The organism is Arthrobacter sp. EPSL27 (assembly GCF_001512305.1).
Classification (GTDB): Bacteria; Actinomycetota; Actinomycetes; order Actinomycetales; family Micrococcaceae; genus Arthrobacter.
This window is the reverse complement of the sequence record NZ_LNUT01000005.1, coordinates 236,405-291,973: the sequence shown is the minus strand read 5'-3', so window position 1 is coordinate 291,973 and position 55,569 is coordinate 236,405. Positions and strand designations below refer to the sequence as shown.

General features: G+C 67.7%; 53 protein-coding genes and 1 tRNA gene (2 of these 54 only partly in view). 15 read left to right on the top strand and 39 right to left on the bottom strand.

The features are described from left to right. From AR539_RS12285 to typA, 3 genes are all read right to left on the bottom strand, one after another. Nucleotides 1–3: the 5' portion of a type IV toxin-antitoxin system AbiEi family antitoxin domain-containing protein gene (locus AR539_RS12285; protein WP_066437223.1), read on the bottom strand. Its footprint begins 807 nt before the window's first position; only the first 3 of its 810 coding nucleotides appear in the window; the start codon lies at nucleotides 1–3; the stop codon falls past the left edge of the window. 358 nt (nucleotides 4–361) lie between these two features. Then, entirely contained in the window at nucleotides 362–739 is a 378-nt protein-coding gene (locus tag AR539_RS12280; RefSeq protein WP_157361005.1) for a hypothetical protein, read from the bottom strand. A gap of 33 nt (nucleotides 740–772) precedes the next feature. Further along, nucleotides 773–2,701, bottom strand: a complete 1,929-nt coding sequence (typA, locus tag AR539_RS12275) for a translational GTPase TypA (protein WP_066437212.1) — start codon at nucleotides 2,699–2,701, stop codon at nucleotides 773–775. Nucleotides 2,702–2,968: 267 nt separating this feature from the next. On the opposite strand from typA, the gene AR539_RS12270 reads away from it, so the two are divergent. Then, nucleotides 2,969–3,838, top strand: coding sequence for an SGNH/GDSL hydrolase family protein (locus tag AR539_RS12270; RefSeq protein WP_066437210.1), 870 nt, complete (start codon nucleotides 2,969–2,971; stop codon nucleotides 3,836–3,838). A gap of 133 nt (nucleotides 3,839–3,971) precedes the next feature. On the opposite strand, the gene AR539_RS12265 is transcribed toward AR539_RS12270, so the two are convergent. The 5 genes from AR539_RS12265 to AR539_RS12245 form a co-directional block, all read right to left on the bottom strand. Then, the gene (locus AR539_RS12265; RefSeq protein ID WP_066439939.1) at nucleotides 3,972–5,690 is read right to left on the bottom strand and encodes a dipeptide ABC transporter ATP-binding protein; all 1,719 of its coding nucleotides are present in this window, start codon (nucleotides 5,688–5,690) and stop codon (nucleotides 3,972–3,974) included. An 11-nt stretch (nucleotides 5,691–5,701) separates the two neighbouring features. Then, complete coding sequence (locus AR539_RS12260) at nucleotides 5,702–6,652, bottom strand: ABC transporter permease (protein ID WP_066437208.1); 951 nt, start codon at nucleotides 6,650–6,652, stop codon at nucleotides 5,702–5,704. Beyond that, on the bottom strand, nucleotides 6,642–7,571 hold the full coding sequence (locus tag AR539_RS12255) for an ABC transporter permease (RefSeq protein ID WP_066439941.1): 930 nt from the start codon (nucleotides 7,569–7,571) through the stop codon (nucleotides 6,642–6,644). Before AR539_RS12255 ends, AR539_RS12260 begins: the two co-directional genes overlap by 11 nt. Before the next feature lie 138 nt (nucleotides 7,572–7,709). Beyond that, a complete protein-coding gene (locus tag AR539_RS12250; RefSeq protein WP_066437205.1) occupies nucleotides 7,710–9,395 on the bottom strand; it encodes a peptide ABC transporter substrate-binding protein in 1,686 nt (561 codons plus the stop codon). A gap of 251 nt (nucleotides 9,396–9,646) precedes the next feature. Next, the gene (locus AR539_RS12245) at nucleotides 9,647–11,476 is read right to left on the bottom strand and encodes an ABC transporter ATP-binding protein (RefSeq protein WP_066437203.1); all 1,830 of its coding nucleotides are present in this window, start codon (nucleotides 11,474–11,476) and stop codon (nucleotides 9,647–9,649) included. A 79-nt stretch (nucleotides 11,477–11,555) separates the two neighbouring features. Between AR539_RS12245 and AR539_RS12240 the strand changes: the two genes are divergently transcribed. Next, the gene (locus AR539_RS12240) at nucleotides 11,556–12,185 is read left to right on the top strand and encodes a PH domain-containing protein (RefSeq protein WP_066437201.1); all 630 of its coding nucleotides are present in this window, start codon (nucleotides 11,556–11,558) and stop codon (nucleotides 12,183–12,185) included. A gap of 33 nt (nucleotides 12,186–12,218) precedes the next feature. Here AR539_RS12240 and AR539_RS12235 read toward each other — a convergent pair whose 3' ends face one another. The 3 genes from AR539_RS12235 to AR539_RS12225 form a co-directional block, all read right to left on the bottom strand. Then, nucleotides 12,219–13,322, bottom strand: coding sequence for an ABC transporter permease (locus tag AR539_RS12235; RefSeq protein WP_442854407.1), 1,104 nt, complete (start codon nucleotides 13,320–13,322; stop codon nucleotides 12,219–12,221). Next, nucleotides 13,319–14,860: an ABC transporter permease gene (locus AR539_RS12230; RefSeq protein WP_066437195.1), complete on the bottom strand. Its 1,542-nt coding sequence runs from the start codon at nucleotides 14,858–14,860 to the stop codon at nucleotides 13,319–13,321. Before AR539_RS12230 ends, AR539_RS12235 begins: the two co-directional genes overlap by 4 nt. Nucleotides 14,861–15,040: 180 nt before the next feature. Further along, nucleotides 15,041–16,822: an ABC transporter family substrate-binding protein gene (locus AR539_RS12225; RefSeq protein WP_066437192.1), complete on the bottom strand. Its 1,782-nt coding sequence runs from the start codon at nucleotides 16,820–16,822 to the stop codon at nucleotides 15,041–15,043. A gap of 371 nt (nucleotides 16,823–17,193) precedes the next feature. On the opposite strand from AR539_RS12225, the gene AR539_RS12220 reads away from it, so the two are divergent. Then, nucleotides 17,194–17,748, top strand: a complete 555-nt coding sequence (locus AR539_RS12220; RefSeq protein ID WP_066437189.1) for a DUF3090 family protein — start codon at nucleotides 17,194–17,196, stop codon at nucleotides 17,746–17,748. A 51-nt stretch (nucleotides 17,749–17,799) separates the two neighbouring features. On the opposite strand, the gene AR539_RS12215 is transcribed toward AR539_RS12220, so the two are convergent. Both AR539_RS12215 and AR539_RS12210 read right to left on the bottom strand, forming a co-directional pair. Next, complete coding sequence (locus AR539_RS12215; RefSeq protein WP_066437180.1) at nucleotides 17,800–18,453, bottom strand: SDR family NAD(P)-dependent oxidoreductase; 654 nt, start codon at nucleotides 18,451–18,453, stop codon at nucleotides 17,800–17,802. A gap of 19 nt (nucleotides 18,454–18,472) precedes the next feature. Beyond that, nucleotides 18,473–19,186: a helix-turn-helix transcriptional regulator gene (locus AR539_RS12210; RefSeq protein ID WP_066437179.1), complete on the bottom strand. Its 714-nt coding sequence runs from the start codon at nucleotides 19,184–19,186 to the stop codon at nucleotides 18,473–18,475. A gap of 84 nt (nucleotides 19,187–19,270) precedes the next feature. On the opposite strand from AR539_RS12210, the gene AR539_RS12205 reads away from it, so the two are divergent. Next, nucleotides 19,271–19,996, top strand: coding sequence for an alpha/beta fold hydrolase (locus AR539_RS12205; protein WP_066437177.1), 726 nt, complete (start codon nucleotides 19,271–19,273; stop codon nucleotides 19,994–19,996). A 46-nt stretch (nucleotides 19,997–20,042) separates the two neighbouring features. Here the strand turns inward: AR539_RS12205 and AR539_RS12200 are convergent, their stop codons facing one another. Both AR539_RS12200 and ychF read right to left on the bottom strand, forming a co-directional pair. Further along, nucleotides 20,043–20,567: a DUF1877 family protein gene (locus AR539_RS12200; protein ID WP_066437174.1), complete on the bottom strand. Its 525-nt coding sequence runs from the start codon at nucleotides 20,565–20,567 to the stop codon at nucleotides 20,043–20,045. Nucleotides 20,568–20,682: 115 nt separating this feature from the next. Then, entirely contained in the window at nucleotides 20,683–21,768 is a 1,086-nt protein-coding gene (ychF, locus tag AR539_RS12195; RefSeq protein ID WP_066439937.1) for a redox-regulated ATPase YchF, read from the bottom strand. Nucleotides 21,769–21,897: 129 nt separating this feature from the next. Here ychF and AR539_RS12190 point away from each other — a divergent pair, with 129 nt between their 5' ends. Next, nucleotides 21,898–23,181: a DNA recombination protein RmuC gene (locus AR539_RS12190; RefSeq protein ID WP_066437171.1), complete on the top strand. Its 1,284-nt coding sequence runs from the start codon at nucleotides 21,898–21,900 to the stop codon at nucleotides 23,179–23,181. Nucleotides 23,182–23,235: 54 nt separating this feature from the next. On the opposite strand, the gene AR539_RS12185 is transcribed toward AR539_RS12190, so the two are convergent. After that, nucleotides 23,236–24,324 carry a 4-hydroxy-3-methylbut-2-enyl diphosphate reductase gene (locus tag AR539_RS12185; RefSeq protein WP_066437169.1) on the bottom strand — a complete coding sequence of 363 codons (1,089 nt, stop codon included), beginning with the start codon at nucleotides 24,322–24,324 and terminating at the stop codon, nucleotides 23,236–23,238. 76 nt (nucleotides 24,325–24,400) lie between these two features. Beyond that, nucleotides 24,401–25,276: a hypothetical protein gene (locus AR539_RS12180; protein WP_331457489.1), complete on the bottom strand. Its 876-nt coding sequence runs from the start codon at nucleotides 25,274–25,276 to the stop codon at nucleotides 24,401–24,403. Nucleotides 25,277–25,476: 200 nt separating this feature from the next. On the opposite strand from AR539_RS12180, the gene xseA reads away from it, so the two are divergent. Together xseA and AR539_RS12170 are read left to right on the top strand one after the other, a co-directional pair. Then, nucleotides 25,477–26,763 carry an exodeoxyribonuclease VII large subunit gene (gene xseA, locus AR539_RS12175; protein ID WP_066437167.1) on the top strand — a complete coding sequence of 429 codons (1,287 nt, stop codon included), beginning with the start codon at nucleotides 25,477–25,479 and terminating at the stop codon, nucleotides 26,761–26,763. Between the two features lie 74 nt (nucleotides 26,764–26,837). After that, the gene (locus tag AR539_RS12170) at nucleotides 26,838–27,068 is read left to right on the top strand and encodes an exodeoxyribonuclease VII small subunit (protein WP_066439930.1); all 231 of its coding nucleotides are present in this window, start codon (nucleotides 26,838–26,840) and stop codon (nucleotides 27,066–27,068) included. An 11-nt stretch (nucleotides 27,069–27,079) separates the two neighbouring features. On the opposite strand, the gene AR539_RS12165 is transcribed toward AR539_RS12170, so the two are convergent. The 9 genes from AR539_RS12165 to AR539_RS12125 all read right to left on the bottom strand — a co-directional run bounded on the left by AR539_RS12165 (nucleotide 27,080) and on the right by AR539_RS12125 (nucleotide 36,199). After that, on the bottom strand, nucleotides 27,080–27,934 hold the full coding sequence (locus AR539_RS12165) for a PPK2 family polyphosphate kinase (RefSeq protein WP_066437164.1): 855 nt from the start codon (nucleotides 27,932–27,934) through the stop codon (nucleotides 27,080–27,082). Between the two features lie 78 nt (nucleotides 27,935–28,012). Further along, complete coding sequence (locus AR539_RS12160; RefSeq protein ID WP_066437161.1) at nucleotides 28,013–29,233, bottom strand: pyridoxal phosphate-dependent aminotransferase; 1,221 nt, start codon at nucleotides 29,231–29,233, stop codon at nucleotides 28,013–28,015. Nucleotides 29,234–29,431: 198 nt separating this feature from the next. Next, nucleotides 29,432–30,394: a glycine betaine ABC transporter substrate-binding protein gene (locus tag AR539_RS12155; RefSeq protein WP_066437155.1), complete on the bottom strand. Its 963-nt coding sequence runs from the start codon at nucleotides 30,392–30,394 to the stop codon at nucleotides 29,432–29,434. Beyond that, nucleotides 30,391–31,137, bottom strand: coding sequence for an ABC transporter permease (locus AR539_RS12150; protein WP_066437153.1), 747 nt, complete (start codon nucleotides 31,135–31,137; stop codon nucleotides 30,391–30,393). Before AR539_RS12150 ends, AR539_RS12155 begins: the two co-directional genes overlap by 4 nt. After that, nucleotides 31,134–31,892, bottom strand: a complete 759-nt coding sequence (locus AR539_RS12145) for an ABC transporter permease (RefSeq protein WP_066437150.1) — start codon at nucleotides 31,890–31,892, stop codon at nucleotides 31,134–31,136. Before AR539_RS12145 ends, AR539_RS12150 begins: the two co-directional genes overlap by 4 nt. Further along, nucleotides 31,892–32,986, bottom strand: coding sequence for an ABC transporter ATP-binding protein (locus AR539_RS12140; protein ID WP_066437148.1), 1,095 nt, complete (start codon nucleotides 32,984–32,986; stop codon nucleotides 31,892–31,894). The genes AR539_RS12145 and AR539_RS12140 overlap by 1 nt, the downstream gene beginning before the upstream one ends. Nucleotides 32,987–33,258: 272 nt before the next feature. Next, nucleotides 33,259–34,374: a ribosome small subunit-dependent GTPase A gene (rsgA, locus tag AR539_RS12135; protein WP_066439929.1), complete on the bottom strand. Its 1,116-nt coding sequence runs from the start codon at nucleotides 34,372–34,374 to the stop codon at nucleotides 33,259–33,261. Between the two features lie 373 nt (nucleotides 34,375–34,747). Then, nucleotides 34,748–35,212 (bottom strand): NUDIX hydrolase, encoded by a 465-nt coding sequence (locus AR539_RS12130; RefSeq protein WP_066437145.1) that lies wholly within the window; start codon nucleotides 35,210–35,212, stop codon nucleotides 34,748–34,750. A 54-nt stretch (nucleotides 35,213–35,266) separates the two neighbouring features. Then, nucleotides 35,267–36,199: an N-acetylglucosamine kinase gene (locus AR539_RS12125; protein ID WP_066437142.1), complete on the bottom strand. Its 933-nt coding sequence runs from the start codon at nucleotides 36,197–36,199 to the stop codon at nucleotides 35,267–35,269. A gap of 36 nt (nucleotides 36,200–36,235) precedes the next feature. Between AR539_RS12125 and AR539_RS12120 the strand changes: the two genes are divergently transcribed. Next, nucleotides 36,236–37,270, top strand: coding sequence for a nitronate monooxygenase (locus tag AR539_RS12120; protein ID WP_066437136.1), 1,035 nt, complete (start codon nucleotides 36,236–36,238; stop codon nucleotides 37,268–37,270). Between the two features lie 25 nt (nucleotides 37,271–37,295). Here the strand turns inward: AR539_RS12120 and AR539_RS12115 are convergent, their stop codons facing one another. Beyond that, on the bottom strand, nucleotides 37,296–38,279 hold the full coding sequence (locus tag AR539_RS12115; RefSeq protein ID WP_066437132.1) for a LysR family transcriptional regulator: 984 nt from the start codon (nucleotides 38,277–38,279) through the stop codon (nucleotides 37,296–37,298). A 90-nt stretch (nucleotides 38,280–38,369) separates the two neighbouring features. Here AR539_RS12115 and AR539_RS12110 point away from each other — a divergent pair, with 90 nt between their 5' ends. After that, on the top strand, nucleotides 38,370–39,647 hold the full coding sequence (locus AR539_RS12110; RefSeq protein WP_066437130.1) for an MFS transporter: 1,278 nt from the start codon (nucleotides 38,370–38,372) through the stop codon (nucleotides 39,645–39,647). Here AR539_RS12110 and AR539_RS12105 read toward each other — a convergent pair. After that, nucleotides 39,644–40,807, bottom strand: coding sequence for a trans-sulfuration enzyme family protein (locus tag AR539_RS12105; protein WP_197410630.1), 1,164 nt, complete (start codon nucleotides 40,805–40,807; stop codon nucleotides 39,644–39,646). The two genes, AR539_RS12110 and AR539_RS12105, sit on opposite strands and share 4 nt — an antisense overlap. A gap of 132 nt (nucleotides 40,808–40,939) precedes the next feature. Here AR539_RS12105 and AR539_RS12100 point away from each other — a divergent pair, with 132 nt between their 5' ends. Further along, the gene (locus AR539_RS12100) at nucleotides 40,940–41,446 is read left to right on the top strand and encodes an Lrp/AsnC family transcriptional regulator (protein ID WP_066437127.1); all 507 of its coding nucleotides are present in this window, start codon (nucleotides 40,940–40,942) and stop codon (nucleotides 41,444–41,446) included. Here the strand turns inward: AR539_RS12100 and AR539_RS12095 are convergent. Continuing rightward, entirely contained in the window at nucleotides 41,443–42,696 is a 1,254-nt protein-coding gene (locus tag AR539_RS12095; protein WP_066437125.1) for an MFS transporter, read from the bottom strand. The two genes, AR539_RS12100 and AR539_RS12095, sit on opposite strands and share 4 nt — an antisense overlap. A 176-nt stretch (nucleotides 42,697–42,872) precedes the next feature. Here AR539_RS12095 and AR539_RS12090 point away from each other — a divergent pair, with 176 nt between their 5' ends. The 3 genes from AR539_RS12090 to AR539_RS12080 all read left to right on the top strand — a co-directional run bounded on the left by AR539_RS12090 (nucleotide 42,873) and on the right by AR539_RS12080 (nucleotide 46,103). Then, entirely contained in the window at nucleotides 42,873–43,370 is a 498-nt protein-coding gene (locus tag AR539_RS12090) for an Lrp/AsnC family transcriptional regulator (RefSeq protein WP_231728604.1), read from the top strand. 75 nt (nucleotides 43,371–43,445) lie between these two features. Beyond that, nucleotides 43,446–44,441, top strand: coding sequence for a magnesium/cobalt transporter CorA (gene corA, locus AR539_RS12085; protein ID WP_066437113.1), 996 nt, complete (start codon nucleotides 43,446–43,448; stop codon nucleotides 44,439–44,441). Nucleotides 44,442–44,450: 9 nt separating this feature from the next. Then, a complete protein-coding gene (locus AR539_RS12080; protein ID WP_066437108.1) occupies nucleotides 44,451–46,103 on the top strand; it encodes an ABC1 kinase family protein in 1,653 nt (550 codons plus the stop codon). Between the two features lie 36 nt (nucleotides 46,104–46,139). On the opposite strand, the gene AR539_RS12075 is transcribed toward AR539_RS12080, so the two are convergent. The 5 genes from AR539_RS12075 to AR539_RS12055 are packed head-to-tail and all read right to left on the bottom strand — an operon-like array spanning nucleotide 46,140 to nucleotide 50,879. Next, nucleotides 46,140–46,454, bottom strand: coding sequence for a hypothetical protein (locus tag AR539_RS12075; RefSeq protein WP_066437106.1), 315 nt, complete (start codon nucleotides 46,452–46,454; stop codon nucleotides 46,140–46,142). A 56-nt stretch (nucleotides 46,455–46,510) separates the two neighbouring features. After that, the gene (locus AR539_RS12070) at nucleotides 46,511–48,103 is read right to left on the bottom strand and encodes an ABC-F family ATP-binding cassette domain-containing protein (protein WP_066437104.1); all 1,593 of its coding nucleotides are present in this window, start codon (nucleotides 48,101–48,103) and stop codon (nucleotides 46,511–46,513) included. Continuing rightward, nucleotides 48,100–48,576, bottom strand: a complete 477-nt coding sequence (locus AR539_RS12065) for a GatB/YqeY domain-containing protein (protein ID WP_066437101.1) — start codon at nucleotides 48,574–48,576, stop codon at nucleotides 48,100–48,102. The genes AR539_RS12070 and AR539_RS12065 overlap by 4 nt, the downstream gene beginning before the upstream one ends. A gap of 36 nt (nucleotides 48,577–48,612) precedes the next feature. After that, a complete protein-coding gene (locus tag AR539_RS12060; protein WP_066437098.1) occupies nucleotides 48,613–50,292 on the bottom strand; it encodes an ABC1 kinase family protein in 1,680 nt (559 codons plus the stop codon). Between the two features lie 38 nt (nucleotides 50,293–50,330). Further along, a complete protein-coding gene (locus AR539_RS12055; protein ID WP_066437095.1) occupies nucleotides 50,331–50,879 on the bottom strand; it encodes a PadR family transcriptional regulator in 549 nt (182 codons plus the stop codon). 218 nt (nucleotides 50,880–51,097) lie between these two features. Here AR539_RS12055 and AR539_RS12050 point away from each other — a divergent pair, with 218 nt between their 5' ends. Further along, complete coding sequence (locus AR539_RS12050; protein WP_066437092.1) at nucleotides 51,098–51,964, top strand: glycoside hydrolase family 16 protein; 867 nt, start codon at nucleotides 51,098–51,100, stop codon at nucleotides 51,962–51,964. Nucleotides 51,965–52,145: 181 nt separating this feature from the next. Beyond that, entirely contained in the window at nucleotides 52,146–52,547 is a 402-nt protein-coding gene (locus AR539_RS12045; RefSeq protein ID WP_231728602.1) for a hypothetical protein, read from the top strand. Between the two features lie 124 nt (nucleotides 52,548–52,671). On the opposite strand, the gene AR539_RS12040 is transcribed toward AR539_RS12045, so the two are convergent. From AR539_RS12040 to galU, 5 genes are all read right to left on the bottom strand, one after another. Next, nucleotides 52,672–52,744 (bottom strand) — tRNA-Ala (locus tag AR539_RS12040). Between the two features lie 47 nt (nucleotides 52,745–52,791). Then, nucleotides 52,792–53,595, bottom strand: a complete 804-nt coding sequence (locus tag AR539_RS12035; RefSeq protein WP_066437088.1) for an SDR family oxidoreductase — start codon at nucleotides 53,593–53,595, stop codon at nucleotides 52,792–52,794. Between the two features lie 111 nt (nucleotides 53,596–53,706). Next, the gene (locus AR539_RS12030; protein ID WP_231728601.1) at nucleotides 53,707–54,675 is read right to left on the bottom strand and encodes a hypothetical protein; all 969 of its coding nucleotides are present in this window, start codon (nucleotides 54,673–54,675) and stop codon (nucleotides 53,707–53,709) included. 117 nt (nucleotides 54,676–54,792) lie between these two features. Beyond that, complete coding sequence (locus AR539_RS12025) at nucleotides 54,793–55,413, bottom strand: GNAT family N-acetyltransferase (protein WP_066437084.1); 621 nt, start codon at nucleotides 55,411–55,413, stop codon at nucleotides 54,793–54,795. 5 nt (nucleotides 55,414–55,418) lie between these two features. Then, nucleotides 55,419–55,569, bottom strand: partial view of a UTP--glucose-1-phosphate uridylyltransferase GalU gene (galU, locus tag AR539_RS12020; RefSeq protein ID WP_066437076.1) — the 3' portion only. The gene runs 767 nt beyond the window's last position; 151 of the gene's 918 nt are visible here — the last part of the coding sequence; its start codon lies beyond the right edge, outside the window — the gene reads right to left on this strand; the stop codon is at nucleotides 55,419–55,421.

The window sequence follows — 55,569 nt, the reverse complement described above, 5'->3', positions numbered from 1 at the left end:
CATGCGGCCATCCTGCCCGCGGCACCTGCGGCCGGCACAGGGCCCGGCTCGGCTATGTGCAAAAGGCATGCCCGGTTTTGTGGCCAGCTCCGGGACATGTCCCTCCCTCGCTGAAATGAGCGCCTCCGCGGCAGCTCTGGGCATGTCCCGTGGCCGTGGCCGCGGATGGGCATCGCGCCATCATGGGCACCCGCTGCGTCCAAGAATGGGCATGTCCCCCGGGGTGGCCCTAGCCAGCCACTGGACATGTCCAGTCACCGTGGCCGCGGATGGGCATAGTGCCACCATGCGCACCCGCCGCGTCCAAAAATGGGCATGTCCCGCGGAGCGGACGGCGAAAAATGGGCATGTCCCCTGGGGGTTACGTCCGGGCCGGGCGGTAGCGGCGGCACCACACCAGCAGTACCAGCGTGACCACCGCGATGCCGTAGATCCAGACGGTCCCGGCCAGGTCGCCGACGATCAGGCGCTTGCCGTTCCCGAGGGCGGACCACCAGCCCGCCAGGGCGTAGCAGAGCATGCCGCAGACCGCCGTCGGCAGCACGGAACGGAACGCTGCGCCGAGCCACAGCTCGACGGCGGCCAGCAGCGCCAGGGCTGCGGCTGCGCCCCAGGGCACCTCGACGCCGGCAACCAGGAAGTCCTGCCCGTGCAGCATGGTGCCTGCCAGGGCAGCAAAAAGAGCTGCCGGTACGGCGGCGGCAATACCGCCTGCCGGACCGGCAGCTCTTCTCTTCACAAATAATCCGTTCGCAGCGCGGGGCGCCGGAAACTAGACCTTGGCGCGGGCGCGGTTGGCCTTGGCACGCTCGTTGGTGTCGAGGATGACCTTGCGGATGCGGATGGCGTCCGGGGTAACCTCAACGCACTCGTCTTCGCGGGCGAATTCGAGGGACTCTTCGAGGGTCAGGTCGCGCGGCGGCGTCAGGTTTTCGAAGGTGTCCGAGGAAGCGGCACGCATGTTGGTGAGCTTCTTTTCCTTGGTGATGTTGACGTCCATGTCGTCGGCGCGGGAGTTCTCGCCGACGATCATGCCCTCGTACACCTCGGAGGTCGGCTTCACGAAGAAGGAGCCGCGTTCCTGCAGGTTGATCATGGCGAACGGCGTCACAACACCGGCGCGGTCGGCGATCATCGAACCATTGGTGCGGTATTCGATGGGGCCGGCCCACGGCTCGTAGCCCTCGGAGATCGAGGCTGCGATGCCGGCGCCCCGGGTGTCGGTCAGGAACTTCGTGCGGAAACCGATCAGGCCACGGGCCGGAACGATGAACTCCATGCGGCACCAGCCGGTGCCGTGGTTCGCCATGTTGGTCATGCGGCCCTTGCGGGCAGCCATGAGCTGCGTGACGGCGCCGAGGTACTCTTCCGGCACGTCGATGGTCATGTGCTCCATCGGCTCGTGGACCTTGCCGTCGATGGTCTTGGTGACAACCTGCGGCTTGCCGACGGTCAGTTCGAAGCCTTCGCGGCGCATCTGCTCAACCAGGATGGCCAGCGCGAGCTCGCCACGGCCCTGGACTTCCCAGGCGTCAGGGCGCTCGGTGGGGAGAACCTTGATGGAGACGTTACCGATCAGTTCCTTGTCCAGACGGTCCTTGACCTGGCGGGCGGTGACCTTCGCGCCCTTGACCTTGCCGGCCAGCGGCGAGGTGTTGATACCGATGGTCATGGAGATCGCGGGATCGTCCACGGTGATCAGCGGCAGCGGCTGCGGGTTCTCGGCGTCGGTCAGGGTCTCACCGATGGTGATTTCCTCGATGCCGGCGACGGCGACGATCTCGCCCGGGCCTGCGGACTCGGCCGGAACGCGGTCCAGCGCCTTGGTGGCCAGCAGTTCGGTGATCTTGACGTTCTTCAGCTCGCCGTTGGCGCGGGCCCAGGCAACGGTCTGGCCCTTGCGCAGGGTGCCGTTGTAGATGCGCAGCAGCGCCAGGCGGCCGAGGAACGGGGAGGCGTCCAGGTTGGTGACGTGCGCCTGCAGGACACCTTCCGGGTTGTAGGTGGGCGCCGGGATGTGCTCGATGATGGCCTGGAACAGCGGCTCCAGGTCCTCGTTCTCCGGGGCGGTGCCGTCTGCGGGCTGCTCGAGGGAGGCGCGGCCGACCTTGGCGGCGGCGTAGACGACGGGGACGTTGAGGATCTTGTCCAGGTCGAGGTCCGGAACTTCGTCGGCGAGGTCGGAGGCCAGGCCCAGGAGCAGGTCCATGGACTCGTGCACAACTTCTTCGATCCGGGCGTCGGGACGGTCGGTCTTGTTGACCAGGAGGATCACCGGCAGGTGGGCCGCGAGGGCCTTGCGGAGGACGAAGCGGGTCTGGGGCAGCGGGCCCTCAGAGGCGTCAACGAGGAGGACGACGCCGTCAACCATGGACAGGCCGCGCTCCACCTCGCCGCCGAAGTCGGCGTGGCCGGGGGTGTCGATGACGTTGATGGTGATGGTCTCGCCGTTGGAGGACGGTCCGTTGTAGGCCACGGTGGTGTTCTTGGCCAGGATGGTGATGCCCTTTTCACGCTCGAGGTCACCGGAGTCCATGACGCGGTCTTCGAGGTGGTTGTGCTCGGCAAAGGAGTTGGTCTGCTTGAGCATGGCGTCGACCAGAGTGGTCTTGCCGTGGTCAACGTGGGCCACGATCGCGACGTTGCGCAGGTCACTGCGCGATGCAGTGGCTACCGCAGTGTTGGTGGTGGTTTCAGACATGCGTTATTGCTCGATTCAGTGGTGAAGTCAGCTGTTGTATCGCGACATTCTCAACCGGAACGCACGACGGATACGCCCCTTTGGCACAGGGCACCTTCATCCATTCTAAACGCTAGGGCTTTTGTTGGCCTAAAAACGGCTTTCCCGGCGGTCCGGCCCCGACCGTCAGCGCGGGAGTTCAGCGCCGAAATTGTGAGTAAAATCACTGGATTTTCCGGCGCCCATGCACCATCATTGCTCTGACAGCAAGCCAGCACGGAGACATCAATGCGCAATGCCACGGCACTGTTCCGCTGGGCCGCACCGATGATTGCCGTAGGCATCCTGGTTGGCGGCTGCGGACAGCTCCCCATCACCCGCACGGCCGACGGCGGCGTGCCCCCGGCGGGCGGGCTTCACGGCCAGGCTGTGCCCGCGCCCGCAGGGGCCCCCGGCGAGCCAATGGCCGCCGGCCCGGCAGGCAGCGGAAGGCTGCCCCTGCCGGCCGCGCCGGAAACCATGCCGGCAGGCACCGTCATCCGGAATCCCGCCAACGGCCGCAAGGAGGTGGTGGTGCAGGACATTGCCAGGACCGCGGTGCTGATCGGCGACTCCCAGTCCGAGCCGCATGACTCCTGGCCCCGCCGGGCCTTGGCGGGCCTGGGCTACGACGTCCACTTCTGCGGCCGGGGCGGCACCGGGTTCGTCGCATCCAACGGCAGGACCGGCAACTACATCGATGCCCTGCAGCGCGGCGACTGGCTGCTCCCCTACGGCGCGCCGCCCCTGGTCGTTATTGAAGGCGGCGGCAACGACGCCTCCCGCGGTGCCACGGACCAGCAGATCACGGCCAACGCCGAACGCCTGATTGCCAGCGTCCGGCAGCGCTACCCCGGGGCCAGGCTGGCCATGGTGGGGACCCTGGCCCGCGGCGCAACCAACGGCGGCGGGCGCCGCACCGAGGTGGATGCGCTGCTGGGCACGGTGGCGGCCCGGCATTCCATAGCCTTTGTGAGCGTCGGGGACTGGCTGACGCGCTACAACCTCTCCGGCTTCATGGCCGACGGCGTCCACATGGGTCCAGAGGGCCACGCGGCGCTGGGTTCCCTGCTGGGCCGCCGTCTGGACGAGCTCGGCTTCCGGTCCGCTGCCCGCTAGGGCCCGCACCACACCCAACCGGGCTTAACGACAGGAGCCGGTGCCCGCCCCCAAGGGCGGACACCGGCTCCTGCGCTGTCAGGCACCTGTCAGCAGGCGCCTGTTAACAAGCACTGGTGCGCAACAGCGCCGGTCAGGCGACTTCCGGAGGGAGCATCAGGCGTGCACCCGGGATCGCGTTGAGCAGCGCCTTGGTGTAGTCCCGCTGCGGGGCCTCGAAGACGTCGTCGGTTGAACCGGTCTCCACCAGCTTGCCCTTTTCCATGACGCACACGTGGTCGGCGATCTGCCGCACCACCGCGAGGTCATGGGTGATGAACAGGTAGGTCAGGCCCAGCCGGGACTGCAGCTCGGCCAGCAGGTTCAGCACCTGTGCCTGCACCAGAACGTCCAGCGCGGACACGGCCTCGTCGCAGATGATCACCTCGGGGTCGAGTGCCAGGGCACGTGCGATCGCCACGCGCTGGCGCTGCCCGCCCGAGAGTTCATTGGGGTACCGCTGCATGGTGGACTGCGGCAGGGACACCTGGTCCAGCAGCTCGCGGACCTTCTTCTCTCGGCTGGCCTTGTCGCCGATCTTGTGGACGCGCAACGGCTCCTCGATGGTCCGGTAGATGTTGTACATCGGGTCGAGGGAACCGTAGGGATCCTGGAAGATCGGCTGCACCCGGCGGCGGAACGCGAAGATCTCCTTGGTGTTCAGCGCCGAGGTGTCCACGCCGTCGAAGATGATCTTGCCGGAGGTCGGCTCCAGCAGGTTCAGCACCATCTGCGCCACGGTGGACTTGCCGGAACCGGACTCGCCCACAATCGCCGTCGTGGTTCCGCGCTTGACGTTAAAGGAGACGTCGTCGACGGCGGTGAAGTCGGTGGACTTCCCGAACCCGGCGCGCATTTTGAAGACCTTGCGCAGGTTCTGGATCTGCAGCACGTCTTCGGTCAGGGCCGGTTTCACCGCAGCGGAACCGCGGGGCGCCAGCACCTCCTCCGTCGAAACACCGAGCTCCTTGGCCACCTGGATGCGCCGTGACGCCAGCGACGGCGCCGAGGCCACCAGCCGCTGCGTGTAGGGGTGCTGCGGGTTCTGCAGCAGCTCCAGCGACGGACCGGCTTCGACGACGTTGCCGCGGTACATGACCACAACCTTGTCGGCACGCTCGGCGGCGAGGCCGAGGTCGTGGGTGATGAGCAGCACCGAGGTGCCCAGCTCGTCAGTCATCTTTTCAAGGTGGTCCAGGATCTGGCGCTGCACTGTGACGTCCAGGGCCGACGTCGGCTCATCGGCGATGAGCAGGCGCGGCTGGCAGGACAAGCCAATGGCGATCAGGGCGCGCTGGCGCATGCCGCCGGAGAACTCGTGCGGGTACTGCTTGGCACGCCGGCCGGCGTCCGGCAGCCCGGCCTGCGCCAGGACCTTGGCGACGTCGTCCGGGCCGCTGGGGCGGCCGTTGGCCTTCAGCGTCTCCTTGACCTGGTCGCCGATCTTCCAGACGGGGTTCAGGTTGGACATCGGGTCCTGCGGGACCATGCCGATGATGTTGCCGCGCAGTTCGATCATGCGCTTCTCGGACGCGTGCGCGATGTCTTCGCCGTCGAGCAGGATCTGCCCGCCGGCCACGCGGCCGTTGCCGGGCAGCAGGCCGATGGCGGCAAGCGCCGTCGTCGACTTGCCGGAACCGGACTCGCCCACAATGGCCACCGTCTCGCCGGGCATGATGGTCAGGTGTGCGTTCCGCACGGCCTGGACCTCGCCGCTGCCGGTCTTGAAGGAGATCGCAAGATCGCGGATTTCCAGCAGGGGCCGGCCGGCCTGGATCCCGGCCTCCTCAATCGTGACGTCGGAAGTTGTCATGTTTGCCTCCTTCATCGCTGACGGCTCTTCGGGTCGAGCGCATCGCGCAGGGCGTCGCCCAGCATGATGAAGCTCAGCACGGTGATGGACAGGGCCGTTGCCGGGTAGAGCAGCACAGCCGGGTTGGTGCGGATGGACGCCTGCGCGGCGGAGATGTCATTGCCCCAGGACATCACGGAGCCGGGCATGCCGATTCCGAGGAACGAGAGCGTGGCTTCGGCCACGATGAACACACCGAGTTCCATGGTGGCGAGCACGATGATCGGGGCCAGCGCGTTCGGCAGCACGTGGCTGACGAGGGACCCGATGCGGGAGACACCGAGGGAACGCGCGGCCGTCACGAAGTCGGCGTTGCGCACCTCGATGACGGCGCCGCGGGTGATGCGGGCCATCTGCGGCCAGCCGAGCACCACCAGCACCAGCACCACTGTTCCCACGCCCCTGTTTTCCCGCATAAGCGGCAGCTGGGTGAGGACCAGGGCGCCGAGGACGATCGGCAGGGCGAAGAAGATGTCGCCGAGGCGGGCGATCACGGTATCCACCCAGCCGCCGAAGAAACCGGCGAGGGCGCCGAGGGTGACGCCGATGATCAGCACGGAGATCACGGAGAACACACCCACCATGAGGGAGGCCTGCGTGCCGTGGATGATGCGCGAGTAGATGTCGCAGCCCTGGAAGGTGAACCCGAGCGGGTGTCCCTCTGTGGGTGCGCCGTTGGAGTTTGCCAGTTCGCAGCCGTTGTCCGGGGCGACCTGGGTAAACAGCCCGGGGAAGACCGCCACCACGATGATCAGCGTGATCATGATCGCGGAGATGATGAACAGCGGACGACGGCGGAGCTTGCGCCAGGCGTCGGCCCAGAGGCTCAGCGGGGCGTCGTCGACCTTGACAGCATCCGTTGCCAGCAGAGGGGTCTCCTCCACCGGGGCAACGTAGTGCTCGGATGTGCGGTTAGTTTTCATAGCGGATCCTCGGGTCAAGCCAGGCGTACAGCAGATCGACCAACAGGTTGGCGAGCACGAAGACCAGCACCAGGACGCTCACAATGGCGACGACGGTGGGGCCTTCACTTCGGAGAATGGCCTGGTACAGCTTCTGGCCAACGCCGGGGACATTGAAGATGGCCTCGGTGACGATCGCGCCGCCCATCAGGGCACCCAGGCTCGCGCCGAGGTACGTGATGACGGGGATCAGCGAGTTGCGCAGGACGTGGGTCATGACCACCTGGCGGCGGGCCAGGCCCTTGGCGGTGGCGGTGCGGACGTAGTCGGCGTTCATGTTCTCGATGACGGACGCACGGGTCAGGCGCAGCACATAGGCGAAGGACACCAGGCCGAGGACCACGGCGGGCAGGAGCAGGCTCCCCCACGTGACGTTGGACCCGACCGTGGGTTTGGCCCACCCCAGCTGGACCCCGATCAGCAGCTGCAGCGCGAAGCCGAGCACGAAGGTGGGGATGGCGATGACGACGAGCGAGAGCACGAGGACCGTGCTGTCGAAGAAGCCGCCCTTGCGCAGACCGGCGACCAGGCCGAAGGCGATGCCGAACACGCCCTGGATGATGAGGGCCTCGATGGCGAGCATGGCCGTGACGGGGAAGACCCGGGCCAGGGTGTCGGCGATGGGCTGGCCGGTGAAGTCGACGCCGAGGTTAAAGGTGAAGAGGTTCTTCAGGAACAGCCCGTACTGGACCCAGAAGGGTTCGTCCAGGTTGTACTGCTGGCGCAGCTGGGCGATGACCGCCTCGCTCGGCGGGCGGTCGCCGAAGAGCGCGCGGATGGGGTCGCCGGGTAGGGCAAAGACCATGAAGTAGACGAGCAGGGTGGTTCCGAGGAAGACCGGAATGACCTGCAACAGGCGCCGGAGGACGAACTGGATCACAGCAGCTCCTCCGGTGAAGTGGTGGAACGAAGGGGAATCATGGGACAGCTTCCTGCCGGTTTCAAGCATATGGGGGTCCGGCAAGGCCGGACCCCCAAGCTTTAGTGATGTGGAAAAGAGTTCCGCAGAACTCCGGAACTACTTGGCCGTGATGGCCCAGTACTGCAGAACGCCGTTCCAGCCGGAGTCAACGTTGCTGACATTCTGGCTCCAGACAGCCTGGCGTGCGGAGTACCACAGCGGCAGGTTGGGGAGGTCCTTGAAGAGGATCTCCTGGGCCTGGGTGAACTTGGCGTTGGCGTCGTCCGTGGACTTGGCGCCGAGGCCCTCGGTGAGGAGCTTGTCGAACTCGGGGTTCGAGTAGCCCTCGTAGTTGGCGCTGGCGCCGGTCTTCAGGAGCGGGCCGAGGAAGTTGTACAGCGACGGGTAGTCTGCCTGCCAGCCTGCACGGGTCAGGCCCGGCAGTTCCTTGGCGGTGCGCAGCTTCAGGATTTCAGCGAACTTGGCGAACGGCTGGCCTTCGGCCTTGATTCCCAGGTTGTTCTTGAAGTTGTTGGCAACGGCGTCGATCCATTCCTTGTTGCCGCCGTCGGTGTTGTACGCAAGCTCGAGGGTCTTGTCGGCAGGCCAGGGGCTGATTGCGTCAGCCTTGGTCCAGAGTTCCTTCGCCTTGGCGGCGTCGAACTTCAGGACCTCGGAACCGGCAACGTTCTCGTTGTAGCCGTCAACAGCCGGGGAGGTGAAGTCCTTGGCCGGGATGCGGGTGCCGGAGAAGATGACCTTGGTGATCTCGTCGCGGTTGATGGCCATGGAGAGGGCCTGGCGGCGCAGCTGGCCTGCTTCGCCCTGGAACTCGGGCAGGTAGCCCGGGATGTTCAGGGTGGAGTTGCCGGCGTACGGCTTGTTCAGGTTGTTCTCCGGGAAGTCCATGGTGTAGGTCTTCAGGGCGTTGGTCGGCAGCACGTCGGTGACGTCCAGGTTGTTGGCCTGGATGTCCGTGTAGGCCGGGGCCGGGTCGGTGTAGAACTTGAAGGTCACGCCGCCGTTCTTGGCTTCGCGGGCACCCTTGTAGTCCGGGTTCTTGACCAGGGCGATCTGGCTGTCGTGCTGCCAGGCGCCTTCCTTCTCCATCTTGTACGGACCGTTGCCCACCGGGTTCTCGCCGTACTTCTTCGGGTCCTTGATGGCCTCTGCCGGCAGCGGCATGAAGGCCGAGTAGCCCAGGCGCAGCGGCCAGTCGGCTTCCGGCTGGCTCAGCTTGACGGTGATCGTGGAATCGTCCACGAGCGTCAGGCCGGAAAGCGTCTCGGCGGTGGGTGCGGGGACCTCGGTTTCCTTACCGTCCGCACCTGCCTGCTTCTGCGTGGCGCTGACGGCGTCGTAGCCCTCAACAGACTCAAAGAAGCTGCTGTTGCCCTGCGCGTTGGTGCTCAGCGCGGCAAAGTTCCAGGCGTCAACGAAGCTCTTGGCGGTGACTTCCTCGCCGTTGGTGAACTTGGTGCCCTTCTTGACCTTGATGGTGTAGTTCTGGCCGTCCGGGGACTCGATGGACTCTGCCAGCGCGTTCACCGACTTGCCGCTGGGGTCGTAGCTGGTGAGGCCCTCGAAGAGCAGTTCGACGACGCGGCCGCCGTAAACTTCGCCGGTGTTGGCGGGCATCAGGGGGTTCTGCGGTTCATTGCTGTACGCAGTGATGATCTTGTTGGGATCGCCGGCAGCCTGGCTGGCACCGTTTGAGGTGCCGCCTCCGGCACCGCATCCGGTCAGGGCGAGGGCGGCGATGGCCACCATGCCCAGAGCTTTGGAAGTGCGCGAAAAACGCATTCCGCCTCCTATGAGTTGTGGGAGTTCGTGAGGGAAAAACGTGTGTTTCCCCGCAGGCAGGCACAGGGGTATCCCCTGTGACGTGGCCTACATATACGAGTAGCCTAACCCCCGGATGTCCGGATATTGGAACTCTGTTGCCAAACCGTGACCCGACAAAGTCGTGACCGCTAGCGTCATGCGAAATGTATTTCAAGTCACACGCTACTGGCTGGTAGGATTAGCCGCCCAGCCCTCCCGGTAATGGCAGATTAACTCGATTCAGCCGCCAGAAGCTGGGCGCGGAGTTCGCGGCGTTCCCGCTGTTTCTCCGGATCCGGCAGGGGCACTGCCGCCAGGAGACGTTGGGTGTACGGCTCCTGCGGATTGCGCAGGATCTGGTCCCGGGTGCCCTGCTCGACGATGCGGCCGCGCTGCATCACGCAGATCCGGTCCGCCAGCACGTCGACCACCGCGAGGTCGTGGGTGACGAAGAGGCACGCGAACCCGAGTTCCTTCTGCAGGTTCTGGAACAGGTCCAGCACCTTGGCCTGAACGGACACGTCCAGGGCCGAGGTGGGCTCGTCGGCGACCATCAGTTTCGGCTTGAGCGAGAGCGCCCGGGCAATGCCCACGCGCTGCTTCTGCCCGCCGGAGAGTTCGTGCGGGTAGCGGTTGCGGTAGCTGCGCGGGAGCTCGACCTGGTCCAGCAGGGCCTCGATCCGGTGCTGCAGCTCGGCGCCCTTCGCTGCGCCGGACAGAAACATCGGCTCGCCGATGCTTTCACCGATGGGAAGCCGCGGGTTCAGGGACGACGACGGGTCCTGGAAGACCATGCCCACGTGCCGGCGCATCTCCTGGAGCTGCCGTCCGTTGCGTTTGGCGGCCGAAATGTCCTGGCCGACCACCTTCATGGTGCCGGCGGCGACCGGCAGCAGCCCGACGGCGGCGCGGCCGATGGTGGTCTTGCCCGAGCCGGACTCCCCCACCAGCCCCACAACCTGTCCCGGGTAGATCACCAGGTTGGCGCCTTCCACGGCGCGGAACGCGGGCACGCGGCCCTGCTTGGGGTATTCGATCGCGACGTCGGTCAGCTCCAGCACCGGCTGGCCTTGGGGCCTGGCGGCTTCCGCTGCGGCCAGGGCTGCGGCGTTCTCCCGCTCGCGCCGGAGCAGCTGCTCCTCCGGAACGGAGGTGAGTTCGGCGTGCGTGGCGGCAGCGAGGGCAGCCGTGACGTCCACTTCCGCGGCGGGGTCCGCGCCGCCCTGGCCGAGGTGCGGGACGGCGGCCAGAAGGGCCTTGGTGTACTCGTGCTGCGGGTTGTGGAAGATCTGGGCGGCAGTGCCGGTTTCCACAATGACGCCGCGGCGCATCACGGCGATCCGGTCAGCGAGGTCCGCCACGACGCCCATGTCGTGGGTGATGAGCACAATGGCGCTGTCCAGCTTGTTGCGCAGGTTGCGCATGAGGTCCAGGATTTCCGCCTGGACAGTCACGTCCAGGGCGGTGGTGGGCTCGTCGGCGATGAGCAGCTTGGGATCGCAGGAGAGGGACTGGGCGATCATGGCGCGCTGCCGCTGGCCGCCGGAGAGCTGGTGGGGGTAGGAGCGGAACGCCTTCTCCGGGTCCGGCAGTTCCACGAGCTCGAGCATGCGCAGGGCCCGCTGTTTGGCCTCGTCGGGAGAAACCTCGCTGTGCAGCCGGACGGTCTCCACGATCTGGGCGCCCACGGTGTAGACCGGATTCAGGGCCGTCATCGGCTCCTGGAAAATCACGGCCACGTCCTTGCCGCGGACCGCGCGGATGTTGGCCTCGTTGGCACCCAGCAGTTCCTGCCCGGCCAGTTTGACGCTGCCGCTCACACGGCTGTTGCTGGGCAATAGACCCAGCAGGGCCATGGAGCTGGCACTCTTGCCGGAGCCGGACTCGCCCACGATGGCCAGCACCTCGCCGGCCCGCACCTCATAGTTCAGGCCGATGGCGGCGGGCACCCATTTCTTGTCCACGCCGAAATCGACGCTCAGGCCGCGGACCTCCAGGACAGGTCCGTTCTTCTCCGGCGCGGGGGTGACCGCCGGGTCGAGGGTGATGAAGTCAGTCATGATGGGGCTTTCCTTCCACCCGGGCCGCAGGTCCACCGGTGATTAGTGCTGCGGCTCGGAATACTGAATTATTGGGGGCATGAGCTCTGCGCCACATGCCGGTACCGTCGAAATCTTTAAGGCCCGAACCAATGCCTGGTTCGCCTGGCTCGCCTGGTCGGTTGCCGCCGTGGGCATTGTGGTCACCGTGGTCACCGCCGGCCCTGCGGTCCTGGCCGGAACGGCCCCGCTGCTGCTGGTCGGCTTCCTGGGCTGGCAGCTGTTTTGGATGCCTGCCGTTGTGGTGCACGACGACGGGGTGACCCTGGAGAACCCGTTCCGGTCCGTGCTGGTGCCGTGGGCAGCGCTGGTGCACGTTGACACCCGCTTCGCCCTCACACTTGTCACGGCCAGTAAGAGCTACGCGGCCTGGGCCGCGCCGGCGCCCGGCATCTGGGGCGGCCGCAACGCCCAGCCGGAAGACCTCCGGGGCCTTCCGGCCACTACGTATGGCCCGGCCCAGTCCGTGCGGCCCGGCGACCTCAAGAGCACCGACTCCGGCCAGGCCGCGCGGCTGGTGCGCGCACGCTGGCAGGCCCTGGTGGAAAGCGGCTCCCTGGCCGCCGGCGACGCCGCCACCACACCGGTGACGGTGAGGTACCGCTGGGTGGCGGCGGCCGCCGTCGTGCTTCTGCTGGCAGCGAGCGTCTGGTCCGTGGCCGCCCAGTAGCACGGCCTGGTCGGCACTGCGGTGGGCTGACACCTAGTTGTCCTTGGTGCTGTCGAACGCCGTAACGGGCGCGGCCTCAAGGGGGTGCCGGCCGGAGTCCTTGGCCTTTTTGGCGTTGAATTTCTTCTGCCGCGGATCAAAGGCATCCCGCAGTCCGTCGCCGATAAAGTTGATGCTCAGGCAGATCAGCACGATGAACAGGCCGGGGAACCAGAACAGCCACGGCCGGGTGGCGAAGGCCTCCTGGTTCTGCGATATGAGCAGCCCCAGCGACGTGTCCGGAGCCTTGACGCCGACGCCAAGGTAGCTCAGCGCCGTTTCGGTGAGGATCGCGGCGGACATGGTCAGCGTGATGTTGACGATCAGTACCCCGACGGCGTTCGGCAGGATGTGCTTGAAGATGATCCGGGCGTTGCTGGCACCGGAGATGCGGGCGGCGTCCACGAACTCGCGTTCGCGCAGCGAGAGGAATTCCCCGCGCATCAGGCGGGCCAGACCCACCCAGGTGATCAGGCCCAGGAAGATCCCGAGGGCCAGGACGCCGTTGCTTGCGGCGAAGGCGGAAAACCAGCCGCCGGAGTCCCGCCGTCCCGCCATCTGCGCCATGACTGCGGCGAGGAGCAGGGCCGGGATGATGATGATGACATCGGTGAGGCGCATCAAAATGGCCTCGGTCCAGCCGCGGAAGTAGCCGGAGAGGGCTCCGACCACAACGCCGATCAGGCCGGCGATGGCTCCGATCACCACCATGACCGTGATGGACTGCTGGGCCCCGCGCATGGTCATGGCGAAGAGGTCGCGGCCGATCCGGTCCTGTCCGAAGGGGTGTTCGCCCCAGGCCAGCGGCCACAGCGACGCCGTGGGGACGCCGTCGTTGATCAGGGGCGAGACTTCCTCGTGGTTGTATTTCCACCAGCCCGGGATCCCCCAGTAGCCCACGGAGGTGAAGGCCATAACGAAGATGATGGCAAAGACAACCAGACCGGCGATGGCGCCGGAGTGGCCCAGGAACCGCTTCCGGACAATCTGCCCCTGGCTCAGGCCCTTGGCTTCGAGGATGGGCTCAACGCCGGGCTCTGGCTGCCGAAGGCTGGCGTCTTCGGCCATGATTTCATCCTGCTGACTTGGCTGGCTCATGCTTTTACCCTTACGCGTGGATCAAGTGCGGAATACGCAAGGTCCGCAATGAGGTTGAAACCCATGGCCGTGATGGCCACACAGAGGAAGACGCCCATCACCGGGTTGGGATCGACGTGCAGGATGCCGTCGAGGAACAGGAAACCCATACCGCGGACGGAGAAGACGGTCTCGGTGATCACCGCGCCGCCGATCAGCGCACCGATGTCGAAGGCAACAATGGTGGCAATCGGGATCAGCGCATTGCGGAAAGCATGGCGCATGACGACGGTCCGCTCCGACAGGCCCTTGGCGCGGGCGGTCCTGATGTAGTCCATGTTCATGATTTCCAGCATCGAAGCGCGGGTGAAGCGGGTGTAGCCGGCCAAAGAGATGAGGATCAGCGCAATGGTCGGCAGGATCAGGTGCGTGAAGGAGTCCAGGCTCAGAATCCAGAAGTCGCCTTCGATGTTCGGGGTGTTGGCGCCGATGGTGGCGATCGGCCGGCCGCGGACCCGGCTGTTGTTGAAGTACGCGGGCCATGCCTGCATAAAACGGTCCAGCAGGATCAGCCCGCCGACCAGGAAGGAGGTGATCGCCGCCGCGCGCATGGACTGCCCGCGGTCGTAACCGCCCATCAGGTAGCCAATGCCCACGCCGACCAGGACGGCGGCCACTGCAAGCAGCACGATCATCAGGAACGTGGCCTCGTTCAGCAGCGGCTGAATGACGAAGTACAACACCAGCCCGACGCCGACGGCGATCAGCGCCGACTGCAGCGCCTTGCGGTTCTTGAGCCCGGCGGAGAGCAGGGTGACGGCGAACGCGATGCCGACCCCGGCGATCGCGATGACCACGGGGCCCAGCCCGGGGTTCTTGAACCATTCGGTGGCGGAGAAGTACATCAGTACGGCGGTGGCAAACAGGAAGACGATGCCGCCGGTGAGCAGCCTGCGCTTCATCTCGCCGCCCACCGTCACGGCCGTCAGGGCTCCGAGGATAGCACCAATGGCCAGGGCCGCAGGCAGCGGGATCTCCGGATTCCGGAGGAAGTTGTTGAACCCGATGGCGCCGTACTCCTTCAGGAGCACCGCGACCCAGAAGATCGGCAGGGAGAAGAACAGGAAGGCCATGAACGTCACGCCGTAGTCCAGCGTGCTGTACTGGCGCAGGGCGGTGATGATGCCGAGCGTGATGCCGATCAGGATCGCCAGCACTGTGGCCGCGGTGACCAGGGTCAGGGTCTGGACCAGGGCGTGCCCCAAGGCGTCAGTGATCGGCTGGCCGGCAATGTTCTTGCCGAGGTCGCAGGTGCCGGCGAAGGGAATGAGGCACTTCGCCGCGCCGCCGAGCCAGTTGAAATACCGGATGGGGGCAGGTGTATCGAGCTGCAACAGCTCGCTGCGCGCGTCCATCAGCTGCTGTTTGTTCGGGGCGCTGCTGGCGCGGAATTCCTCGAGGGGGTCGCCTGACGCCGCTGTCAGGAGATACACCATAAAGGATGCGCCAAGAAGGATAAGGGCGGCGGTGATGAGCCGCCGGACGATGTAGGTCACCATGGGAATAGAACCTCGGTATTCGTGCCCGGGGATTGCCCGGGCCGGTCGCAGAGTTTGGCCGTTGTCCCGCAATGGTGTGGCGGGGCCCGCCACCTTCGGGGGTTGTAGCTAGAAAGGCGTCGGGACCAACGTGCCCGGTCCCGACGCCTTTAGCTAGCAAATGTCACTTGCTGTGGTCGGCTACTTCTGCGCCCACTCCCAGAAGTTCCACCAGACACCGGTCTGGTTCGGCATGTACTTCACGCCGGTGATGCGGTCGCTGTACGCGTCCACACCAACTGCCTGGAACAGCGGCAGGCCGTAGGCGGAAGCCCAGATCTTCTGGTCGATCTGCTTGATCAGCTCATCCTGCTTGCCCTTGTCGGTGGTGACAATGAGCTCGTCCATCAGCTTGTCGGCTTCCGGGTCGCTGAATCCGTTGAAGTTGGAGTCGTTGCCCGACTTGAAGATCTGCGGAACGCCGGAGACGCCGACGCCCGAGTTGATCCAGCCGAAGATGGTGGCGTCGTAGGAGCCGTCACCGAGGGCCTTGCCCCAGTCGGACTTGCCGAGACCGCCGTCGACGATCTTGAAGCCTGCCTTGGAGGCGGACTCGCTGATCAGAGCGAACATGTCCGCGCGGTTGGGGTTGTCCTTGTTGTACATGATGCGGACTTCAGGGGTGGCACCGTTGAGGAGCGACTTTGCACCTTCGATGTCCACGTCCTGGTAGGCCGAGGAACCGTTGTCCTTGACGGACTCGGTGTACAGGGCCTGGTCCGGAACGAACAGCTGCGAGTCCAGCGGCTTGGCCTCCGGGTCGAGCTTCTTGACGATCTTGTCGACGATGTCCTTGCGCGGGACGCTCTTCATGAACGCTTCGCGGACGCTCTTCTCAGCGAAAACGCCGCTGTAGTTGAGGTCGATGTGGTCGTAGGACAGCTGGTTGCCGACCTCGACCGTGACGCCCTGGCTCTCAAGCGCCTTCAGCTGCTCCACCGTGTCGGCCGAGGCCTGCGGTGCGATGATGTCGGCTTCGCCGTTCTTGAGCGCCTGAACCTGGGCGGGAGCGGAACCGATGTAGCGGACGGTGATTTCGTCCAGGTTGGCTTCCGGGCCCCAGTTGTAGTCCTTGTTCTTGACCATGGTCAGGGACTGGTCCTGGTTGACGTCCTTGACGATGTACGGGCCGTTGGAGAGGTAGAGGCTCGGGTCGGCCGGCAGGGTCTTGGAATCGAAGCCGGTGTTCCACATCTCCGCCATGGTCTGCAGCTGCGCGTTGGCCGGCTGCGGTGCCTTCGCGTCACCGCGGGGCATGCCCTTCAGCATGTCAACGAATGCTTTGGCGTCCGCCAGTCCGGCCTTCTTGGCCAGGACGTGCGCCGGGATGTCGATGCCGGGGCCGCCGATGGCGATCTCCCAGTCGGCAAACGGCTTCGAGTACTTCAGGGTCATGGAGCGGCCGTCTTCGCCGAGCTCCGGGAAGTCCGTCAGGGCAATGCCCGTGGGGTCGCCGGCGTAGGAGAAGTAGGACGTTCCGGTCTTGGCCTCGGAATCGGCATCGTCGTAGTAGCCGGAGAAGGCGGCCCACTGCAACACGAGGTCGGCTGCGGTAACGGGGGTGCCGTCGGACCACTTCACGCCTTCGTTGATGGTGTACTTCACCGTCAGCGGGTCATCCGAGACCTTTTCCATCTTGCCGAACTTCTCGTTGCGGACAACGTTCAGTTTATTATCGATGTAGAAGAACCCCGAGTGGGTGGCGTAGCTGACCTTCGAGTTGATGTCGGTGTTGCCGTCCGCCGTGTTGGGGTTGAACGTGTTGAATGCGTTCACCTCTACGACTGTTGCAGATCCGCCTGCTTTGCTTGCTGCCGCTGCGGTGGTGGGGGTTGTCCCGCCACTGTTGCCGGCGCAGGCGCTGAGGGCGAGGGCAGCTGCTGCTGCCACACCCACTGCTTTCGAAATACGACCGAAGCGCATTCCGCCTCCTTGTTTCTGTGGTGTGGTTGAGACCGAGGCCGTAGGCACCGGGCAGACGTCCACACTCCCCCAGCGGCAGTGTGGCCCGTCTCACATGGCATGTAGCGTAAACCCCAAAATGAGTGCCGGGCGATGAAAGTTGACCACCTGTAAAGTTCGTTACAGAGCTGCAACATTGGGACAGGATTCGAGGCTCGAATTCAGCACGGCCTATTGACCTTGGGGACGGTCCGCGCTAATGTCCCCGGCCGCCGGAAAAGCCCCGATTTTGCAGTCGGGGATTCCCGAGTTAATCCCGCATTACTTGATGAATGCATCAAACCGTCAGGCGTTGACGCGCGGCCGGCACCCGAACTGCCTAGAATGCTTACATGCCTACACGTGTTCACGAGTTTGCCTGGCCGGATCGGGTCGTCGTTGGCACCGTCGGAGTGCCAGGGGCGCGCACCTTCTACCTCCAGGTCCGCGCCGGGGCGCAGATTGTCAGTGTCACCCTGGAGAAGCAGCAGGCGGCTCTGCTCGCGGAGAAGATCGATGAAATCCTCGACCAGCTCAGCACTGTCGAGGGCAATCCCTACAGCGTTCCCGCGGGCACTCCCATTGAACTCGTCGACAATGACGATCTGGAGGCGGTCCAGGAGCAGTTCCGCGCCGGCTCCATGAGCTTGGGCTGGGACCCAACCACGGCCCAGGTTCTCATCGAGGCCTACCCCATCACCGATGCCGATGATGACGACGTCGACGAATCCGTCGAAGAAGGCGGCGCGGACGCGTCCGAAATGCTGCTGGTGCGGATGCCGGTCGGCACTGCCCGCGCCTTCGCCAAGCGCACCCGCGAGATTGTGGGCGCCGGGCGTCCGACGTGCCCTCTCTGCGGATACCCCGTCGACGCCGACGGACACACCTGCACACTCCCCGAGGCCTGATACCGGGACCCTGCCAAGTGGACGGTCACGTGGACCACCGCCCGGCCAGGCCTAGAAGGCGCTGCTGGGCAGGTCCTTCTCGCCGTCGACGATTGCGGTGACAATCCGCGCTGCAACCGCGTCCGGGTCCAGCGCCGCGCCGAATCGCGGCGCTGCCCCGGCGATCGGGTGCTCGGACAGGGCGGTGCCCGTGTGGCCCGGCCGGGCGTCCATGATCCGGATGCCGGCGCGCCGGTACTCGCGCGCCGCTGCGGCAACGAACGCCGCGAGCCCGGCTTTCGACCCGGAGTATGCGGCCAGGCCGGCGACGGGTGTCTCAGCGACGACGCCGCTCAGTGTGACCACGAACGGCTCCCGGCCTTCACGGGCCGAGGCCGCGAGGTAGGGCTGGCTTTGGGCAATGAGCTGGATCGCACTGGTCGTGTTCACGGCGAAGAGTTCGTCCACCGTGGCGGGTTCCAGGTCCGAGACGGCACCGAAGGCGACGACGCCGGAAGCAACCACCAGCCCGTCGAGGCGCCCGTACCTCGCAGTGGCGTCAGCCAGCACCTCCCGGATTACAGCGGGAGTGCGGAGATCGTGTCCGGCAGACTTTGACGACCGGGCAACGACGGCGCCCTTAGTCTCCAGCTGGGTGGCGATGCGCGAACCGAGTCCGCCGCTGGCGCCGACCACCAGAACAACCGCATCCTGAAGCATCGTCATGGGTAGATCCTAAGTCACGTCACGGCTGACCCGCCCGGGCAGGGTCGCGGTGTACCGACCTGGAGGTGGCCGGCGGGATGCCGATCTCTTCCACGCTGTGGGTGCCGCAGGGCGTCCTGGTCACGGTGGCGTGCTCGATGCGGCCCACCCGGAACCAGCGCATTTCGTCGCGGAGCCGGCACCAGCCAATCAGATGCCAGTGGCCGTTTGTTGAAGCGAAGATCACCGGTTCGACGTCCCGGGTGGTGGTACTGCCGTCCTGGGCGGCGTAGCGGATGCGCACCACCCGCTGCTCAGACATCGCTTCCTCAAGGGCCGATCTGACGGCCCGCGCTCCAGGCTGATCCGTGTTGACCCAGATGCGGCGTGCCAGTTCGTCGACCTTTGCCCGGGTAGGCGGATCCAGCACGTCCACGATCTTGCCGACGGCGACCGAGGCGAGATCGGCGTACGGCGCATCAGGTGCAGCCGAGACCGCCGCGAGAAGAGCCACTGCTTGAGCGGGGGTCAACCGCACAGGCGGGAGGTCCGCCTGGGTAGCCAGGCCGTAGCCGCCGCGGGGTCCCGGACGGGACCAGATCGGAGCGCCGCTGTTCTCCAGCGCATCGATGTCCCGCTTGATTGTCCGCACAGACACGCCGAACTCGTTGGCCAGCCGGTCTGCGGTGCATCCACGGGCCGCGCTGCGCCGCAGCATCTCCGACAATGCGTGGAGCCGCTCCACTCGCTTCATTTCTCCGCCCGTCACTGATCCATGCTTGATCCGTGCCATAAATAGTGCCACACAGTTGTCCGGGCGGCGGGCGAGGATGGTGGCATGACAACAGAGACAAGCAATCCGACAATCCTTCTGATCCCCGGGCACTGGCTGGGAGCGTGGGCATGGGACGAGGTCGTGGAACACCTGACATCCTTGGGCCACGGGGCCGTCCCGCTGACTCTGCCCGGCCTCGACGTAACAGACACCGGCCGGGTGGCCAGGACGCTGGACGAGCAGGCAGCGGCAATCGAACAGGCCGCCGCTGGAAGCTCCGGACCAGTCGTCATTGTGGCGCACAGTGGAGCCAACGCTCCGGTGAGCCTCGTCCTCGACCGGCACCCCGAGCTGTTCAGCCGCGTGATTTGGGTCGACAGCGGCCCGGCAGCGCCCGGCGTCGCCTTTGCCCCCGATTTCCCGGAGGATACGGACAGCCTCCCCCCGCCACCCTTCGAGATGCTCGGCGAGCAGGCCAGCATCGAGGGCCTGAGCACCGAAGTACTTGCGCGGTTCCGTGAACGCGCCGTACCCGAGCCCGGACCTGTCCTTCGTCAGAGAGTGCAACTGGCAAATGACGCACGCTTCAACGTACCCACCACCTTCGTGTGCTGCTCACTGCCGAGCTCGCAAATACTGGAACTGGTCAAGGCCGGTCACCCCATGTTCGCCGAGGTTGCCCATCTCAAGAGCGTTCAATGGGTCGACCTTCCGACGGGCCACTGGCCCATGTGGAGCCGCCCGGCCGACCTCGCTCACATACTTGCAGCGGAATCCTCAGACAGCTGACACAGCACGGATCTCCAGTGCCGTGCGTTGATGCGGCACTCCACCGTCAACCGATCATGTAGGCGAATCCCCGCCCGTCTGAGGCCACCGCGTGGACAAAGCCTTTGGCTTTGTTGAGGTAAGCGGTGGCATAGGCCACCTCGGACTCCGGCACCTGACCAAACGGGTAGCTACCGCTCAGGCCGGCTTTGATTTCGTTGTCGTTGACCGTCTCAAGGTCCCGGGCGATCAAAGCGACGTCGTGAGGCGGGAGTGCTCGCACCCACGGGCGCCATGTGCACCCATCGTCGGCGAAGGTCACCTGCCCTTCGAACATTCGGTAGGCCGGTCTGGCTGCTGTCTCGGAAGCCCGCGGAGCAGTGAGCCGCTGCAGGTACGGCCATGCCTTGTCGAGGTAGAGGAGGTCCCGCTCCGGCAGGGATTGCCGGAAGTCTGTGACGCCCTCCGTGAAGCCAGGTTCGAGGCCCCACGCGTCCGCCAAAGGGTCGGAGCCGATCACGGTGAGTGGGTCAGCGAGTGCCTTCCCGGTTTGGTCACTGTCAAAGGCGTATGCGTAGTATCTGATTCCCATGCGACGATTCTGAGCGGGCCACATGCCGCGAAGGCCAGAATTTTGCTGTATGTGGATAAGACGCCGCCCGGCACTCGAATGTACCGGGCGGCGTCTTACAGGATGAGTGCAGAACCTAGACGTTGAAGCGGAACTCCACCACGTCGCCGTCGGCCATCACGTATTCCTTGCCCTCGATCCGGACCTTGCCGCGGGACTTGGCTTCCGCCATGGATCCGGCCTCGATGAGGTCGTCGAAGGAGACAACTTCGGCCTTGATGAAGCCGCGCTGGAAATCGGAGTGGATCACGCCGGCGGCCTGCGGTGCGGTGTCGCCCTGATGGATGGTCCAGGCGCGGGTTTCCTTGGGTCCTGCCGTCAGGTAGGTCTGGAGCCCCAGGGTGTGGAAGCCGACGCGTGCCAACTGGTCCAGCCCGGACTCGGACTGACCGTTCATTTCCAGCATCTCGCGGGCTTCTTCCTCGTCGAGTTCCACGAGGTCGGATTCGAGCTTGGCATCGAGGAAGACGGCGTCCGCGGGGGCCACCATGGCCCGCAGCTCCTCCTGCTTCTCGGGGTTGCTGAGGATGCCCTCGTCCGCGTTGAAGACGTAGATGACCGGTTTGGCCGTCAGGAGGCCCAGCTCCTTGAGGTGCTCCATCTCCAGCTTGTCGCTCTTGATCGAGGAGAAGATGGTGTCGCCGCGTTCCAGGACAACCTGGGCCGCTTTGATGGCAGCCAGCTCGGCCGCTTCCCGCTTCTTGATCTTGACTTCTTTTTCGATCCGGGGAATGGCGTTTTCGATCGTCTGGAGATCGGCCAGGATCAGCTCGGTGTTGATGATCTCCATGTCCGAGCGGGGATCCACCTTGCCGTCGACGTGGATCACGTCGGGGTCATCGAACACGCGGATGACCTGGGCGATGGCCTGTGCCTCGCGGATGTTGGCGAGGAACTTGTTGCCCAGCCCTTCGCCCTCCGAGGCGCCCTTGACGATTCCAGCGATGTCCACGAAGGACACCGGGGCGGGCAGCAGGCGCTGGGAGCCGAAGACGGCGGCCAGCTTGGCGAGCCGCGGGTCCGGCAGGTTGACCACGCCAACGTTGGGTTCGATCGTGGCGAACGGGTAGTTCGCTGCGAGCACCTGGTTGCGGGTCAGTGCGTTGAAAAGGGTTGATTTGCCGACGTTGGGCAGTCCGACGATGCCAATAGTTAGAGCCACGAGCATTAATTCTACCCGCTGCCGCCCGGGCCCCTGGAACGCCCGCCGGAACTAGTCAAGTAGGACGCCGGAAGGACGCGGGCAGTGCGTCGGCCCGAAACTGTCGGAGGTGCGTGCCAGAGTGAATCCATGGACGCTTTCGGATTCATTCTTGCCCTTCTTATGCTGTTAATCGGTGCCGTTGCCGGTGCGGCCGCCGTGTACGTGATGCTCCGCCGCCGCACCCACGCTGTGGAACAGGACTTCGACGCCGTGTCAGCCCGGCTGTCCGAGGTCAGCGCGCAGTACGCCGCGGCCGACGCCGAGAGGCGGCTGCTGGCCGCCCAGAACCGCGAGCTCGGCGAATCCCGGAACCAGGACGGCAGTGTGCTGCGGGCCTTGGCACCCGTGGCGGAGAAGCTCACCGCTGTGCAGCAGCAGGTGTCCCTGCTGGAACGCGACCGGCTGGAACAGTACGGGCAGCTCGCCCAGCAGCTGCAGGAAGCCCGGCTGTCCGACGAACAGCTGCTGCGCTCGACCCACGCTCTGGAGTCCGCGCTGCGCTCCAACAGCGCCCGCGGGCAGTGGGGCGAAGTCCAGCTGCGCCGCGTGGTGGAGGCTGCAGGGATGCTGCGCCACGTCGATTTCCACGAACAGGTCCACAGCGGACCCGGCGCCTCGGCGGACACCACCGTCCGGCCCGACCTGGTGGTCCAGCTCCCGGGCGGCAAGCAGTTGGTGGTCGACGCGAAGGTGCCGCTGACTTCGTATCTGGCGGCGCAGGAGCTTGGGGTGTCCGCGGGCGGGCGCCAGCAGGCTGCACCGCTGGGCGGGCAGCAGGCCCATCTGGCGGCGCATGCCAAGGCCCTGAAAGCGCACGTGGACGCGCTGAGCAGCAAGAAGTACTGGGACATCCCGGGCAACTCGCCGGAGCTTGTGGTCTGCTTCCTGCCGGCCGAATCGATCCTGGCGGCCGCCCTGTCCGCGGACCCTGCGCTGCTGGACCACGCCCTGTCCAGGAACGTGGTGCTGGCCTCCCCGTCAACCCTGCTGGCCGTCCTCAAGTCCGTCGCCTTCACCTGGCGCCAGGACGTACTGACGGACAGCGCGCGGGAGCTCTTCGAACTGGCCCGCCAGCTGTACGAGCGGATGGGCACGCTCGGCGAAAACGTCACCAAGCTTGGCTCGTCACTCAAGACGTCCGTTGACCGCTACAACTCCATGGTGGGCACGCTGGAGGCCCGGATCCTGCCCACCGCGCGCAAGCTCAACGCCCTGGACGCAACCGGGCTGGCCACCCCCGCGGCCGTCGAGGCGACGCCGCGTTCCCTGGCCGCCCCGGAACTGCAGTCCGGCAGTGATTCGGACACGCTGGGCAGCGATTCGGACAGGCTGCACCAGGGCGTCGAGGAGGGCCGGGAGTCCGCAGCCTGACGGTTCCCTCCGCGCGCGGGGTTCCGCACGCGGAGGGGACCGCCCCCGCCTCTGTTAGTTGCGGGCCGGGCGCGGCTGGCGGCCGCCGAGGGCCCGGGAGACATCGCCGGCCTGCTTCAGGGTGGCGCGGAGCTCCTTCGGCAGCGAGAACAGCAGGTCCTCTTCGGCCGTAACGACTTCCTCCACCGTGCCGTACCCGTAGTCGGCGAGCAGGCGCAGGACGTCCTTGACCAGGACTTCCGGGACCGAGGCACCCGAGGTCACCCCGACGGTGGCCACACCTTCGAACCAGGACTCGTCCACTTCGTTGGCGAAGTCCACGCGGTAGGAGGCCTTCGCGCCGTATTCCAGCGCCACCTCCACGAGGCGGACCGAATTCGACGAGTTGGCCGAGCCGACCACAATCACGAGATCGGCCTGCGGCGAGATCTTCTTGATGGCCACCTGGCGGTTGGTGGTGGCGTAGCAGATGTCGTCGCTGGGCGGGTCCTGAAGGGTGGGGAACCGTTCCTTGAGGAGGCGGACGGTCTCCATGGTTTCATCAACGCTGAGGGTGGTCTGGGACAGCCAGATGACCTTTTCCGGGTCCCTGACAGTCACCTTGTCGACCTCGTGCGGACCGTTGATGATCTGGATGTGTTCGGGGGCCTCGCCGGCGGTTCCTTCGACTTCCTCGTGGCCGTCATGGCCGATCAGCAGGATGTCGAAGTCGTCCTTCGCGAAGCGCACTGCTTCCTTGTGCACCTTGGTCACCAGTGGGCAGGTGGCGTCGATGGTCCGCAGGCCGCGGTCCTCGGCGGACTGGACGACGGCGGGTGACACCCCGTGCGCGGAGAAGATCACCAGGGCGCCCTCGGGGACCTCGTCGGTCTCGTCAACGAAGATGGCGCCCTTTTCTTCCAGGGAGCTGACCACATGCACGTTGTGGACGATCTGCTTGCGGACGTAGACCGGCGGGCCGTAGTGCTCCAGGGCCTTCTCCACCGCAATGACCGCGCGGTCGACGCCGGCGCAGTAGCCGCGCGGGGCGGCCAGGAGGACCTTCTTGGGTCCGGAGACGGGGGCTGCCGCCAGCACTTCTTCCGGTGAACGCCGCCGGCGCGGAACGGTTGGCATCGGGATGGAAACAGCAGTGGAGGTCATTCCCCCATGCTACCGGTGTTGGGCGGGGAGCCGTGGTGGCCCGGCCCCCGCGGCTTTGCTGCCCGGGCCGCTGCCGTCAGGCCCGGCGGCGTCCGCCGACGGCACGCAGGACCAGTCCCGCCGCCAGCAGGACTCCACCGCCGATCGCGGCGGCCAGGACCCACTGGCCGAAACCAGCGCCGGCGGCTGCCACAAATTCGCTCTTGAAGATCTCTGCGACCTCGTTGCCGCTGCTCGTTGCCGTCACAGCGCCGGCGACGGTGTTGGCGGCCAGGGTCCAGACTCCGGCCAGCACCAGGGTTCCGACGCCGATCCCGGCCAGGACCGCCCAGCGCCGCCGGGCGGCAACGAAGGCCAGCGCAAACGCGATCAGGGCGCCGACGGCCACGGCATAGCCCATCGGCGCGAAAGCGGCCACCCGGTCAAGGGCCTGCCGGTGCTGGTGCTGCCCGATGGTGATCAGCAGTTCCTCCGGGCCCTCGACCGGCAGGGTGGTGGCATCGGCCACCTGCTTCGCCACCAGGCCCACCAGCGGCGCAAGGTCGAGGGTCAGCGAGGTGGATCCGTCGGCTGCGGCAGGATCCGCAGCAGGGTCGGTGAAATTCAGCCGGTGGCTCTTGCGCAGGGTCTCGGTCCAGGCGTCCGGGTAACCGGGCATGGCGGTCAGGGACTGTGCAGCGCTTTCCAGAATGGGCTCCACCAGTCCGCTGAGCGCCTCGGGAATCCGGTCCGCGCCGAGGCTGCCGACGGCGGCGGCGGCCAGCCGCTGCTGGAAGGCCGGGTCCTTGCCCAGCGGCGCGGTGAACGCCACGAAGCCGTCCTCCTGGACGATGTTCCGGTCCACCCACATGGCCGGGACGGCGACAGCCGCGAGGACCAGCCCTAGAAGTACCGCTACGGCTGAGACAAAAGTGCGCACAAAGATTCCTAGCAGGTTGATGGTGACTGCCATCCTACGGGGGCTCCCTCCGGAACAATAAAGTCGGGCCCCGGTGGTAAAGCTATGGATAGAGTTGAAACAGACAGCATCCAGCTGCCTGCCGGTCCCGCTGGCTGACGCGCATGCGCCAGGACAGCCCCGGCGGGCAGCCCCGCCCCGGCAAAGGACATTCACCCGTATGCACAAGGCCATCTCCGTCCCGGGGTTCCGGCATGTCTGAGGACGTCGCGGCAGCCACCACCCTGCCGGCAACGGCGGCTGAAACCAGCCCGGACAACCCGTGGCCGCTGCAGCTGCTGTCGCAAAAGCTCAAGATGCACATTGACCGGGCCCCGTCCGCCTGGATCGAGGGCCAGGTCATCGAAATGAACCGGCGCGGCACCAACGCCTACCTCACGCTCCGGGACATCGACGCCGAGATCTCCCTCCCCGCGTCCGCCTGGACCAAGGTCCTGGACCGGCAGGAAATCCCGCTGGAACGGGGCTCACGGGTAGTGGCGCTGATTAAGGCCGAGTTCTGGCTGAAGACGGGCCGGCTGAACATGTCCGTCAAGGACATCCGCCCGGTGGGACTGGGAGACCTCCTCGCCCGCATTGAGCGGCTGCGCCACGCGCTGGCTGCGGAAGGGCTGTTCGCCGACTCCCGCAAGAAGCGCCTGCCGCTGCTCCCCCACCGGATCGGCCTGATCACAGGCCGGGATTCCGATGCCAAGAAGGACGTGCTGCGCAACGCGGCCCTGCGCTGGCCTGCCGTCGAATTCGACATCCGCGAAGTGGCCGTCCAGGGCAACACCGCCGTGGCACAGGTGATCGCGGCGTTGCGGGCCCTCGACGCGGACCCTGCCGTGGACGTGATTGTCATTGCCCGCGGCGGCGGCTCCCTGGAGGACCTGCTTCCCTTCAGCAACGAGGAGCTGATCCGCGTCGTGTCCGCCGCTGCCACCCCGGTGGTGAGCGCGATCGGCCATGAGGCGGACCGCCCCATCCTCGACGATGTCGCCGACCTGCGCGCGTCCACTCCGACGGACGCCGCCAAGCGGATCGTCCCGGACGTTGCGGAGGAGCTTGCGCGGGTGCGCCAGGCCAGGGACCAGCTGCGGCGCGGTGTCACCCGCCTGGTGGAACGCGAAGTTGACCGGCTTGCCTCGCTGCGCTCCCGGCCAGTGCTCGCTTCGCCCGAGGCGATGGTCACCCACCGGCACGACGACGTCGAACGGCTCAAGGGCCGCTCGCAGGCGGCGGTGACCACCGCCGTCGTCCGGGCCACCGACCAGCTGGTGCACCTCAAGGCCCAGGTCCGCGCCCTGTCGCCGCAGAAAACCCTGGACCGGGGCTACGCCGTGGTGCAGCTTGCCGGAAGCGGGCCCGCCGCCGGGGTCCGCGGGGACGTGGTGCGGCATCCCGACCAGGCTCCCCCGGGCACGCCGCTGGCCGTCCGGGTGGCGGCAGGCCGGTTCACCGCGGAGTCGACCGGCGGCCAGGAAACCGCCGAAGAATGACCGGCCTCCCCCACCTCACCAGTACCGAACCGCCCCGCGGCATAACCCCGCGACACCACAAGGAGCAGCACGCCATGGCAGCAGAAACAGCGCCGAACACCGACATTGAGGCCCTCAGCTACGAGGAGGCCCGCGAGCAGCTCGTCGGCGTCGTCAGCAAGCTTGAGGCCGGCGGGGCAAGCCTCGAGGAGTCGCTGGCCCTCTGGGAGCGCGGCGAGGCGCTGGCCAAGCGCTGCGAATCGTGGCTCGAAGGGGCCCGCAAGCGGCTGGCCGCGGCGCGGGACCACCCCGCCCAGGACAGCTAGGACCCCGCCGGTCAGGAACGCTCCACGAGCTCCCGTTCCGTCGGGACGTCGAGATCCGGCACCGGCCACTGCAGCTTCAGGCCCTCCAGCGCCTCCAGGAGCAGCTGCTGGACGGCGATCCGGGCGTACCATTTCTTGTTCGCCGGGACGACGTACCACGGCGCGGACTCGGTGGCCGTCTTCTCCAGGGCCTTCTGGTAGGCGTCCATGTAGTCGCCCCAGAACGCGCGTTCTTTGAGGTCGTTGCTGCTGTACTTCCACAGTTTGGACGGATCATCCAGCCGGGCCAGCAGGCGTTCCTTCTGCTCGTCGCGGCTGATGTGGAGCATGACCTTGACGATCTTGGTGCCTGCGGCCGCCTGCCTGGCTTCGAATTCGTTGATCGCGACGTACCGGCGCTCGAGTTCCTTCGGATCCGCCCAGCGGTGGACCCGGTGGATCAGGACATCCTCGTAGTGCGACCGGTCAAAGACGCCCATCATGCCGGCGGCCGGGACTTCCCTCTCGATCCGCCAGAGGAAGTCGTAGGACTTCTCCTCCGGGGTAGGCGCCTTGAACGACTTCATCTGGACGCCCTGCGGGTTCATGGCCCCCATCACGTGCGTGACGATCCCGCCCTTGCCGGCCGTGTCCATGGCCTGCAGGATCAGCAGGACCCGTTTGGTGCCCCCGAACCGGGACTCGGCGAAGAGCCGTTCCTGCAGGTCGGCGAGATCGTCGTCGAGGTGGTCGAGCAGCGCTTCGCCGTCGCTTTTGTCCCCGCTGTAACCAGGCGTGGCGTCCGGGTCCGTGTCTTTCAGGCTGAAGCCCTCGCCCACTTTGAGGGTTTCTGAGGGGCTCTCGTTGAAGTACACGACGTCTGACATCCGTTGCCTCATTCCGTTTCGGGCAGCCTCTGGCCGGAACGGCCAACCACGGCCCGGGCCGCGCTGCTGAGCCCTAGGCTAGTTCCCCTTGTACCGACTCAGGAAGTCCCCCATGCGGCCGATCGCTTCCTCGAGGTCTTTCACCAGCGGCAGTGTGACCATCCGGAAGTGGTCCGGGCGGACCCAGTTGAACGCGCGTCCGTGGGAGACCAGGATCTTCTGCTCCCGCAGCAGGTCCAGGACAAACTTCTCGTCGTCGCGGATGTGGTAAACCTCGGGGTCGAGCTTCGGGAAGAGGTACATGGCTCCCCGTGCCTGCTGCGTGCTGACGCCGGGAATGGCGTTGAGCATGTCGTAGGCCTTGTTCCGCTGCTCCAGCAGGCGTCCGCCCGGCAGGATGAGATCGTTGATGCTCTGGTACCCGCCCAGAGCGGTCTGGATGGCGTGCTGGGCCGGGACGTTGGCGCACAGGCGCATGTTCGCGAGCAGGCTGATGCCCTCAAGGTAGTCCGCGGCGGCCTTCTTAGGACCCGAGATGGCCATCCAGCCGGCGCGGTAGCCGCACACGCGGTAGGCCTTGGAGAGCCCGCTGAAGGTCAGGCACAGGACGTCGTCGCCGGTGAGGCTGGCCATGTTCACGTGCACGGCGTCCTCGTAGAGGATTTTCTCGTAGATCTCGTCGGCGAAGAGGACCAGGCCGTGCTTTTCGGCGAGGGCCACAATCTTCTTGAGGGTGTCCTCCGGGTACACGGCTCCGGTGGGGTTGTTCGGGTTGATCACCACAATGCCCTTGGTGCGGGGGGTGATCTTCGCTTCGAGGTCCTCCAGGTCGGGCTGCCAGCCGGACTCCTCGTCGCAGAGGTAGTGCACGGGCCGGCCGCCGGCCAGGGCCACGGACGCGGTCCACAGCGGGTAGTCCGGGGTGGGGATCAGCACTTCGTCACCGACGTCGAGCAGTGCCATCAGCGACATGGTGATGAGTTCGCTGACGCCGTTGCCCAAGTAGATGTCGTCGACGTGGATGTTCTGGATGCCGCGGGTCTGGTAATACTGCGAGACGGCCGTGCGGGCGGAGAAAATGCCGCGGGAGTCGCTGTAGCCCTGGGCGTGCGGCAGGTGGCGGATCATGTCCACCAGAATGGCGTCCGGCGCTTCGAACCCGAACGGGGCAGGGTTTCCGATGTTCAGTTTGAGGATGCGGTGCCCCTCAGCCTCCATCTGCTGGGCGGCCTGAAGAATCGGTCCACGGATGTCGTAGAGGACATTGTGAAGCTTGGTGGACTGCTTGAAATCTGCCATTTATCAAATATGCCATATGGCGGATGTACTTCCGCTGAGACTTGCCTCACAGGGCTCCTCCGCGGACGCCGGCAGGAATATGTGCGCAGACGCACGACGGCGGCTGCCGGGCCCCGGCAGGCGGGGGTGTCCGGCAGCCGCCGTCGGGCGCAGTTCTGTTAGTCAGAACAGTGCGTCAGAAGAGCGCGGCGGGAGCAGTTACTTGACCAGGCCCTTCTCCTTCAGCCATGCCGCCGCAGCATCCTTGGGGTTCTGCTTCTGGCTGCCGCTGACCGCGCGGTTGAGGTTGATCAGGTCCTCGGTGGTGAGGACCTTGGAGACGGCGTTGAGGGTTTCCTTTGCCTTGTCCGTCATCTTGGCCGTGTTGTAAAGCGGCAGGACCTGCTGGGCGATGAAGTTGTTCTTCGGGTCCTCCAGCACCACCAGGTCGTTGTCGGCGATGGACGGGGTGGTGGTGTAGATGTCGGCCACCTGCACCTGGTCCGACAGGAGGGCCTTGAGCGTCACGGCTCCGCCGCCGTCGCTGAACGGTTCCAGCTTCTTGGGCACGCAGTTGTAGTTCTTCTCCAGGCCCGGCAGCCCGTACGCCCGTTCGGCGAAGGTGGCCGGGGCGCCCACCACGATTTCGCTGCAGACCTTGGCGAGGTCCTCAATCGACTTCAGCTGGTACTTCTCGGCGGTGGCCTTCGTGACCACCATGGCGTCCTTGTCCTCGGCCTTGGCGGGCTCCAGCACGGCGAGGCCCTCCGGGAGCTTGCCCGGCAGCGCCTTGTAGATGTCCTCGGCGGACACTTCCGTGGCGTCCTTGCTGACATGCAGGAGCAGGTTGCCGCTGTAGTCCGGAATCACGTCCACCGAGCCGTCCTGGACGGCCTTGAAGTAGACCTCGCGGGAGCCGATGTTCGGTTTGGTGCTGGCGGTGACGCCGGCCCCGTTCAGCGCCCCGGCGTAGACCTCGGCAATGATCTGGCTCTCGGTGAAGTCGGCAGACCCGATCACCAGCGGCGCTCCCGCACCCGACGTGGACCCGCCGGTGGCGGGGGCGGTGGAGAGCGGATCGGATGAGCCGCCGCAGGCGGACAGTGCGAGGGCCAGGCCAACGCCGGCGGCCAGGCCGCCGAATGCGCGCCGGCCAAGGCGCAGTGGGCGGGTTTCCTTCATGACGTACCTCCTTGAACAACAGTCCCCGCGGGAGCGGGGTCTGTGAGATCAACCGCAGCCTGCTGGCTCCGGTCTGGCTGGTGGGAGGCGCCCCGGGTCAGGAACAGCCTCTGGATGAGGGCGAGGACAAGGTCGACGGCGATCGCCAGGGCGGCGATCAGCAGGGACCCGCCCAGCATTTGGGGGAAATCGGACAGGACCAGGCCGTCAAAGAGGTACCGGCCGAGTCCGCCGAGGTTGATGTACGCCACCACGGAGACGGTGGCGATGGCCTGGAGCACGCCGGTCCGGAAGCCGCCGTACATCACGGGCAGGGCGTTGGGGAACTCGGCGCGGAACAGCACCTGGAGCTCCGTCATTCCCATGGCCCGGGCGGCATCAACAACGTTCCGGTCCACGCTGGCGATGCCGGCGTACGTGCCGGCAAGCAGCGGCGGGACGGTCAGGATCACCAGAGCCCAGATCGGCGGCATGAGCCCGATGCCGGCCAGCAGGACGAACAGCGTGAGCAGGCCCAGTGTGGGCAGGGCCCGGAGTGCGCCGGCCACGGCGACGGCGGCCACCCGGCCCCGGCCAGTGTGCCCGACGTAGAGCCCGATGGGCACCGCGATGGCCGTGGCGATCACCATCACCAGGCTCGTGTAGAACAGATGCTCGGCCACGCGCGCCGGGATTCCGGCGCTTCCGGACCAGTTCGCCGGGTCGCTGAGCCAGGCGAACGTGTCAGTGACGACGTTGCTCATGCGTTTCCCCCTCCGGTCTTGGGACGCGCGAACCGCAGCGCGCCGGCAGCTGTGCCTTCGTTGTCCCCGCCGGCAGCTGCCTTGTCCCCTCGGGGCGCGGCGTCGGCGCTGCCGCCGGCGGCCGCGGCACGGGTCCAGGGGGTCAGGAGCCGTTCAAGGAGGACCAGGACGGCGTCCATCAGGAGCGCGAGGATGAGGATGGCGATGATGCCCACCACCACTTCGGTGACAAAGTCGCGCTGCAGGCCGGAGGTGAAGAGCATCCCGAGGTTGCCGATGCCAAGCAGGGCCGCGACGCTGACCAGCGAGATATTGCTGACGGAGACGACGCGCAGCCCGGCGAAGAGCACCGGCAAGGACAGCGGCAGGTCGATCTGCAGGAAGCGGGCGAACGGTTTGAACCCCATGGCGACGGCGGCTTGTCGGAGATCCTCGTCCACTGAGTCGAAGGCGTCCAGCGTGGCGCGGACCAGCAGGGCGACGGCGTAGATGGTGAGGGCCACCACCACGTTGACGGGGTCCAGAATGCGGGTGCCGAGGACGGTGGGCAGGATGATGAACAGCGCCAAGGACGGGATGGTGTACAGCAGCGACGACGCGGTCAGGACCACGGACCGGAGCCCGCGGCTCTGCCGGGCGAGCTGGGCCAGCGGGACGGCGATGAGCACCCCGAACACCATCGGCAGGATGGCCAGGACAAGGTGCTGGCCGGCGAGGCTGTACACCTGCGCGCTGTTGGCCAGGAACCACTCCATCAGAGCGCGCCCTGGCGGACGGTCCGGTCCGATTCGATCACGGCGAGGACTTCCGCGGCGGTGATGACGCCGGCCACCCGCCCGTCGGCGTCCACGGCAACACCGAGGCCGGAGGGTGAGGACAGCGCAGCATCGAGGGCGCGGCGGAGCGTGTCGCCCTTCCGGAAGAGGGAACCGCCGGGCACGGTCGCGGAACCCTTGCCCGGGCCCGACCAGCCGAGGGGACGTTGGGCGTCGTCGACCACCAGCTGCCACTCGTCCGAGGTGTTCCCGGCACGCTCGAGTTCGGCGGGAGTGACCGTCGCGGCCCGGTGCACCGTAACGCCGTCGGACGGGCTGAACGCCAGGTGCCGGAAGCCGCGGTCCCGGCCCACGAAGGACGCCACGAAGTCATTGGCCGGGGCCCGCAGGATCTCCTCCGGCGTGGCGTACTGGGCGAGTTTTCCGCCGAGGCCGAAAACCGCCACCTTGTCGCCGAGGACGGTGGCCTCATCAATGTCGTGGGTGACGAAGACAATGGTCTTGGCCAGGTCCCGCTGGAGCCGGAGGAGTTCCTGCTGCAGTTCGTCACGGACCACGGGGTCCACGGCGCTGAAGGGTTCATCCATCAGCAGCACGGGCGGGTCCGCGGCGAGGGCCCGCGCCACCCCGACGCGCTGCTGCTGGCCGCCGGAAAGCTGCGCCGGGTACCGTTTGCCCAGCGCGGATGCCAGCCCGACGACGTCGAGCAGTTCCTGCGCGCGTTTGCGCGCCTCGGCCTTGCCCACGCCGTTGAGCCGGGGCACGGTGGCGATGTTGTCCAGCACGGAGCGGTGAGGCATCAGCCCGGAGGACTGCATCACGTAACCCATGGAGCGGCGCAGCTTCGCCGCTGGCACCGAGGTGACGTCCTCGCCGCCGACGGTGATGGTGCCGGAGGTGGGCTCCACCATGCGGTTGATCATCCGCAGCGACGTGGTCTTGCCGCAGCCCGAGGGCCCGACGAACACCGTGATGGCGCCCTTGTCGATGGACATGGTCAGCTCATCGACGGCAGGCTGCCCGCTCTGGTATTGCTTGGTGACGCTCTGGAACTCGATCATGGCTTCAGCCATTTCCGGGCTTACCTAACTGTTCGAAGCAACATCGGACCAGCCAACTGATCATAGACACGCCGATTTTTGGCTGTAAAGCACGTGGAACTCAGCCTAGCCAGCGCAGCCGACAAAGTCAGGGACCTTATCAATTGCGCCGTGGCCGACGTTGCAGTTCGACGCCGGGCCAGCGGCGGATGGGTGCCAATGCAACGCGGGGTCACGTGGCGCCCATCCCGCCGGGCGGAATGGGCCGTCTCTGACCCCGCGTTGCGGCATTGCGCGCCGCCCGCTCAGCGGCCCCGCCGGCTCTTGCCGCCGGACCGTGTGCGGTGCCGTTCGGCCGCCTCGTGGCTGTCCCTTTCCGCGGAGCGCTGGCTCTTGCCGCCGGCGGAGATCTTCTGCTGCCACTCCCGCGCGTAGGCGCGCTGGGCGGCCGCGTCGTGCCGCCGGGCCAGGGCCGCGAGTTCGCGCTGGAGTTTCAGGTAGCTGGCCCAGCGGCGCTCATCCAGGGTGCCGTCTGCAATCGCGGCCTGCACGGCGCAGCCGGGTTCGCGGCCGTGCGCGCAGTCGGAGAAGCGGCAGTGCCCGAACAGTCCGTCGAGGTCGCCGAACATCTCCTCCATCCCGGTCTCGGCGTCGAACAGCCCGTACCCGCGCACCCCGGGAGTATCCATGAGCACGGCCCCGCCCGGCAGGGGCACCAGTTCCCGCGAGGTGGTGGTGTGCCGGCCTTTGCCGTCGCCGGCCCGGACAGCCCCGGTTTCCTGAACGTCGACGCCGGCCAGGGCGTTGATGAGCGTGGACTTGCCGGCGCCCGAGGGGCCCAGCAGCACCAGGGTGCCGCTGGCCGGGAGGTGGCCCAGCAGTTCGTCGAGGCCGTCGCCCTGTTCCGCGGAGGTGGTCACCACCGCCACACCGGCGGCCTGCAGGACCACCTTCCCGACGACGTCGTCCGCGATGTCGGCAAGGTCGGCCTTGGTGATGATCACTAGCGGGGTGGCCCCCGAGTCCCACGCCGCGACGAGCGTGCGTTCCAGACGGTTGTGGGTGAGCGGCCGGTCCACGGGCACCACGACGCCAACGATGTCGATGTTGGCGCCGAGCACCTGCGAGTCCGACGAGGATTCAAACGCGCGCTTGCGGCTGAGTTCCGAATGGCGCGGCAGGATCCCGGTGATGGCGGGCTCCCCCGCGGTGTTGGCTCCCAGCCAGACCCAGTCCCCGGTGGCCGGCAGCTCCCCGCCGCCGGGGTAGGCCAGATGGAGGGTGGCATCGTGTGCCGCGACCAGGACCCGGTTGCGGTCCACGCGGATGACCCGGCCCGCGCCGGTGCCGCCGGGCACGGGGTTCGCGGCATAGCGGTCGGCGACGGCGGGCGTGAAGCCGTAGCCGGCCGGACCGGGCAGGGCGGTGGTGTGGCCGGGGGTGGCTCCGGCTGCGCCTTGTTGTGCATGAGACGGTTGTGCAGGAGAAGGTTGTGCAAGAGAAGAAGTAGTCAACGAAAACCCTTTGATGGGCCCCTGGTCATGCGCCGCCTGGGCAAATCTGGCGGGGTAAGAACCTGGCAGCTGCTAGCGGGTGCTGGTGGCCGGGGCAGGAATAATGACGTGGTTGCGGGTGGCGCGCAGCGCGCACCGAACTGTTGCAGTCATCGTCTCCACCTCCCCGTTCTCTATCGCTCCACCCGGGATGCGGGTGCCTTTTCGGTCAGCTTCTTCGTCAGCGTCGCCGGGACCTGACCGGCGGCTCCTTCAGGGTAGCCGGGCCCGGCTAGCCTGGCTAGGGGGTTTCCGCAGAAAGTTTGCCGTCCAGCGGCCGCTCCCGGTAGAGCCGGAGGGCGACGTCCACCAACGAGACCTTGTTCAGCCCCTCAACGTCCCCCAGCGGGATCCACGCCGCGTGGGTGGTGCTGCCGTTCACTTCGTGGCGCAGCTCCCCGCCGGTCACCTCCGCTTCGTAGATAAGCCGGAGGGACTGGAAGTCGCGTTCGCCGCCGTCGATCCGGATTTCCGCGGGCCAGTGCCCGACGTCGATCCCCAGCATGGCGCCGACCCTGGCGGAATACCCGGTCTCCTCATAGACCTCGCGGCGGCATCCGTCCACCGGGTGCTCGCCCAGGTCCAGGCCGCCTCCCGGGAGCGTCCAGCCTTCCTTGCCGCTCTGCTTCCAGTAGGCCAGCAGGATGGCGCCGTCGCGGATGATGACCGCGTAGGCAGCGGGCCGGGTGTCAAAGTTCAGGCTCATCCCTCCAGCGTAGTGGCCGGCCTGCAACACCCCCGCAGGGACGTCAGCTGCGCGTCAGCTCTGCTCGGCCACCAGCTGGAGCACCCCGAAGACAGGATCCTGCTCAAGGATCCGGACGTCGGTGATGCCCGCGGAGGCGAGCGCGGCACGGAAGGCCTCCTGCAGACGCGGAACGTTCATGCCCAGGCCGCCGCCGAGGATCACCGGCCCGTCGATGCCCAGCTGCCGGACCGTCTGCCCGGCGAGCGCGGCGAGGTCACGGCCGGCCTGGTCCACAAGCTCCTGGCTCGCGGCGTGGCCGGCGGCGGCAGCCTCGACCACCAGCCGCGCCCTCTCGGCCCAGTACCGGCGCCCGGTGTCCGGGGCGTGGAAAAGTGCGATCAGTCTGTTGGGCTCGTCCACTCCGCAGGAAGCGAGCAGCGCCGTGGTCAGCTGGTCCGGCTCCTGCCCCTGGTTCATCCGGCGCAGACTGTGGCGGACGGCCTCCCGGCCCAGCCAGTACCCGCTGCCCTCGTCGCCCAGCAGGTACCCCCACCCGCCGGCGCGGGCCTCCGCGCCCAGGCTGTTCCGGCCCCAGGCCGCCGAGCCGGTGCCGCCGATGACAGCGACGCCGATGCTCGCCCCGCCGGCGGCCAGCAGCAGCCGCGAGTCGTGGACCACCGTGATCCGGGCGCCGGGGACATGCGGTGCAATCAGCGCGGCGAGCGCCTCGGCGTCGGCCTCGGTATCAATGCCGCCGGCGCCCGCATAGACCTGGGCCACCGTTCCGCCGCCGATCCGGCCGAAGAGTTCCGCGAGGTGCCGGGCCGCTTCCTCGCGGCTGACGTTCTGGACGTTGGAGCTGCCCACGGATGCATCGCCGACTGCAGCCCCGGCTTCGAAGCGGACGCCGCGGGTCTTGGTCCCGCCGATGTCGAGGCCGATCACGGCGCCGGGTGCGGTCGGGGCAAAAGGGTCCGCCGACGGCGGGATGTCAGAATGGGTCACCGGAACAGCCTACTGAATCACGCACGGGAGTGAGCAATGTCGCACAGTATCTTCGGCACCCGGATCATCGCCGCCCCCATGGCCGGCGGGACGTCCACGCCCGGCTTCGTGACGGCCGTGCATGGCGCCGGCGGGCTGGGTTTCCTGGCCGCAGGCTACAAGACCGTGGCAGCCGTGCAGGCCGAGATCGCCGGCGTCCGGGCCGCGGGGGCAAGGTTCGGCATGAACCTCTTCGTGCCCGACCCCGCCCAGCTCCCGCCGTCCCCGGCCGTCCTGGCCCGGCTGGAGGACTACCGGTCAGAGCTGGAGGCGGACGCCGCGCGCTACGGCGTGGACGTGCCGCCGCTGCGGCTCGACGACGACGACCACTGGGACGCCAAGGTGCAGGCGCTGCTGGACGACCCCGTGGAGTGGGTCAGTTTCACCTTCGGCCTGCCCGGCGCCGGCATTGTGCAGGCGCTGCAGCGGGCCGGCTCCACGGTGCTCGCCACGGTCACCACGGCTGCCGAGGCGGTGGAAGCCGCCGGGCAGGGGGTGGACGCGCTGGTGGTGCAGCACCCGGGCGCCGGCGGCCACAGTGCGGCGTTCCGGCCGCAGCCCGCCGGCGGGGGTGACGGGGCCCCGGGCACGACGGCGGAACTGGTCACCCGGGTGCGGGCCGCCGTCGGGCTCCCGCTGGTGGCCGCCGGCGGTGTGATGGACCGGTCGGGAGTGGACACGGCCTTGGCCGCGGGAGCCCAGGCAGCCCAGCTGGGCACAGCGTTCCTGCGCACCGGCGAGAGCGGTGCCCGGCAGCTGCACAAGGACGCCCTTGCCAGCCCGCACTTCACCCGGACCGTGATGACCAGGGCTTTCACCGGCCGGCCGGCCCGGGCCCTGGTCAACGAGTTTGTCCGCGACCACCCCGACGCGCCGGAATCCTACCCGGCGGTGCACCACCTCACGGCTCCGCTGCGTGCGGCGGCTGCGTCCGCCGGGGATCCGGAGCGGCTGAACCTCTGGGCCGGAACCGGCTGGCAGCAGGCCAGGGCGGGCTCCGTGGCCGAGGTCATGGCGGGGCTGCTGGACTGAGGGACTGAGGGACTGTGGGGACCGCTCAGGCGCCGGAGCGCCCGCGGACAAAGGCGGCGAGCAGCGCGGGGCCGTCGCTGAGCACCAGTTCCCGGAACAGCCGCACCGGGTCCGGCTCGGCGCCCGCTCCCCCGCGCCGCTCCCGCCAGGCCAGCCCGATTTCCCGGAAGGCAAGGCCTGAGTCGAGGGCGAGTTCCACCCACCCAAGGTCCCCCGACTGTGCCGGGACATCCCGGCCCGGGGCCGTCCCGCCCGGCGGCAGGATGCTCACTCCCAGACCTGCCGAGACGAGGCCCCGCGCCGTGTGCGAGTCCTGGCTCTCGAACGCAATACGCGGCCGGAACCCTGCCTCGCGGAAGAGCGCGTCGGTCAGCGAGCGCATGCCGTAGCCGGGCCCCATGGCCACGAACGGCTCATGCCGGATCTCCTCGAGCCGGGCACGCCGGCGCCTGGCGAGCGGGTGGCGGTGGTGGACCACCAGCCGCAGCGGTTCCCGGTACAGGGCAGCCGAGGAGATCAGCCGGCTGGGCGGCGCCACCGGAGCCGTCAGGGCCAGGTCGGCGTCCCCGGCGGCCAGTTCCGCCAGGCAGCCGTCCCGGGCCCCCTGGCTGAGCTCGAAGGCCGGCTGCGGATACCGGCTCCGGAAGGCGCTGATCAGCAGCGGCAGCATCGCCTCGCCGAAGGTGTGCTGGAAGGACACCCCGATCCGGCCGCGGACCACCTCCGATTCGTGCCGCACCAGGTCCAGCCCGGCCTGGAACTCGCCCAGCGCCGCCTCGATGTGCGGCAGCAGTGCCTTGGCGGCGGACGTCAGCCGCACGCCGCGGCCGTCGCGGATCAGGAGCTCGGTCCCGATGATGCTGCTGGCGCGGGCAATGCCCCGGCTGACCGTCGACTGGGGCAGCCCCAGCACGTCGGCCGTTTCCGTGATGTGTTCCGTGCGCCCAAGCTCCGCCAGCAGGGGCAGCAGCGGCAGCAGCTGGACCAGCTGTTTGTGCTCCACGTCCATGGCGCCCCTTCCACATTGATCCGTTTTCGCTATGCATCCTATGAGAATCATGCATTGGAGGCATGTTCCGGGGAAGCCTACGCTGGGGACATGCCCCGTCTTCCGCTGCTCCGCCGCCCCGCCGTACCGGCCGACAGCCTGCCCGGCTGGCCGGGCCATGCGAAGGGGTCCGCGGCCTACCGCAAGATCCTCGCGGGGCTGGCGTTCGCCGGCGTCGCCACGTTCGCCCAGCTCTATTCCACCCAGGCGGTGCTGCCCCTGATGGCGGCGGAGCTGCAGGTGACGGCAGCCGAGGCGGCACTCACCATCTCCCTGGCAACCGTGGGCCTTGCCGTGACGGTGCTCCCGTGGTCATTCCTGGCCGACAGGATCGGCCGGGTCCGGGCCATGACGTGGGGCATCCTGGCCGCCACCGTCCTGGGCCTGCTGGTCCCGCTGGCCACCAGCTTCCCCATGCTGCTGGCCCTGCGGACGCTCGAAGGCATGGCCCTGGGCGGCATCCCCGCAATCGCCATCGCCTACCTCAACGAGGAGGTCAACAAGGCCCATGCCGCGCTGGCGGCCGGAACCTACGTCGCCGGCACCACGCTGGGCGGGCTGTCCGGGCGGCTGCTGGCCGGCGTCACCGGCGAGCTGTGGGGCTGGCGGGCCGCGGCTCTTGCAGTCTCGGCCCTGGCGGCCGTCGCGGCCGTCCTGTTCCTGGCCCTCGTGCCGCGGGCGCAGGGATTCACCGCGGCCGCAGCGGGCGGGTTCCGCGGCGCCCTCAGGACGCTCGCGGGCCACAGCCGGAACCCGCGGCTGCTGGCGCTCTACGTCCAGGCGTTCCTGCTGATGGGCGGTTTTGTGGCGGTCTACAACTATCTGGGCTTCCGGCTCTCCGGCGAGCCGTTCAGCCTCCCGGCCGGCATCATCAGCCTGATCTTCCTGGCCTACCTCTCCGGGACGGTGTCCTCCCGCTGGGCCGGCGGGCTGGCAGCCCGGTTCGGGCGGCGAACGGTGCTGATCTCGGGAACGGTGCTGATGGCGGCCGGCCTGGCCCTGACGCTGACCGCCATGCTGCCGCTGATCCTGGCGGGCCTGCTGCTGTTCACCGGCGGCTTCTTCGCGGCGCACAGCATCGGCGCGGGCTGGACCGGCGCCATCGCCGCGACCGGGCGGGCCCAGGCCGCCTCGCTCTACAACCTCGCGTACTACCTCGGCTCCAGCGTCATCGGCTGGGCCGGCGGGCTGGTCTTCCAGTTCCTTGGGTGGCCGGCCCTGGCCCTGGCCGTCATCGGTCTGGCGTGCACGACGGCGGTGATCACCGCCGTCGTGCATCCCGCCGGAGCGGCGGCCGGTTCGCCCGCTGCCCCCGCCGGAGCGCGCTAGCGCGTCGCTTCGATGGCCTGCACCAGGTCGGCCACCACGTCGGCGGGGTCCTCCAGGCCCACGGACACCCGCAGCAGGGTGGCATGCGGCTTGGCATCGGCGGCGACCGGCCGGTGGGTGAGCCCGGCAGGATGCTGGATCAGGGTGTCGATCCCGCCCAGTGAGACCGCGTGCGTGATCATGCCGACGGCGGAGGGGATCCGTTCGGCGTGCTCCGCGCTGCCCACCTCGAAGGCCAGCAGCGAGCCGGGCCCGGACATTTGGGTTCCAATGAGCCCCTGCGGATCGCATTCCGGCAGCCCGGGATAGAAGACGCGCCGGACCAGGCCGTGGCCGGCCAGGGCGACGGCGACTTTCTGCGCGCCGGACTGCTGGGCGCGCACCCGGACCGGCAGGGTGGCCAGCCCGCGGTGGAGCAGGTACGCGGGCCACGGCGTGAGAATGCCGCCCGTGAGGGCCCGGATCTGCCGGAGCCGGGCGGTCCACTCGGGGGCCGCGGCCACCACCCCGCCCATGGCGTCGCCGTGTCCGCCCAGGAACTTGGTGGCGCTGTGCAGCACCATGGCGGCGCCGTGCGCGAAGGGCTGCTGAAGGATAGGGCTGGCGAAGGTGTTGTCGACCAGGAGGGGCACACCGTCGGCGGCCGCGGCCAGTGCGGCGATGTCGACCAGTTCCAGGCTCGGGTTGGCGGGCGTTTCCACGATCACCAGGCCGGTGTCGGCCCGGAGCGCGGCGTGGACGCCGTCGGGGGTGGTGAAGGTGACGTCGGTGCCGAGCATCCCGGACGCCAGCAGGTGGTCGCTTCCGCCATAGAGCGGCCGCACCGCGACCACATGCTTCTTTCCGGTGGCGACGACGGCCAGCAGCACCGCGCTCAGTGCCGCCATGCCGGTGGCAAACGCGACGGCCTCCGGGGTTCCCTCCAGGACGGCCACGCCCTCCTCGAAGCGTGCCACGGTGGGGTTCCAGAGCCGCTGGTAGACGGCGCTCTGCCCCTCGATGTGGGCGCCGCCCGTCGCCATGTGCTCGTAGGCCAGGCCGCCGTCGTGCACTGAGGGAAGCGGCGCTGTGGTGGACAGGTCGATGGGCACTGCGTGGAGGCCGAGTTCCGTGAGCCCGTTCCGGCCGGCGTGGACTGCCAGCGAGTCTTGAGAAAGCACCTTGCTCCTTATGAATATTCGCCATTGAATCCGGCAAGTATCTGGCAATAATTCGGAGTTTTACAGAGGACGTGAATGGAACCGGCGGATATAGCCCTTTATGATGAACTGACAACACTTCAAGGAGGATCCGTGAGTAGCAGTGCGAAGAATCTTCGGCCGGGAGCCGGCGCCGGAGAGCCGCTGGACGCCATTGATGAGCGCCTGCTAGCAGCCCTCGTGGCCGATGCCCGGATCTCCAACAAGCAGCTGGCCGAACTGGTGGGCATTGCGCCGTCCACGGCCCTGATGCGCACCCGCGCCCTGTCGGAGCGCGGCATCATCGAGGGCTTCGAGGCGAAGCTGAACCTCTCCGCGATCGGACGCTCCGTCCAGGCCCTCATCGCCGTCCGGCTCCGCGCCCACGACCGCGAGCAGATCGACCGGTTCACGTCCCGGGTGCCCCGGCTCCCCGCAGTGCTCTCCACCTTCCACACCTCAGGGTCGGTGGACTACCTGCTGCACATCGCCGTCGCCACCACCGAGGACCTCCGCGACTGGGTGCTGGACAACCTGGCCACGGATCCGGTGGTGGGCCACACGGAAACCACCCTGGTGTTCGACCACATCCAGGGCAACCACGGCCCGCTCCCGGACTAGGCGTCCCCCCGCAGGGATGCCCGCAGGGATGCCCGCAGGGCAACCGCTGCGAGGATGATTGCCGCGGCGGCGCACAGCACCACAAAACCTGCCACCGCCGCCTGCAGGCCCACGACGCCGGCGGCAAGCCCTAGCCCGATCACCGGGAGGGCGCTGCCGAGGTAGGTGATGACATAGACGGTGCTGATGATCTGCGCGTGGCGGGACGCCTCGACCTTGCCGGCCACATCGTTGAAGACCGTCCGGAATGACACGCCCTGCCCGATGCCGGCGGTGATGCTGGCGAGGATCAGCAGCCAGGGGCTGCTCCAGGCCGCGGCCGCCGCGATCAGCAGGACCGACGCGGCCAGCACGGCGAGGCCGGCCGGCACCACAAACTTCCCCCGCACGGCGATCAGCTGGCTCAGCGCCGAGGAGCCAAGGGTCAGCCCGGCCAGCAGGCCGATCAGGGGCCGCGAGTCGGCGTGGACGATCTGGGCAAAGTAGCCCGGCGCCAGCGACAGGCAGAAGCCGAAGACCGTGAAGCTGAGGAATCCCACCGAGGACGCCAGCCAGAAGGCGCCGCGGGCCGCCCGGGAGACCGAGGGCCGGCGGGGCGCCAGAACGCGCAGCGGCTGCGGCCCCGCGCCCAGCGTGATGGCGGGGCGGGCCTTCAGCAGGTACAGCGGAACCAGCAGCGCGGCCAGCACCACGGAATGCAGGAAGTACGGCGTGGAGGTGGGGCCGGGCAGCAGCGACAGCGCTCCCCCGATGGCGGGCCCGGCCGCCACGCCGCCGGCGGACGCCAGCAGGGTGAACCGCGAGGCCCACTCCGGCCGGCTGGGCAGCAGCTCGCGCAGGGCCGCGGAACTGGCACCGGTGGCGAGCGCCACCGCGATGCCCTGCAGGGCCCTGCCGGCGCACAGCGCCGGCAGACTGTCCGCCATGGCGAAGACGGACCCGCCGGCCAGGCCGACGAGCACCGCGAGCACCAGGGCGGCCCGGCGCCCGATGTGGTCGGACCAGTGGCCGGCCAGGATCAGCGTGGCCACGAGGGCCAGGACGTAGGCGGAGAAAGCCACCGTGACATCCAGGGCGGTGATGCCGAGTTTGGCCTGCAGCAGCGGGTACAGCGGGGTGGCCAGATTCGCGCCGACCAGCAGCGTGAAAATCACGACGCCGGCCATCACCAGCCGTGCCGAGGTGGAGGCGTCCCAGCCCCAGCGGTCTGCCGTGGCCGGGCGCATGCGGAGTTCGCTGAAGACGGTCATGTCTGTGCCCTTGCGTAAAAGCGGGCCGCGCGCTCCCTGTTTGTGGAGGGAAACGCCGGCCCGTGGAAATTCGGTACCTCCAGAATGCGGCACCACTGACCTTTGGAGCTGAAATACATGACAAAATTGATCAAAACCGTCAATCACACACAGTGAGAATGAACCGGAGTGATGATTTGAACAGTCTGGACCCCACCGACCTGAAGATCCTGCTGGAGCTGATCCGGGATCCGCGCATCCAGATCGGCGAACTCAGCGACACCCTGGGCATTGCCCGCAACACCGCGCAGACCCGGGTCCGGCGCATGCAGCGCTCCGGCCTGCTGCACGACGGCGGCCGCGAGATCGATCTCGAGGCCGTGGGGTACGACGTGGTCGCCTTCGTCACGATCGAGGTCAACCACCGGGAACTCGACGGCGTGGTGGGCGCACTCCGCCTGATCCCGCAGGTGCTGGAAGTGCACGAGATCTCCGGCCGCGGTGACGTGTGGTGCCGCGTGGTGGCCACCGATACGCACAACCTGCAGGCGTCCCTGCGGTCCATCCTCCGGATCAAGGGCGTCATCCGGACCGAGACCGTCCTGGCCCTGCACACCCACATCCAGTACCGCACCGAACCGCTGATCAGCCGGCTGGCCCAGACCAGCGCCCAGTCCCCCGCCCGGGCGAAGTGAGGTCCCCTGGCCGGTGCCTGCCGCCACGGGCCCGGCCCGGGCGGCCGCGGGGCCGGCAGACGGGATAATGGGCCGGTGACTATCATCGATAACGCCGTCTACGTCGACGGTGTCCGCAGCGCCGAGCCGCAGAGCCTCGAGCAGACCTTTGAGACCCTGGAGCGGCACGGCGGGATGGCCTGGATCGGCCTCTACCGGCCGACCGAGGCCGAGATGGCCGCCGTCGCGGCGGAGTTCGGGCTCCACCGCCTCGCCGTCGAGGACGCGATCTCGGCCCACCAGCGCCCCAAGCTGGAGCGCTACGACGACAACCTCTTCACCGTGCTGCGGCCCGCCCGGTACCTGGATGCGACCGAGACCGTGGAATTCGGCGAGCTCCACGTGTTCACCGGCGAGAATTTTGTGGTCACCGTCCGGCATGCCGAGACCGGCGGCGTGGCCCAGGTCCGCCGGAAGCTGGAGCGGCGCCCCGATCTCCTGTGCCACGGCCCGGAGGCTGTGCTCTACGCCCTGATGGACCAGGTGGTGGACGATTACGTGCCCGTGGTTGCGGGGCTGGAAAACGACATCGACGAGATCGAGGACCAGCTGTTCAGCGGCGACGCCACGGTCTCCCGGCGGATCTACGAACTGGCCCGTGAGGTCATCCAGTTCCAGCGCGCCATCCATCCGCTCCCGGCCATGATCCAGCTGCTCCGGCGCGGCTTCGAGAAGTACCAGGTCAACTCCGAACTCCAGCACAACCTCCGGGACGTCGAGGACCACGTGGAGCGGCTGATCTCCCGCGCCGATTCCTTCCGGGACCTCCTGCAGAACGCCCTCACCCTCGACGGGACACTGACGGCCAACCGGCAGAACGAGGCGAGCGCCGAACAGAACGAGCAGGTCAAGAAAATCTCGTCCTGGGCCGCCATCTTCTTCGCCCCGTCCTTTGTGGCCGGGGTGTACGGCATGAACTTTGAGCGGATGCCCGAACTGCAGTGGAGCTACGGCTACCCGATGGCCATCGGCATGATGGCCGCCACCGCGGCGCTGATGTACGGCATCTTCAAACGGAAGGGCTGGCTGTAGTCTGGCGTCATGAGCGCGCGGCGGGACCGGTTCCGGGACATCGTTGAGACACTGACAAGGCATGGACTGGGCTTCGCGCTGGGGAGCCTCGGGCTGGAGCGGCTCCGGCCCGGCGGAATTCCAGGACAGGGGCTGCCGCCCCGCGGCAGCCTGCCGGTGCGCGTCCGGCTCGCCCTGGAGGATCTGGGCGCCGTGTACGTCAAGTTCGGCCAGATCGTCTCAACGCGCACCGACGTCCTCCCGCCCGAGTTCGCCACCGAGCTCGCGAAGCTCCAGGACGCGACCCCGCCCATCCCCGCGGCCGAGGTGCGCGCCGTCATCGCCGACGAGCTCGGCACGTCGGCGGACGTGCTGCTCGATGCGCTTGACGACGCCCCGCTCGCCACCGGCTCGATCGGGCAGGTCCACTGCGGCCGGATCGTTCCGGACGGCGGCCACCCCGTCGACGTCGTGGTTAAAGTCCGCCGTCCCGGTGTAGTGGCGCAGATCAATGAGGACCTGGAGATCATGGCGGAGCTGGCCAGGCGGGCGGAGCGGGCGTCCACAAGGGCCGCCGGCATCCACCTGGCGGCGCTGGTGGACGAGTTCTCCCAGACGCTGCGGGCCGAGCTGGACTACCTGCAGGAGGCCCGGAACGCGGAGCGCTTCGCCGCGAACTTCGCAGGCGACGCCCGCGTCCACATCCCCCGGGTCTTCTGGGACACCACCACCTCCCGGGTCCTGACGCTGGAACGCATCCGCGGGATCAAGGTCAACGACGCCGCAGCGCTGCGGGAGGCGGGGATCGACGCCGGCGCCCTGGCCCGGGAAGCGTGCAATGTCCTGCTGAAGATGGTGTTCGAGGACGGCTTCTTCCACGCCGATCCGCACCCCGGGAACTTCTTTGTCGAAGCGGACGGGCGCCTCGGCATCATCGACTTCGGCATGGTGGGCACCATCAGCGACGCGACACGCGACCAGCTGGTAAGGATGCTTCTGGCCATCGTGGAGCAGGACGCGGCCCGGTTGACCACGGCCCTGGTCCGCATGTGCGGGGCGAAGGCTGACGGCGGATTCGGCGGGCTCCAGACGGAGCTGGGACGGCTTGTGGACCGCTATGCCGGCCGGCCGCTCGCGGACGTTCCGATCGTGGCGGTCCTGGCGGAACTGGCGGCGCTGCTGCGCGAGTACCGGCTGCGGCTGCCGCGGGAGACAGCCCTCATGCTCAAGATGCTGGTGATGGCGGACGGGCTGGGCAAACAGCTGGATCCGGGATTCGAGCTGACCACCCAGCTGGGGCCCTTCACGGAGCGGGTTATCCTGTCGTCCTTGTCCCCAGAGGCCCTGGCGGAGCGGCTGAAGAAGATCGGCCGGGAAGCCCTGCGGCTGGGAACGGACGCGCCGGACATCATCCGCCGGATGGTGGACGTCCTGGAACGCGGCGGCATCGACATCCACTTCCGGGCCGACGAGCTGGACCGGCTGATGGACAAGGCGGAAAAGACCGGAAACCGGATCGTCGCGGGGCTCATCACGGCCGCCCTGATCAACGCCGTCGGGGACCTGGTCTCCGTGCAGCCCGACCGCTGGCGGAACTGGCCCAAGACTCTTTTCGCGGCGGGCCTGGGCGGGGTGGGTGCCCTGGGCGCCTACCTGGCCGTGACCTCCCGGCACCGGCGGTAGCAGCCCTCCCGCCGCCTTGGGGGTCCGCCGTACAGCTCAGCGGCGTTGCCGGGCCTGCGACACCAGCCGGCTGAAGGCCAGGACAAAGACGGTCTCCACCAGGACCATGAGCCCCAGCAGCAGCCACTGGCCCGCGCCGATGAACCACACGGCGCCGACCACCACGAGCGTGGTTCCGAGGACCAGGGCGTAGACGGCGAAGCCGATGGCCACCTTCGCGCTGCGCACTCCCGTGCGGAAGCCGAAGCCCACGGGTTCACCTCCGGGGTAGCCCCCGACGCGGTCCGGCGCCGCCGGCTGGTGCCTGTCGAACTCCTCCCACGGGTCGAGGCCCTGGTCCTGTTCCGTCATGCTCCCATTATCCCGCTGTTTACTGCGCTGCGACCGGGGTCCGGGGCGGACCGCCCCTAGGCGGCCCGGACCTCGATCTCGCCCGGCGCCGCGCCGTCGGCCCCGAACACCAGGTGGTGGTTGGCGATCTTGTCGCTGAAGAACCGGTCGTGGCTGACGGCAACCACGGCTCCGGGGAAGTGCACCAGTGCCCGTTCCATGACCTGGGTGCTGGACATGTCGAGGTGGTTGGTGGGCTCGTCCAGCAGCAGGACGGAAGCGCCGGACAGGAGGCACTGCGCCATGGCGACCCGCGCCTTTTGCCCGCCGGAAAGGTTCCCGATCTTCTGCTTGAGGTCAGCCTCCGAGAACTGGAACATCGCGAGGAACCGGTTGACGGACTTCCGCGTGGCGCTGAACGCCAGGCTGTCCGGCAGGGCGTTGACCGCGTGGGACACGGTGTCGGCGTCGTCGAGGTCAGCGAGCATCTGGTTGTAGGAGACGAACCCGGGGCCCTTGGCCCAAGCTACCTCGCCGGAATCGGCCTGCTCCTCGCCGGTCAGCACCCGCAGGAGCGTGGACTTGCCGCTGCCGTTGGCGCCGAGCACCACAATCCGGTTGCCCTTGCGGATCTCGAAACTCAGGTCCTCAAACAGCCGCTTGTCGCCGTAGGACTTGCCCAGTCCCTCCACCCGGCAGAGGACATCCTTGACGTGCAGGCCGCCGTAGATCTCGGTGACGATCTGGTCGACGGGACGCGGTGTGCGGGACTTCTTGATCTTGGCGAGCTGGTTCCCCAGCCCGCGGCTGGCTGCCTTGGCTGCCTCGCGCCGGTCGGCGATTCCTTCGGCTTCGAAGGCCAGCAGCTCGGATTCGTGCACAAACTGCTGCTCGAGGGTTTTGAGCCGGAACTGCTTTTGCACGACGTATTCGCCGAAGTTGCCGGGGTATTCGTGCAGGTGGAAGTTCTCCACCTCGATGATCCGGGTGACGACGGCGTCGAGGAACTTCCGGTCGTGGGACACGATGACCGCGGCGCCCTTGAAGTCCCTGAACCAGTTCTCGAGCCATTCCACGCCTGCGACGTCCAGGAAGTTGGTGGGCTCGTCGAGCAACAGGACGTCGGGGCCTTCGAGGAGGATCTTGGCCAGTGCCGCGCGGTTGCGCCAGCCGCCGGACAAGTCGTCGATCGGGCAGGTGCGGTGCGCGTCGTCGAAGCCCAGGGTTGTGAGGACGGTGTCGATGCGGCGGGGGTAGTCCCAGCCATCGAGCCGGTCCATGTCCTCGAACAGTTCGGCCTGGCGGCTGATGAGCCGGTCGAGTTCGGCGTCGCCCGGCCCCGCCGCGATGGCCGCGTCGATCGCAGCCAGCTCGGCTTCAACCGCCTGGATACCGGAGAACAGCCCGTTGAGCACCTCGGAAATAGTGGCTTCCCCATTGAGTTCGGAGAACTGGGAGAAGTAGCCGATCCTGGTTCCGGGTTCCACGGTGACAGTGCCGGCGTCGGGGGCCACCTGGTCGAGGACCAGCTTGAGGATGGTGGTCTTGCCGGAGCCGTTCTTGCCGATCAGGCCCACCCTGTCCCCCGCCTCAAGGCGGAAGAACGCTTCCCGGAGGATCTGGGTGTTGTCGAAGCGGACGCTGACGTCATGCAGCCGGATCAGGCTCATGCGGAAGTCTGCGCGATGCGGCTGCGGACGATCTCACTGACGGCTTTGCCGTCGAACCGGCCGGCCACCTTGGCGGTCACCGGCTTCATGACGGCGCCCAACTGGCGCATGGTCAGTTCGGTGCCGCCGGCCGTGAGCTCACCGATCACCGCGTCGACGATCGCCTCCACCTCGGCAGCGGTCAGGGCCTTCGGGAGGTACGTCTCGATGATCTCGGCCTCGGCGATCTCCGCCGCAGCCCGCTCCGGTTCCCCGGCCTCGGCGTAGATGCGGGCGGTGTCGCGGCGCTTGGCCGCTTCCTTCTGCAGCAGGGACGTCACCTGGGCGTCGTCCAGCACCACCGGCGTCTTGCCGGACTTTTCCCGCGTCTCGATCTCGCCCAGGACGTTGCGGACCGTGGTGAGTGCAACCTTGTTCCGGTCCTTCATGTGGCTGACGACGTCGGCGTGCAGGCGTTCTTTCAGGGTGGTCATAGTTCTCCTCGTCTCACTGGACAGGATATCGGGCTGTCAGAGACCGCTGCGCCCCGCCCACAGTCCGTGCAGCAGCGGAACCACCGATGCGATCATGAGGACGTTGCCGAGCACCGTGTCATCCGCGCGGACCACAGACCCCGCAATCAGCAGGGCACCGAAGACCAGGGCCGACGCCGAGCGCCGCACCGAGCGGTCGAGCCGCTTCACCTGCTGCTCCAGCCGCGGACTGCCAACCGCCAGCGAACCCTCCTCAATCCGGGTCAGGACCCCGTTCAGGCGTTTCGGCAGGCCCAGGGCCAGCCCGGCGGCGTCGAGCGCCTGCTGGGCAGCATCCTGGACGATGTTGCCGCGCTCGTCGCGCAGCAACTGCGCCGCGTAGGGTTCGACCGAATCCCAGAGATTGAACCGCTCATCCAGCGAGCTGCACACCCCGGACGTCAGCGACATGGCCCGGATGATGAGGAGGAAGTTCTCCGGCAGCTGGAACGGCAGGGAGCGGACCACATCCCCGAACTCCACGGCGAAATCCCGGAACTCCCGCGGGTCAACCTCGCGGAGCTCGGCGAAGCCCATGCCGCCAAACCGGGCGAAGAGGTGCGTCATCGCCCGCTCAAGCTCCACCGTATCGGCAGAGGGCATCAGCACCCCCACGTTCCTGATGGCGGCCACCAGTCCCTCGCCGTCGCGCGCTGCGGCCGCGATGAGCAGTTTCCTCAGCCCGCTGCGGGTACGGTCCGGAACCTCGCCCATCATGCCGAAGTCGATGAACGTCAGCTTCCAGGGGCGCGCTGCGGCCGGTCCCGCGACCGGGGTCACGAAGATGTTGCCCGGGTGGGGGTCGGCGTGGAAGAACCCGGTGGTGAACAGCTGCTCGAACATGACTGAGGCGAACACCGGGGCCACCTGGGCCGGGTCGATGCCCGCCGCCCGCAGCGCCGCCGTGTCGGTGATCTTGATCGCGGTGACGTCCTCAAGGGTGAGGACCCGGCGGGTGCTCCGCTCCCAGACGACGGCGGGCACGTCCACCCGGTCGTCAGCGGCGAAGTCACCGGCGAACCGGTCCGCATTTGCGCCCTCGTTCAGGTAGTCGATTTCCTCCAGGCTGGTCTGCGCGAACTCCTCGACGAGGGCGGGCATGTCGGCACGGTCGGACACCAGCCGGAACCGGCTGAGCCAGCCGCCCACTTTGCGCAGTGCTGCCAGGTCGACGTCGACGATTGCGTCGATGCCCGGCCGCTGTACCTTCAGCACCACCCTCGCAAGCCCGGTAGCGGCGGCGTCGCCCGGGCGGAGCGTTGCCCGGTGCGCCTGCCCGAGGGAGGCCGCCGCGATCGGTGTCTCCTCCACCGAGGCGAACACCTCCGCCAGCGGCGCGCCCAGCTCAGCTTCGGCGAGGGCACGGACCGCAGCGAACGGCACCGGGGGCACCTCGTCCTGTAGCCCCTCGAGTTCCTTGGTGAGCTCGGGCGGCAGCACGTCGAGCCTGGTGGACAGGAACTGGCCCACTTTGATCATGAGGCCGCCAAGGTCCAGGGCCAGCACGCGGAAGCGCTGGGCAAAGCGCCGCATCCGTCCCACCCGGGTGCGCTCGGCAACCCGGGCGAGGCCGAGCCGAGGGAGGAACAGCTCAAACCACCAGGTCTCCGCGAGGTGCCATGCGGCGAAGCGCAGGATGCGCCGGTAGCGGGCGCGGTGGCCCCCGCCGCCGGGCATCGGGTCTGCGAGGTCCCGGCGAACCGAGGGCACCCCCGTCAGCCCTGGGCGAGGATCGCGTACAGCCGGCGCCGTGCGTCGTCGAGCACTGCCACGGCCTCCTGGACCTGTTCCGGCGTGCCGGTGCGGCCGACCTGGGATGCGGCCTGGGCGAGCTCAAGGCCTGCCTTGGGCAGCGCCGCGAACCCAGTGCCCGACGCCGGTGCCGTGGGGTCCCAAGGGGCTGACGCATCGGCGCCCGCATGCGCTGTTTCCTCCCGGCCCGCTTCCGTCAGGGAGTAGATCTTGCGGCCGTTGGATTCCTCGGCGCGGATCAGGCCCTCGTCGGCCAGGAGCTGGAGCGTGGGGTAGACGGAGCCCGCACTGGGCTTCCAGCTGCCACCGCTGCGTTCCTCGATTTCACGAATGATCTGGTAGCCGTGCATGGGCCGCTCGGCGAGCAGCGCCAGGACGGCCGAGCGTACTTCGCCGCGGCCTGCACGGGAGCCCGCGCGCTTTTCGAACCTGGAGCGCAGCTCCTCGACGGCCTGCCACATGCTGTCGACATTGTTACCCCGAAATCCGCCGGCCGGGTATGAATTGCGCATGATGCTCTCCTCGGGCTAGTCGCGAACGATATACAGCGATAGTTAACGATACTTCCGAAATCCTGAAAGCCAAGAGCGTTGATTCAGCCCTTCGGCCAGATTTTTCCGGCGTACTCACGGGTTCGGTGCCACTATGGAATCACGGTGTTTTCCCGCCGCCCCGTTCGTCCAGCTCCGCGGGTGACGCCACCGACCGAACGTGAGCTCCGGGAGTAGTCATGAAGAAACTCACCACGTTGTTTTCCGGTACGGCGGTGGGGGCCGTACTGTCGTTCGCCGCGTCCCTCGGCGCCGGCGCTGCGCAGGCGGCGCCGCCGGACACGCCGACCTCCGGGTCCGGCGCCCCGGGCTGCACCCTCACCCTCAGCGGCAACTGCCCGTCGTCCGTGGCAGCAGTCCCGGCAGTTGCCTCACTTGCCGCGACCCAGTCCGCACCGATGCCTGTGGGGGTCCCCGGCGCATGGACCCTGACCTTCGGCGATGAGTTCGACGGAACCACGCTCGACACGAACAAATGGGCCCGTTCCTGGTTCCGCGGCGGCCGGGTGAACAACGTCAAGACCGACCCCGCGAACGTCACCGTCGGCTCCGGGCACCTCTCGCTGAAGCTCGCAAAGGCCGGCACCGGCGCCCTGGTGTCGTCCAACCCCAAGGACACCGCCAAGACGGGCTACGAATTCCGCACCGGCTACGTCGAGGCGCGCATCTCCTTCCCCGGCAACGGGAAGGTGCTCCACAACTTTCCTGCCTGGTGGACCACCGGGCAAACCTGGCCAGCAACGGGCGAGAACGACATTGCCGAAGTTCTCGGGGGACAGCTGACGTCCAACTACCATTCGAGCTCCGGATCCCGGCGCCACGGACCTATTCCGGGCTACTGGGGCGATAAGTTCCACACCTACGGCCTGTGGCGCAAAATTGACCGCTCCGAGGTCTACGTAGACGGCGTGATGGTCAAGTCGTTCCGGACCGACGACGGGAACGCACCGCAGTACCTCGTGCTGAACATCGGCAAGGGCGGCCCCAGCACAGTTCTCGGAAAGGCGTCCACCGTCAAGGTGGACTACGTCAGGGCCTGGCAGTAGATCCGGGCAGGCGGGCGGAGCTCCCGGCTGCGGCCGCCGCGGGCGAAGGACCCGGTTGAGGATACTATGCAGTCAAACACCGGCGACCCCGGGTCCAGGGTGCTGGCACTAACTGTTGTGGGGGAACACGGTGAAGCGTTGGGCATGGCTGATACTTGCTGCAGTGCTGGTTGGTGGCGCCGTGGCGTTCTTTCTTGTCCGGTCCGCCGAAGAAAAGGTGACCTCGGATATGGTCTCCCGGGCCGAGAGATTCACTATTCCCGCGGACTGGAAGCTGCAGGGCAATTTTGTGCGCCGGGAGATGTTCCTCTGCATCTCCACCAATCCCTGCCCCAGCATCGCAAAGCGCTGGCACACTGGCAGGACGCTCACCGTCGACGATCTGAAGGCCCTGGGCTCCACGGCCGGCTTCCCCATGACCGTCGAGGGCACGTGCACCCGGCGGCCGACTGCCGGCGGGGAACCAACAATCTGCAGCACCTCGGGCACCGACGGGGAGTACAACAACAAGTTCAATGTGACCAGCCCGGACAAAAGCGACCAGACAAACTTCGTGGTTTTCCTGGTTGAACCCCACTCCTGAGCCCCCGTCCCGACCCACCGCAGCGCCCTACAAGCGGGGGGCCCTGGACCAGGAAACCGGACCCAGAGTCTCTACCAGAGTGTTTTTTCCAAGGGTGCGGAGGCTCAAAAACCCCCGCAAACTGTGGAGCTAAGGAGATTCGAACTCCTGACCTCTTCGATGCGAACGAAGCGCTCTACCAACTGAGCTATAGCCCCGAAACAACGCCGCTCCCGAAGGTAACGGCGTTGCCGGTTTCCCTAGGCTACAAACTATCAGCGCTCTTTGCCAGCCAGCCGCTGAATGTCTCACCGGCGTGGCGGTCCTCCGGTACCAGGTTCAGCCCCGCGCGCAGGTACCGGCCCATCGCACCGGGAAGCGGCAGGCGCACGATGGATCCGCGGGAGCCTGTCACCGCCTTCCATTGCCGGGCGAAGTCCTCCATGTCCCGGACCTCCGGGCCGCCGATCGTCCTGGTCCTGTGCACGTGGCCGGTGCCGGCGGGGGCCAGCGCTTCCTCCAACAGGGCCGTGGCGGCGTCGGCGGGTGCGATGGGCTGGAACCGGGCCCCTTTGACCACCGGGACAACCCGCAGCCGGGACCCGGCGGCGAACACCGCCGCCAGCAGCGAATGGAACTGCGTCGCCCGAAGCGTCACCGTTTTAAGCCCGGACCGGTCGTAGACCCGCTCCTTGGCCGCCTTGGAGGCGTAGTAGCCCAGGGTGCTCCGGTCGCAATTGACGATGGAGAGCATCACGGCCCTGGCCACCCCCGCGTCCCGGGCCGCGGCGAGCAGCCGGGCGCCGCCGTCGGCGTAATTCTTCAGCGCCCGCCCGGAGCGCCCTTCCAGGCAGTCGATCACGACGTCGGCCCCGGCCAGGGCGGCGGCCAGCCCCTCGCCGGTGGTGACGTCCGCCGCGAAGTACTCCGCCCCATCAACCCGGGCCGTGGAGCCGGGGCCGGGCGGATTCCGGCTGAAGGCCGCCACGCTGTGCCCGGCCGCGAGGGCCTGGCGGACCACTTCACGTCCCACCTGGCCGGTGCCGCCCGCAACGCAAATTCGTGTCATGCCCCGAGGCTACCGGGCCGTGCCCGGTTCCGGCGCCGGCGCACCGGCCCCACAGAAGCAGCAAAGCCCCGGACAGCCGTTTCTGGCTGTCCGGGGCTTTGCGGAAGAAGGTTAGGCCCGGCGTCGCTGCAGGACGTCGTCCAGGTTGCTCAGCGCGCTCTGCGCCTTGCCCAGGGGTTTGGCTTCCTCGGCACCGGGGCCGGCCTGCGGCAGGCCCTGCTTGAGAGACGGCTTTCCGACGGCCTTGGGCGCTTCAGGCAGGTCGAGTGGCTCGGGAGCCGCGCGCTCGGCCTTTGGGGCCTCCACGTAGGTGGGCTTGGGGACCTCCACGGGGTCCCAGCTGGCACCCTCGGAGGCGGGGGAATCGGCGGCGCGGGAGACGGACGTGTCGCCCGAGGCTGCGGCTTCGGCCAGGGCCGCCTGGCGGAGTTCCTGGACGGTGAGCGGCTTGGGCGCCGGCTCCCGTTCGGCGGTGGCGGCCTGGGCGTCAAAGAGCGGAACGTCTGCCGGCTCGCGGGGTTCCGCGGCCGGTTCCCGGAGCGGCCGCTCCGGCGCGGACCGGTCCTGACGGGACGGTGCGCCCATGGCGGCACGGAATGCGGCGTTCATTTTCCGGCGGCGGTCGCGGACTGCGAGCCAGCGGAGCGTGAAGACGGCGGCGCCGGCCCCCAGTAGAGCGACAGCGGGCAGCCACCCTGTGCCGATGCCGAAGATGAGCAGGACCGCCGACACGATGGCGGTGAGCAGCGAGACCAGACCGGCCAGGGCCAGCGCCAGACGGCCGTAGCGGATCTTGAACGCCGGGCCGGGCGCGGCAGCCCTGGGGCCGCCGTCGTGCCCTGCGGTCGCCGGGGAGGACACTGTGTGCTGGGTTCTGGTCATGGGTTTCTCCTGCTGGGCCGCCATGTGCATGACGTTCCCGGCTTGCGGGGCTGTTTCACGGTCGATGACGTCCGCCGCAAAGTCGCCCGCAGGCTGCAGCTGGTGACGCCCGTTCCGGAGCATGTAGGGGGCAACCCACACAATCCAGAGCGCAACAGCAATGACAAGGATCACAGAGCTGCTAAGAGGGATGTCCACACCAAAACCGTATGAGCAATGCGGGGCCCGGGGCCGCATTGTCCCCGGTGTGTCGCGGGAGATCTGCCATTTGACTGGATTGGGGGTGAAACGGCAGGTCAGGCGGGATATGACCGGCTACGCGGGGCGGTCCTTGAGCCAGCGTGCCAGCAGCCCTCCGGGGACCTCCTCGGAGGTCAGGGCGAAGCTCCTGTGATCGGCCCACTGGCCGTTGATGTGCAGGTACCGGGGCCGGTATCCCTCGTCCCGGAACCCCAGTTTCTCCACCACCCGGAGGCTGGGACCGTTCTCCGGGCGGATGTTGATCTCCATCCGGTGCAGCCCCAGGCTCTGGAAGCAGTAGTCGGTTGCCAGCGCGACAGCGGTCGGGGCGATGCCCTGGCCCGCCCGGTCCTTGTCCACCCAGTACCCGAGCGTCGCCGTCATCGCGGAGCCCCACACTATGGACGACACTGTCAGCTGGCCCACGATTACCGGGTCACGGTGCCCCGGCGTCCAGGCGGTGATCAGAAACGGCAGGGCCGTCGCCTGGGCAGCCTGGGCTTTGAGGGAGCGCACCATCTGGCGGTAGTCGGGCAGCCCGCCCCCGGGCACGGGGTTGGACGCTTCCCAGGGGGCCAGCCACTCGCTGTTACGGGAGCGGACGGCGGTCCACTCCTTGCGGTCCCGGTACCGGATGGGGCGCAGCACAATGTCACCGCACTCCAGCGTCACCGGCCAGTTGAAGCTGCCCCCCACGGGAGTTACTTGGTCAGGCTGGGCGCGAGGCTGGAGGCGAACTCGGGCAGCCATTCCCGGAGGCCGGGGCCGAGGTCTTCGCTGTCGCAGGCGAGCTGCACGCAGGCCTTGAGGTAGCTGAGCTTGTCGCCGGTGTCATAGCGGCGGCCGCGGAAG

Excerpts from the sequence above, each read along its gene's own strand:
- AR539_RS12130 (WP_066437145.1), bottom strand. The coding sequence starts at position 35,212 with ATGAGCCTGAACTTTGACACCCGGCCCGCTGCCTACGCGGTCATCATC.
- AR539_RS12060 (WP_066437098.1), bottom strand. The coding sequence starts at position 50,292 with ATGCCCGGCGGCGGGGGCCACCGCGCCCGCTACCGGCGCATCCTGCGC.
- xseA (WP_066437167.1), top strand. The coding sequence starts at position 25,477 with ATGTCTGAGGACGTCGCGGCAGCCACCACCCTGCCGGCAACGGCGGCT.
- AR539_RS12155 (WP_066437155.1), bottom strand. The coding sequence starts at position 30,394 with ATGAAGGAAACCCGCCCACTGCGCCTTGGCCGGCGCGCATTCGGCGGC.
- AR539_RS12200 (WP_066437174.1), bottom strand. The coding sequence starts at position 20,567 with ATGGGAATCAGATACTACGCATACGCCTTTGACAGTGACCAAACCGGG.
- AR539_RS12180 (WP_331457489.1), bottom strand. The coding sequence starts at position 25,276 with ATGGCAGTCACCATCAACCTGCTAGGAATCTTTGTGCGCACTTTTGTC.
- AR539_RS12265 (WP_066439939.1), bottom strand. The coding sequence starts at position 5,690 with ATGACAACTTCCGACGTCACGATTGAGGAGGCCGGGATCCAGGCCGGC.
- AR539_RS12145 (WP_066437150.1), bottom strand. The coding sequence starts at position 31,892 with ATGGAGTGGTTCCTGGCCAACAGCGCGCAGGTGTACAGCCTCGCCGGC.
- AR539_RS12190 (WP_066437171.1), top strand. The coding sequence starts at position 21,898 with ATGGACGCTTTCGGATTCATTCTTGCCCTTCTTATGCTGTTAATCGGT.
- AR539_RS12205 (WP_066437177.1), top strand. The coding sequence starts at position 19,271 with ATGACAACAGAGACAAGCAATCCGACAATCCTTCTGATCCCCGGGCAC.
- AR539_RS12185 (WP_066437169.1), bottom strand. The coding sequence starts at position 24,324 with ATGACCTCCACTGCTGTTTCCATCCCGATGCCAACCGTTCCGCGCCGG.
- AR539_RS12095 (WP_066437125.1), bottom strand. The coding sequence starts at position 42,696 with ATGACCGTCTTCAGCGAACTCCGCATGCGCCCGGCCACGGCAGACCGC.
- AR539_RS12070 (WP_066437104.1), bottom strand. The coding sequence starts at position 48,103 with ATGAGCCTGATCCGGCTGCATGACGTCAGCGTCCGCTTCGACAACACC.
- AR539_RS12215 (WP_066437180.1), bottom strand. The coding sequence starts at position 18,453 with ATGACGATGCTTCAGGATGCGGTTGTTCTGGTGGTCGGCGCCAGCGGC.
- AR539_RS12210 (WP_066437179.1), bottom strand. The coding sequence starts at position 19,186 with ATGAAGCGAGTGGAGCGGCTCCACGCATTGTCGGAGATGCTGCGGCGC.
- AR539_RS12080 (WP_066437108.1), top strand. The coding sequence starts at position 44,451 with ATGAGCGCGCGGCGGGACCGGTTCCGGGACATCGTTGAGACACTGACA.
- AR539_RS12050 (WP_066437092.1), top strand. The coding sequence starts at position 51,098 with ATGAAGAAACTCACCACGTTGTTTTCCGGTACGGCGGTGGGGGCCGTA.
- AR539_RS12115 (WP_066437132.1), bottom strand. The coding sequence starts at position 38,279 with ATGGACGTGGAGCACAAACAGCTGGTCCAGCTGCTGCCGCTGCTGCCC.
- AR539_RS12260 (WP_066437208.1), bottom strand. The coding sequence starts at position 6,652 with ATGAAAACTAACCGCACATCCGAGCACTACGTTGCCCCGGTGGAGGAG.
- AR539_RS12035 (WP_066437088.1), bottom strand. The coding sequence starts at position 53,595 with ATGACACGAATTTGCGTTGCGGGCGGCACCGGCCAGGTGGGACGTGAA.
- AR539_RS12220 (WP_066437189.1), top strand. The coding sequence starts at position 17,194 with ATGCCTACACGTGTTCACGAGTTTGCCTGGCCGGATCGGGTCGTCGTT.
- AR539_RS12240 (WP_066437201.1), top strand. The coding sequence starts at position 11,556 with ATGAGCTCTGCGCCACATGCCGGTACCGTCGAAATCTTTAAGGCCCGA.
- AR539_RS12165 (WP_066437164.1), bottom strand. The coding sequence starts at position 27,934 with ATGTCAGACGTCGTGTACTTCAACGAGAGCCCCTCAGAAACCCTCAAA.
- AR539_RS12075 (WP_066437106.1), bottom strand. The coding sequence starts at position 46,454 with ATGACGGAACAGGACCAGGGCCTCGACCCGTGGGAGGAGTTCGACAGG.
- AR539_RS12140 (WP_066437148.1), bottom strand. The coding sequence starts at position 32,986 with ATGGCTGAAGCCATGATCGAGTTCCAGAGCGTCACCAAGCAATACCAG.
- typA (WP_066437212.1), bottom strand. The coding sequence starts at position 2,701 with ATGTCTGAAACCACCACCAACACTGCGGTAGCCACTGCATCGCGCAGT.
- AR539_RS12170 (WP_066439930.1), top strand. The coding sequence starts at position 26,838 with ATGGCAGCAGAAACAGCGCCGAACACCGACATTGAGGCCCTCAGCTAC.
- AR539_RS12245 (WP_066437203.1), bottom strand. The coding sequence starts at position 11,476 with ATGACTGACTTCATCACCCTCGACCCGGCGGTCACCCCCGCGCCGGAG.
- AR539_RS12230 (WP_066437195.1), bottom strand. The coding sequence starts at position 14,860 with ATGGTGACCTACATCGTCCGGCGGCTCATCACCGCCGCCCTTATCCTT.
- AR539_RS12055 (WP_066437095.1), bottom strand. The coding sequence starts at position 50,879 with ATGCGCAATTCATACCCGGCCGGCGGATTTCGGGGTAACAATGTCGAC.
- AR539_RS12270 (WP_066437210.1), top strand. The coding sequence starts at position 2,969 with ATGCGCAATGCCACGGCACTGTTCCGCTGGGCCGCACCGATGATTGCC.
- AR539_RS12160 (WP_066437161.1), bottom strand. The coding sequence starts at position 29,233 with ATGGCAGATTTCAAGCAGTCCACCAAGCTTCACAATGTCCTCTACGAC.
- AR539_RS12110 (WP_066437130.1), top strand. The coding sequence starts at position 38,370 with ATGCCCCGTCTTCCGCTGCTCCGCCGCCCCGCCGTACCGGCCGACAGC.
- AR539_RS12120 (WP_066437136.1), top strand. The coding sequence starts at position 36,236 with ATGTCGCACAGTATCTTCGGCACCCGGATCATCGCCGCCCCCATGGCC.
- AR539_RS12065 (WP_066437101.1), bottom strand. The coding sequence starts at position 48,576 with ATGACCACCCTGAAAGAACGCCTGCACGCCGACGTCGTCAGCCACATG.
- AR539_RS12250 (WP_066437205.1), bottom strand. The coding sequence starts at position 9,395 with ATGCGTTTTTCGCGCACTTCCAAAGCTCTGGGCATGGTGGCCATCGCC.
- AR539_RS12150 (WP_066437153.1), bottom strand. The coding sequence starts at position 31,137 with ATGAGCAACGTCGTCACTGACACGTTCGCCTGGCTCAGCGACCCGGCG.
- AR539_RS12225 (WP_066437192.1), bottom strand. The coding sequence starts at position 16,822 with ATGCGCTTCGGTCGTATTTCGAAAGCAGTGGGTGTGGCAGCAGCAGCT.
- AR539_RS12235 (WP_442854407.1), bottom strand. The coding sequence starts at position 13,322 with ATGAGCCAGCCAAGTCAGCAGGATGAAATCATGGCCGAAGACGCCAGC.